Origin of the sequence: Streptomyces iakyrus (assembly GCF_000717055.1) — a bacterium.
Lineage (GTDB): Bacteria > Actinomycetota > Actinomycetes > Streptomycetales > Streptomycetaceae > Streptomyces > Streptomyces iakyrus.
In genome coordinates, this window is record NZ_JNXI01000010.1 from 112,164 (window position 1) to 167,494 (window position 55,331).

General features: G+C 70.9%; 54 protein-coding genes (1 of these 54 only partly in view). 23 read left to right on the forward strand and 31 right to left on the reverse strand.

Annotation, left to right across the window (positions count from 1 at the left end; genetic code table 11):
- On the forward strand, positions 1-391 hold the 3' portion of the coding sequence (locus OO68_RS17120; protein ID WP_033309223.1) for a hypothetical protein. 278 nt of this gene lie to the left of the window's left edge; the window shows 391 of its 669 coding nt (coding positions 279-669); the start codon falls outside the window, past its left edge; its stop codon occupies positions 389-391.
- A 26-nt stretch (positions 392-417) separates the two neighbouring features.
- Here OO68_RS17120 and OO68_RS17125 read toward each other — a convergent pair whose 3' ends face one another.
- The 9 genes from OO68_RS17125 to OO68_RS17165 all read right to left on the reverse strand — a co-directional run bounded on the left by OO68_RS17125 (position 418) and on the right by OO68_RS17165 (position 11,927).
- Entirely contained in the window at positions 418-1,938 is a 1,521-nt protein-coding gene (locus tag OO68_RS17125; protein WP_033309224.1) for an NCS1 family nucleobase:cation symporter-1, read from the reverse strand.
- Positions 1,939-2,072: 134 nt separating this feature from the next.
- On the reverse strand, positions 2,073-3,095 hold the full coding sequence (locus OO68_RS17130; protein ID WP_033309225.1) for a TIGR03842 family LLM class F420-dependent oxidoreductase: 1,023 nt from the start codon (positions 3,093-3,095) through the stop codon (positions 2,073-2,075).
- Between the two features lie 11 nt (positions 3,096-3,106).
- Positions 3,107-4,510 (reverse strand): dihydropyrimidinase, encoded by a 1,404-nt coding sequence (gene hydA, locus OO68_RS17135; protein ID WP_033309226.1) that lies wholly within the window; start codon positions 4,508-4,510, stop codon positions 3,107-3,109.
- A 79-nt stretch (positions 4,511-4,589) separates the two neighbouring features.
- A complete protein-coding gene (locus OO68_RS17140) occupies positions 4,590-5,432 on the reverse strand; it encodes a nitrilase-related carbon-nitrogen hydrolase (RefSeq protein WP_031109741.1) in 843 nt (280 codons plus the stop codon).
- Positions 5,433-5,587: 155 nt separating this feature from the next.
- Positions 5,588-7,153, reverse strand: coding sequence for a PucR family transcriptional regulator (locus tag OO68_RS17145; RefSeq protein ID WP_033309227.1), 1,566 nt, complete (start codon positions 7,151-7,153; stop codon positions 5,588-5,590).
- Positions 7,154-7,181: 28 nt separating this feature from the next.
- Positions 7,182-8,468 (reverse strand): aspartate aminotransferase family protein, encoded by a 1,287-nt coding sequence (locus OO68_RS17150; RefSeq protein ID WP_033309228.1) that lies wholly within the window; start codon positions 8,466-8,468, stop codon positions 7,182-7,184.
- Entirely contained in the window at positions 8,465-9,307 is an 843-nt protein-coding gene (locus OO68_RS17155) for a nitrilase-related carbon-nitrogen hydrolase (RefSeq protein WP_033309229.1), read from the reverse strand. Before OO68_RS17155 ends, OO68_RS17150 begins: the two co-directional genes overlap by 4 nt.
- A 170-nt stretch (positions 9,308-9,477) precedes the next feature.
- Positions 9,478-11,577 (reverse strand): hypothetical protein, encoded by a 2,100-nt coding sequence (locus tag OO68_RS17160; RefSeq protein ID WP_033309230.1) that lies wholly within the window; start codon positions 11,575-11,577, stop codon positions 9,478-9,480.
- Between the two features lie 98 nt (positions 11,578-11,675).
- Entirely contained in the window at positions 11,676-11,927 is a 252-nt protein-coding gene (locus tag OO68_RS17165; RefSeq protein ID WP_033309231.1) for a helix-turn-helix domain-containing protein, read from the reverse strand.
- Positions 11,928-11,959: 32 nt separating this feature from the next.
- On the opposite strand from OO68_RS17165, the gene map reads away from it, so the two are divergent.
- The gene (map, locus tag OO68_RS17170; RefSeq protein ID WP_033309232.1) at positions 11,960-12,727 is read left to right on the forward strand and encodes a type I methionyl aminopeptidase; all 768 of its coding nucleotides are present in this window, start codon (positions 11,960-11,962) and stop codon (positions 12,725-12,727) included.
- Between the two features lie 179 nt (positions 12,728-12,906).
- Positions 12,907-15,438: an ATP-dependent Clp protease ATP-binding subunit gene (locus OO68_RS17175; protein WP_033309233.1), complete on the forward strand. Its 2,532-nt coding sequence runs from the start codon at positions 12,907-12,909 to the stop codon at positions 15,436-15,438.
- Between the two features lie 50 nt (positions 15,439-15,488).
- Here the strand turns inward: OO68_RS17175 and ggt are convergent, their stop codons facing one another.
- Positions 15,489-17,297, reverse strand: coding sequence for a gamma-glutamyltransferase (ggt, locus tag OO68_RS17180; protein ID WP_033309234.1), 1,809 nt, complete (start codon positions 17,295-17,297; stop codon positions 15,489-15,491).
- Between the two features lie 104 nt (positions 17,298-17,401).
- Between ggt and OO68_RS17185 the strand changes: the two genes are divergently transcribed.
- Entirely contained in the window at positions 17,402-18,163 is a 762-nt protein-coding gene (locus OO68_RS17185) for a hypothetical protein (protein WP_033309235.1), read from the forward strand.
- Between the two features lie 116 nt (positions 18,164-18,279).
- On the forward strand, positions 18,280-19,848 hold the full coding sequence (locus OO68_RS17190) for a CocE/NonD family hydrolase (RefSeq protein WP_033309236.1): 1,569 nt from the start codon (positions 18,280-18,282) through the stop codon (positions 19,846-19,848).
- 221 nt (positions 19,849-20,069) lie between these two features.
- Here the strand turns inward: OO68_RS17190 and OO68_RS17195 are convergent, their stop codons facing one another.
- Both OO68_RS17195 and OO68_RS17200 read right to left on the reverse strand, forming a co-directional pair.
- Complete coding sequence (locus tag OO68_RS17195; protein ID WP_033309237.1) at positions 20,070-20,813, reverse strand: amino acid ABC transporter ATP-binding protein; 744 nt, start codon at positions 20,811-20,813, stop codon at positions 20,070-20,072.
- A 140-nt stretch (positions 20,814-20,953) separates the two neighbouring features.
- Entirely contained in the window at positions 20,954-21,361 is a 408-nt protein-coding gene (locus OO68_RS17200; protein ID WP_033309238.1) for a DUF6278 family protein, read from the reverse strand.
- Positions 21,362-21,582: 221 nt separating this feature from the next.
- Between OO68_RS17200 and OO68_RS17205 the strand changes: the two genes are divergently transcribed.
- On the forward strand, positions 21,583-23,349 hold the full coding sequence (locus OO68_RS17205; protein ID WP_033309239.1) for an SGNH/GDSL hydrolase family protein: 1,767 nt from the start codon (positions 21,583-21,585) through the stop codon (positions 23,347-23,349).
- 7 nt (positions 23,350-23,356) lie between these two features.
- On the opposite strand, the gene OO68_RS17210 is transcribed toward OO68_RS17205, so the two are convergent.
- The 6 genes from OO68_RS17210 to OO68_RS17235 all read right to left on the reverse strand — a co-directional run bounded on the left by OO68_RS17210 (position 23,357) and on the right by OO68_RS17235 (position 31,087).
- Complete coding sequence (locus OO68_RS17210; protein WP_033309240.1) at positions 23,357-24,136, reverse strand: exodeoxyribonuclease III; 780 nt, start codon at positions 24,134-24,136, stop codon at positions 23,357-23,359.
- A gap of 53 nt (positions 24,137-24,189) precedes the next feature.
- On the reverse strand, positions 24,190-24,825 hold the full coding sequence (locus tag OO68_RS17215; RefSeq protein ID WP_033309241.1) for an MBL fold metallo-hydrolase: 636 nt from the start codon (positions 24,823-24,825) through the stop codon (positions 24,190-24,192).
- A gap of 34 nt (positions 24,826-24,859) precedes the next feature.
- Entirely contained in the window at positions 24,860-26,170 is a 1,311-nt protein-coding gene (pcaDC, locus tag OO68_RS17220; protein ID WP_033309242.1) for a bifunctional 3-oxoadipate enol-lactonase/4-carboxymuconolactone decarboxylase PcaDC, read from the reverse strand.
- A 13-nt stretch (positions 26,171-26,183) separates the two neighbouring features.
- The gene (locus OO68_RS48600) at positions 26,184-26,609 is read right to left on the reverse strand and encodes an HNH endonuclease signature motif containing protein (protein ID WP_157852727.1); all 426 of its coding nucleotides are present in this window, start codon (positions 26,607-26,609) and stop codon (positions 26,184-26,186) included.
- A 38-nt stretch (positions 26,610-26,647) separates the two neighbouring features.
- Positions 26,648-27,823, reverse strand: coding sequence for a site-specific integrase (locus tag OO68_RS17230; RefSeq protein WP_245237010.1), 1,176 nt, complete (start codon positions 27,821-27,823; stop codon positions 26,648-26,650).
- A gap of 1,989 nt (positions 27,824-29,812) precedes the next feature.
- A complete protein-coding gene (locus OO68_RS17235) occupies positions 29,813-31,087 on the reverse strand; it encodes a helix-turn-helix domain-containing protein (RefSeq protein ID WP_500691360.1) in 1,275 nt (424 codons plus the stop codon).
- A gap of 179 nt (positions 31,088-31,266) precedes the next feature.
- Between OO68_RS17235 and OO68_RS17240 the strand changes: the two genes are divergently transcribed.
- The 5 genes from OO68_RS17240 to OO68_RS17255 all read left to right on the forward strand — a co-directional run bounded on the left by OO68_RS17240 (position 31,267) and on the right by OO68_RS17255 (position 35,369).
- Entirely contained in the window at positions 31,267-31,908 is a 642-nt protein-coding gene (locus OO68_RS17240) for a hypothetical protein (RefSeq protein ID WP_033309245.1), read from the forward strand.
- 11 nt (positions 31,909-31,919) lie between these two features.
- Complete coding sequence (locus tag OO68_RS17245) at positions 31,920-32,531, forward strand: hypothetical protein (protein WP_033309333.1); 612 nt, start codon at positions 31,920-31,922, stop codon at positions 32,529-32,531.
- Between the two features lie 30 nt (positions 32,532-32,561).
- Entirely contained in the window at positions 32,562-32,726 is a 165-nt protein-coding gene (locus tag OO68_RS46820) for a hypothetical protein (protein WP_167345898.1), read from the forward strand.
- A gap of 106 nt (positions 32,727-32,832) precedes the next feature.
- Entirely contained in the window at positions 32,833-33,993 is a 1,161-nt protein-coding gene (locus tag OO68_RS17250) for a YcaO-like family protein (RefSeq protein ID WP_033309246.1), read from the forward strand.
- The gene (locus tag OO68_RS17255) at positions 33,993-35,369 is read left to right on the forward strand and encodes a TfuA-like protein (protein ID WP_033309247.1); all 1,377 of its coding nucleotides are present in this window, start codon (positions 33,993-33,995) and stop codon (positions 35,367-35,369) included. The genes OO68_RS17250 and OO68_RS17255 overlap by 1 nt, the downstream gene beginning before the upstream one ends.
- Here OO68_RS17255 and OO68_RS17260 read toward each other — a convergent pair.
- From OO68_RS17260 to OO68_RS17270, 3 genes are all read right to left on the reverse strand, one after another.
- Entirely contained in the window at positions 35,294-36,619 is a 1,326-nt protein-coding gene (locus tag OO68_RS17260; protein ID WP_078625340.1) for an MFS transporter, read from the reverse strand. The two genes, OO68_RS17255 and OO68_RS17260, sit on opposite strands and share 76 nt — an antisense overlap.
- 240 nt (positions 36,620-36,859) lie before the next feature.
- Positions 36,860-37,741, reverse strand: a complete 882-nt coding sequence (locus tag OO68_RS17265) for a phosphotransferase family protein (protein WP_078625341.1) — start codon at positions 37,739-37,741, stop codon at positions 36,860-36,862.
- The gene (locus OO68_RS17270; protein ID WP_078625342.1) at positions 37,738-39,138 is read right to left on the reverse strand and encodes a helix-turn-helix domain-containing protein; all 1,401 of its coding nucleotides are present in this window, start codon (positions 39,136-39,138) and stop codon (positions 37,738-37,740) included. Before OO68_RS17270 ends, OO68_RS17265 begins: the two co-directional genes overlap by 4 nt.
- Positions 39,139-39,300: 162 nt before the next feature.
- Here OO68_RS17270 and OO68_RS17275 point away from each other — a divergent pair, with 162 nt between their 5' ends.
- The 3 genes from OO68_RS17275 to OO68_RS17285 are packed head-to-tail and all read left to right on the forward strand — an operon-like array spanning position 39,301 to position 40,941.
- Positions 39,301-39,801 carry an ATP-binding protein gene (locus OO68_RS17275; RefSeq protein ID WP_063739319.1) on the forward strand — a complete coding sequence of 167 codons (501 nt, stop codon included), beginning with the start codon at positions 39,301-39,303 and terminating at the stop codon, positions 39,799-39,801.
- Positions 39,798-40,403 carry a hypothetical protein gene (locus OO68_RS17280; protein ID WP_245237012.1) on the forward strand — a complete coding sequence of 202 codons (606 nt, stop codon included), beginning with the start codon at positions 39,798-39,800 and terminating at the stop codon, positions 40,401-40,403. Before OO68_RS17275 ends, OO68_RS17280 begins: the two co-directional genes overlap by 4 nt.
- A complete protein-coding gene (locus tag OO68_RS17285; RefSeq protein WP_033309248.1) occupies positions 40,393-40,941 on the forward strand; it encodes a DUF6415 family natural product biosynthesis protein in 549 nt (182 codons plus the stop codon). Before OO68_RS17280 ends, OO68_RS17285 begins: the two co-directional genes overlap by 11 nt.
- Positions 40,942-41,389: 448 nt before the next feature.
- On the opposite strand, the gene OO68_RS17295 is transcribed toward OO68_RS17285, so the two are convergent.
- The 3 genes from OO68_RS17295 to OO68_RS17305 are packed head-to-tail and all read right to left on the reverse strand — an operon-like array spanning position 41,390 to position 43,452.
- The gene (locus tag OO68_RS17295) at positions 41,390-42,367 is read right to left on the reverse strand and encodes a M56 family metallopeptidase (protein ID WP_033309249.1); all 978 of its coding nucleotides are present in this window, start codon (positions 42,365-42,367) and stop codon (positions 41,390-41,392) included.
- Positions 42,364-42,735 (reverse strand): BlaI/MecI/CopY family transcriptional regulator, encoded by a 372-nt coding sequence (locus OO68_RS17300; RefSeq protein WP_078625343.1) that lies wholly within the window; start codon positions 42,733-42,735, stop codon positions 42,364-42,366. The genes OO68_RS17295 and OO68_RS17300 overlap by 4 nt, the downstream gene beginning before the upstream one ends.
- Positions 42,736-42,780: 45 nt before the next feature.
- Positions 42,781-43,452, reverse strand: coding sequence for a class I SAM-dependent methyltransferase (locus OO68_RS17305; RefSeq protein ID WP_329503660.1), 672 nt, complete (start codon positions 43,450-43,452; stop codon positions 42,781-42,783).
- 95 nt (positions 43,453-43,547) lie between these two features.
- On the opposite strand from OO68_RS17305, the gene OO68_RS17310 reads away from it, so the two are divergent.
- The 4 genes from OO68_RS17310 (at position 43,548) to OO68_RS17330 (ending at position 47,138) form a co-directional block, all read left to right on the forward strand.
- A complete protein-coding gene (locus OO68_RS17310; RefSeq protein WP_033309250.1) occupies positions 43,548-44,309 on the forward strand; it encodes a cytochrome c biogenesis CcdA family protein in 762 nt (253 codons plus the stop codon).
- Between the two features lie 621 nt (positions 44,310-44,930).
- Entirely contained in the window at positions 44,931-46,100 is a 1,170-nt protein-coding gene (locus tag OO68_RS17320; protein WP_033309252.1) for an urease accessory protein UreH domain-containing protein, read from the forward strand.
- Positions 46,100-46,357, forward strand: coding sequence for a heavy-metal-associated domain-containing protein (locus OO68_RS17325; protein ID WP_051814678.1), 258 nt, complete (start codon positions 46,100-46,102; stop codon positions 46,355-46,357). Before OO68_RS17320 ends, OO68_RS17325 begins: the two co-directional genes overlap by 1 nt.
- A gap of 433 nt (positions 46,358-46,790) precedes the next feature.
- The gene (locus tag OO68_RS17330) at positions 46,791-47,138 is read left to right on the forward strand and encodes a DMT family transporter (RefSeq protein WP_033309343.1); all 348 of its coding nucleotides are present in this window, start codon (positions 46,791-46,793) and stop codon (positions 47,136-47,138) included.
- Positions 47,139-47,178: 40 nt separating this feature from the next.
- Here the strand turns inward: OO68_RS17330 and OO68_RS17335 are convergent, their stop codons facing one another.
- Positions 47,179-47,898 (reverse strand): Crp/Fnr family transcriptional regulator, encoded by a 720-nt coding sequence (locus OO68_RS17335; protein ID WP_245237014.1) that lies wholly within the window; start codon positions 47,896-47,898, stop codon positions 47,179-47,181.
- A gap of 188 nt (positions 47,899-48,086) precedes the next feature.
- Positions 48,087-48,572, reverse strand: a complete 486-nt coding sequence (locus OO68_RS17340) for a hypothetical protein (RefSeq protein WP_033309254.1) — start codon at positions 48,570-48,572, stop codon at positions 48,087-48,089.
- Between the two features lie 132 nt (positions 48,573-48,704).
- Between OO68_RS17340 and OO68_RS44085 the strand changes: the two genes are divergently transcribed.
- On the forward strand, positions 48,705-48,866 hold the full coding sequence (locus OO68_RS44085) for a hypothetical protein (protein ID WP_167345897.1): 162 nt from the start codon (positions 48,705-48,707) through the stop codon (positions 48,864-48,866).
- Positions 48,867-48,916: 50 nt separating this feature from the next.
- On the opposite strand, the gene OO68_RS17345 is transcribed toward OO68_RS44085, so the two are convergent.
- On the reverse strand, positions 48,917-49,219 hold the full coding sequence (locus OO68_RS17345) for a DUF427 domain-containing protein (RefSeq protein WP_033309255.1): 303 nt from the start codon (positions 49,217-49,219) through the stop codon (positions 48,917-48,919).
- 359 nt (positions 49,220-49,578) lie between these two features.
- Here OO68_RS17345 and OO68_RS48490 point away from each other — a divergent pair, with 359 nt between their 5' ends.
- Positions 49,579-49,773, forward strand: a complete 195-nt coding sequence (locus tag OO68_RS48490; RefSeq protein ID WP_329503659.1) for a DoxX family protein — start codon at positions 49,579-49,581, stop codon at positions 49,771-49,773.
- 419 nt (positions 49,774-50,192) lie between these two features.
- Positions 50,193-50,525 carry a hypothetical protein gene (locus OO68_RS17355; RefSeq protein ID WP_033309256.1) on the forward strand — a complete coding sequence of 111 codons (333 nt, stop codon included), beginning with the start codon at positions 50,193-50,195 and terminating at the stop codon, positions 50,523-50,525.
- A 48-nt stretch (positions 50,526-50,573) separates the two neighbouring features.
- On the opposite strand, the gene merB is transcribed toward OO68_RS17355, so the two are convergent.
- The 3 genes from merB to merA all read right to left on the reverse strand — a co-directional run bounded on the left by merB (position 50,574) and on the right by merA (position 53,189).
- The gene (gene merB, locus OO68_RS17360; protein ID WP_033309257.1) at positions 50,574-51,215 is read right to left on the reverse strand and encodes an organomercurial lyase MerB; all 642 of its coding nucleotides are present in this window, start codon (positions 51,213-51,215) and stop codon (positions 50,574-50,576) included.
- Between the two features lie 75 nt (positions 51,216-51,290).
- A complete protein-coding gene (locus OO68_RS17365; RefSeq protein ID WP_245237016.1) occupies positions 51,291-51,731 on the reverse strand; it encodes a MerR family transcriptional regulator in 441 nt (146 codons plus the stop codon).
- 21 nt (positions 51,732-51,752) lie between these two features.
- Positions 51,753-53,189, reverse strand: a complete 1,437-nt coding sequence (merA, locus tag OO68_RS17370) for a mercury(II) reductase (RefSeq protein ID WP_033309259.1) — start codon at positions 53,187-53,189, stop codon at positions 51,753-51,755.
- A 121-nt stretch (positions 53,190-53,310) separates the two neighbouring features.
- Between merA and OO68_RS17375 the strand changes: the two genes are divergently transcribed.
- Both OO68_RS17375 and OO68_RS46280 read left to right on the forward strand, forming a co-directional pair.
- Positions 53,311-53,685, forward strand: a complete 375-nt coding sequence (locus OO68_RS17375; protein WP_033309260.1) for an ArsR/SmtB family transcription factor — start codon at positions 53,311-53,313, stop codon at positions 53,683-53,685.
- Positions 53,686-53,704: 19 nt separating this feature from the next.
- Entirely contained in the window at positions 53,705-53,872 is a 168-nt protein-coding gene (locus tag OO68_RS46280; RefSeq protein ID WP_157852728.1) for a hypothetical protein, read from the forward strand.
- A gap of 313 nt (positions 53,873-54,185) precedes the next feature.
- Here OO68_RS46280 and OO68_RS47685 read toward each other — a convergent pair whose 3' ends face one another.
- Positions 54,186-54,707 (reverse strand): lysylphosphatidylglycerol synthase transmembrane domain-containing protein, encoded by a 522-nt coding sequence (locus OO68_RS47685; protein WP_342449660.1) that lies wholly within the window; start codon positions 54,705-54,707, stop codon positions 54,186-54,188.
- Positions 54,708-55,331 lie beyond the last annotated feature (624 nt).

A 55,331-nucleotide genomic window follows, 5' to 3' on the forward strand; every position in this document is an offset into this window, starting at 1 on the left:
CCCGTCCACGGACTCGGAGCTGCGCCGCACCTGCTCCTGGAACGCGCTCAAGGGGTACGACTACCGCTGGCTCGACGTGTCCTTCGAGGTGATGGAGTCGGACGACGCCGCGGAGAAGTCGTACGAGGCGCACCTCGGCAAGAAGAGCGGCGGCGGGGCCGTCCCCGGTCTGGGCGACAGCGCGTACTCCGTCGTGAACCTCACGACCGAGGACAAGCAGGAGACCCGCGAGGGCGTCGTGATCGCCCGCGCCTCCAACGCGCTGGTGATGATCACCTACAACGGCAGTGACTTCGAGTCGAAGAAGGCGCCCAGCACGGACGCGATCAACAAGGGCGCCATCAAGGCCGCGAAGGAAGCCGTGGCCGCGCTGGAGAGCGACAAGGGCTGACACGCCCTCCAGCGCGCCGGTCTTCCTCAGACGGTGCTGCGGCCCCGCGTGGCCATCAGCGCCAGGTACAGGACCATCGACGTGCCCAGGCCCACCGCCCAGCCGTAGTCGGCCAGATCGGCCAGCGCCGGGATGGGACGGCCGTCGATCAGCGGCTTGAAGCTCGCTCCGCCGACGGCCAGGACACCGCCGACCGCGAACGCGACGACGGCCCGCCAGTTCCAGCCGCCCTCGTACCAGTAGCGGCCGCCCGGGCGGTACAGGTCGGCGAGGTCGAGCCGGGAGCGGCGCAGGATCCAGTAGTCGGCGATGAGGATGCCCGCGACGGTGCCGAGCAGGCCGCCGACCAGCCCGAGCCAGGTGAAGATGTAGCCCTGCGGGTCGGAGTACAGCTTCCACGGGAAGATCAGCACGCCCAGGACGCAGGTGGCGAGGGCGCCGGCCCGGAAACTGATCCTGCGGGGCGCGATGTTGGAGAAGTCGAACGCCGGCGAGACCAGGTTGGCCGCGACGTTGACGGAGAGCGTCGCCACCAGGACGGTGACCAGCGCGAAGAGCAGGCCGACCGTGTTGTCCGTCTTCGCGGCGAGCTGGACCGGGTCCCAGATGGCCTCGCCGTAGACGGCCTGGCTGCCCGAGGTGACCATGACCGACAGGAACGCGAAGAGGGTCATGGTGGTCGGCAGGCCGAGGGCCTGGCCCCGGGTCTGCGCCTTCTGGCTCTTGCCGTAGCGGGTGAAGTCGGGGATGTTCAGCGACAGCGTGGACCAGAAGCCGATCATGCCCATGAGGGCGGGGGCGAACAGCTTCCAGAAGTCGGCGCCCCAGCCGAGCTTGGAGGGCTGGTCGAAGAGCGGGCCGAAGCCGCCCGCCTTGTCGCTCATCCACCACAGCATCACGAACGCGCCGACGAGCACGAAGGGCGCCGCCCAGTTCTCGAAGCGGCGGATGGTCTCCATGCCCCGGTAGATGATGACGACCTGGAGCGCCCAGAAGATCGCGAACGACAGCCACATCGTCCAGGCGTAGCCGCCGACCTTCGACGCGTCCGTCCAGCCGGTGCCGATGAGCTTGCCGGCCAGGAAGTAGATGGCCTCGCCGCCGATCCAGGTCTGGATGCCGAACCAGCCGCACGCCACCAACGCCCTTACGACGGCGGGGAGGTTGGCGCCGCGGATGCCGAAAGAGGCGCGGGCGAAGACCGGGAAGGGTATGCCGTACTTGGGTCCTGCGTGTCCGGTGAGCAGCATCGGTATCAGCACGATGACGTTGGCCAGGGCGATGGTGAGCACCGCCTGCTTCCAGTCCATGCCGACGGCGATGAGCCCGGAGGCCAGGGTCCAGGAGGCGGTGTTGTGGGCCATGCCGACCCACAGCGCGGAGAAGTTGTAGGTGGTCCAGGTGCGCTTCTCGACCGGGACCGGCAGCAGGTCCTCGTTGGCGTAGGGGCCGGTCGGTGCGGGGGCGCCCGGGGCGATCTCCACCCGGCCGTCGGCGAGGGTGACTTGGGTGGTCGGCGGTGGGGCCGTGGGAGCGGTATCGGTCATGGGCCGGGCCAATCAGGGGAGGCGGGACGGGAAAGGCCGTGCGGTGAGCCGATGGGGGGTGCGCTCGGGAGCGTCCTGGGCCCCCTTCCCGAGCCGCTGGGAAGGGGGAGTTCACACGGGTGGGGCGGCGGAGGTCAGCCGTTGACGGCCGGGATCACCCGGGATCCGTAGGCCTCGATCACGGCCTCCTGCGCGTCGTGCATGTCGTAGACGGCGAACTGGTCCACGCCGAGCGCGCGCAGCGCCTCCAGCTTCTCGATGTGCTTCTCGACCGGGCCGATCAGGCAGAACCGGTCGACGATCTCGTCGGGCACGAACTGGGTGTCCGGGTTGCCGGCGCGGCCGTGGTGGGAGTAGTCGTAGCCCTCGCGGGCCTTGATGTAGTCGGTGAGTTCGTCGGGGACGGCGGCGGAGTGCTCGCCGTACTTGGAGACCAGGTCGGCGACGTGGTTGCCGACCATGCCGCCGAACCAGCGGCACTGCTCGCGTGCGTGGGCGAGCGCCTCGGGCGAGTCGTCCTCGGTGACGTAGGCCGGCGCCGCCACGCAGACGGTCACCTCGGCGGGGTCCCGGCCGGCGGCTACGGCCGCGTCCTTCACGGCCTTGACCATGTACTCGGTGAGGTAGAGGTCGGCCAGCTGGAGGATGAACCCGTCCGCCTCCTCGCCGGTCATCTTCAGGGCCTTGGGGCCGTACGCGGCCATCCACACGGGCAGTTCGGCACCGGGCTTGATCCAGGGGAATCTGACGACGGTGCCGCCGCCGAGGTCGGCCTCCCGTCCGCTGCCGAGGTCGCGGATGACCTTCATGGCCTCGCTGATCCGGGCCAGGGTGTTGGGCTTGCGGCCGGCCACGCGCATCGCCGAGTCGCCGCGGCCGATGCCGCAGACCGTGCGGTTGCCGAACATGTCGTTGAGGGTGGCGAAGGTGGAGGCGGTGACCTCCCAGGTGCGGGTGCCGGGGTTGGTCACCATCGGCCCGACCTTCAGGGTCGTGGTGTTGGCGAGGATCTGGCTGTAGATCACGAACGGTTCCTGCCACAGCACGGCGGAGTCGAAGGTCCAGCCGTACGAGAAACCGTTGCGCTCCGCGCGCTTCATCAGGCTGATCACCCGCGAGGCGGGCGGGTCTGCCTGCAGGACGAGTCCGAAGTCCATCTGCGCCACTCCTAGGTGAGGTACTGACAGGTGGATCGCGGGGTGAACACGCCGTGCCCGGCGCGGCCGGTGTACTCCCGCTCGGTGATGACGGGTTCGCCGCGCGAGAGGACCGTCTCGACCCGGCCGGTGGTGCGCCTGCCCTCGTACGCCGAGTAGTCGACGTTCATGTGGTGGGTCTCGGCGGACATGACCTGCTCGGCGTGCGGGTCGTAGATGACGACGTCGGCGTCGGCGCCCGGCGCGATGGTGCCCTTCTTCGGGTACAGGCCGAACATGCGGGCCGGGGACGCGCAGGCGATCTCGATCCAGCGGCGGCGGGAGATGTGCCCGTCGAGGACGGCCTGGTGGAGCAGGTCCATGCGGTTCTCGACGCCCGGCAGGCCGTTGGGGATCTTGGAGAAGTCGCCGCGGCCGAGTTCCTTCTGGCCTACGAAGCAGAAGGGGCAGTGGTCGGTGGAGACGACCTGGAGGTCGTTGGTGCGCAGGCCGCGCCACAGTGCGGCCTGGTGTTCCTTCGGCCTCAGGGGCGTGCTGCACACGTACTTGGCGCCCTCGAAGTCCGGCTCGGCGAGGTTGTCGGTGGACAGGAACAGGTACTGCGGGCAGGTCTCGCCGAAGACGGGCAGCCCCTCGTCGCGGGCCCGGGCCAGCTCGGCGACCGCCTCCGTCGCCGAGACGTGCACGACGTACAGGGGCGCGCCGGCCACCTGCGCGAGCTTGATGGCGCGGTGGGTGGCCTCGGCCTCCAGCAGGGCCTTGCGGACCTCGCCGTGGTAGCGCGGGTCGGTCTCGCCGCGGGCCAGGGCCTGTTCGACGAGGACGTCGATCGCGATGCCGTTCTCGGCGTGCATCATGATCAGCCCGCCGTTCTCGGCGGAGCGCTGCATGGCGCGCAGGATCTGTCCGTCGTCGCTGTAGAAGACCCCCGGGTAGGCCATGAACTGCTTGAAGGAGGTGACGCCCTCCTCGACCAGGTGGTCCATCTCCTTGAGGGTGTGCTCGTTGACGTCGGAGACGATCATGTGGAAGCCGTAGTCGACGGCGCAGTTGCCCTCGGCCTTGGCGTGCCAGGCGTCGAGTCCCTCGCGCAGGCTGTGGCCGACGCTCTGCACGGCGAAGTCGATGATCGTCGTCGTGCCGCCCCAGGCGGCGGCCCGGGTGCCGGTCTCGAAGGTGTCGGAGGCGAAAGTGCCGCCGAAGGGCAGCTCCATGTGGGTGTGGGCGTCGACGCCGCCGGGGATGACGTACTTTGCGGTGGCGTCGATGGTGCGGTCTGCGGTGAAGGCCTGCGCCGCCGGGGTGTTGGACGCGGCGAGGGCGGCGATGCGGCCGTCCTCGATCAGGACGTCGGCGTGGATCTCGTCGGATGCGGTGATGACGAGGCCGCCGCGGATCACTGTACGGCTGCTCATGTCGTGGTCGCTCCTCGCAGTGGATGCGTGCCGGTTGTAGGTGGTTGCTCGCGCAGTTCCCCGCGCCCCTGAGGGCGTCCTAAGGTGCTGTCAGTGGTCCGTACGCGCCGGGTGCGCGGTCCCTGTAGAACTGCCAGCGGTCGCGGACCTCGCGGAGTTTGGCCATGTCCAGGTCGCGGACGACCAGTTCGGGCTCCTTGTCGCTCGCCACCTCGCCGACGAACTGGGCCTCCGGGTCCACGAAGTACGAGGTGCCGTAGAAGTCGTTGTCGCCGTACTCCTCGACGCCGACCCGGTTGATCGCGCCGACGAAGTACTCGTTGGCCACGGCCGCCGCCGGCTGCTCCAGCTGCCAGAGGTAGCCGGACAGGCCGCGGGAGGTGGCCGACGGGTTGAAGACGATCTCGGCGCCCGCGAGGCCCAGGGCGCGCCAGCCCTCGGGGAAGTGGCGGTCGTAGCAGATGTACACGCCGACCCGGCCGACCTTGGTGTCGAAGACGGGCCAGCCGCTGTTGCCCGGGCGGAAGTAGAACTTCTCCCAGAAGCCCCGCACTTGCGGGATGTGCGTCTTGCGGTACTTGCCGAGGTAGGAGCCGTCCGCGTCGATCACGGCGGCGGTGTTGTAGAGGACGCCGGGCTGCTCCTCCTCGTACATCGGCAGCACCAGGACGATGCCGAGTTCCTTGGCGAGGGCCTGGAAGCGGCGCACGATCGGGCCCTCGGGGATCTGCTCGGCGTACTCGTAGAAGGCCGGGTCCTGGACCTGGCAGAAGTACGGGCCGTAGAACAGTTCCTGGAAGCACAGGACTTGAGCGCCCTGCGCGGCCGCGTCGCGGGCCGCCTGCTCGTGGACCTGGATCATCGATTCCTTGTCGCCCGTCCAGGCGGTCTGGAAGACGGCGGCGCGGATCACTCGGCTCATCGGGACCTCCGGTCGCTCGGTGTGCCGTGAGCCTAGGGAGGGCGGAGGGCGTCTTTGAGGTGCAGCGTGTCACGTCAAAGGGCGTGCGGCGTGCCACCGTGTCACTCTTTCGGGGTCCCATGTTTCACCGCCGTTTTCCCAGGTGGTCGGGTGTTTCACTGCTGTTGCGCGTCGTGCGCGAGGAGAGCGATGTGCACCGAGGCAGCCTGCTCGAAGTCGTCGAGGTCCACCCCGAGGCGGACCTGTATCGCCTCCAGGCGGCGGTAGAGGGCCGGCCGGGAGACGTGGTGGAGCTGGGCGGTGCGGGACTTGTTGCGGCCGGTGGCGAGGTAGGTGCGCAGCACCGACAGCAGGTCCTCGTCACTCTCGCGCAGCAGCCCGTCCAGCTCCCGCTCCGCGAAGGACTGCACGTGCGGGTCGTCGCGCAGCAGCCGGATCAGGCCCCGCAGGTGGACGTCCTTGAGGCGCACGACCGGCGGGAGGTCGAGGACGGCGGAGGAGTCGGCCACGGCGTCCGCGACGTGCTGGGCCTCGCGCAGTCCGGTGGGTACGTCGTCCCAGGCGGCGCGGGCTTCGGCCGCGGCCACGACGGTGTGGTCCGGGCCCGTCTCGGTCCGCAGCCGTGCCGCGAAGTGCGCGGCGAGGGCACCCGCGTCCTGGTCCCGGGGCAGGCTGAGCAGCACGGCGGTCGCCCCGTCGGCCAGTTCGGCGACCAGCCCGGGCAGGCCCAGCAGCCGCAGGAGGCGTTCGAGGCGGGCGGGGTCGCCGTCGCGGACGACCAGCGGTACGAAGGTGCGCCGGTTGACCGGCAGCCCGGCCGCACGGGCCCGGGGCAGCAGTTGCCGTGCCGGTACGACGCCGCTGACCAGGTCGGTCAGCAGACTCTGCGCGGACTGCTCCTCCCAGGAGCAGGCGGCGCCGCCGGCGAGCATGCGGTGCAGGACGAGGGCCTCGGCGGCGCGGTCGGCCAGCAGCCGTCCGGTGGCGGTGTCGCCCCGGTAGCCGCACAGCACGATCCGGCCCCAGCGCTCCCCGCGCCCGCCCAGTTCGGCCCGGATCCAGCCGTCGCCCTCGACGCCGCCGGCCTGCCGGGCGATGCGCTCCCAGTCGCGCAGCACGTCGTCCACCGCGGGCCGCTCCCCCGCCGTGCCGAGGACGCGGTGGGCGAGGTTGGTGACGACGACCGGGCAGGCGCTGTGCCGGGCGACCTCGTCGAGCAGGCGTTGCAGCGGGGCGCCGGCGGTGATGAGGGCGGTGAGTTCGGTGCGGACGGCCTCGGAGAGGCTGACGGCGGCGAACTTGCGGCGCACGAGCCGCGACTGGACCTCCTCGGTCAGTTCGGCGAAAGGGAAGGGCCGGTGCAGGACGACCATCGGCAGTCCGCACCGCTCGGCGGCCCGGCGCATCACGTCCGGCGCCGCGGGGAAGGCGCGGCCGAGTCCGAGGACGACGGCGGCGGCCTCCGCCCGGTGCAGCGACCGGACGTACTCGGCCTGCTTGTCCTCGTCGCCGGCGAGCAGCACGCCGGTGGTGAGGACCATCTCGCCGCCGCTGAGCATCACACCGACGTCGGCGGCCTCGGCGACGTGCACCCAGCGCACCGGCCGGTCGAGGTGGCTCGCGCCGGCCACCACCTCGGGCTCCCCGGCGAGCACCCGTTCCAGGGTGAGGACCTGCCGGACCGACAGGGCGGGCTCCAGGGAATCCAGGGTGATGGTCATGATGGCGGGCCCCTTGCTCAGTGCACTGCTACGGGATGCTCCGCAGAGCGTTCTCGAGGATCGCGGCGCCCTCCTCGGCCTCCGCGACGTTGAGGGACAGCGGCGGTGCGACGCGCAGCGCACTGGTGTCGTGCCCGCCGCCCTTTCCGATCAGCAGGCCGCCCTCGCGGGCCGCCTCCAGGACGGCCGCCGCGGTCTGCGGATCGGCCTCGTCGGTCCCCGGTTTCGTGATCTCGATGCCGATCATCAGGCCGCGGCCGCGTACCTCCCGTACGGCCGGAACGTGCGCGGCGACCGCCCGCAGCCGTTCGATGAGCAGGCCGCCGACGCGCCGGGCGTTGCCCTGGAGGTCGTGTTCCAGCAGGTAGGTGAGGTTGGCGAGGCCCGCCGCCATGGTGATCTGGGTGCCGCCGAAGGTGGAGATGCTGTTGGAGTCCAGGCAGTTCATGATCTCGGAGCGGGCGACGACCCCGCCGATGGACATGCCGTTGCCGATGCCCTTGGCGAAGGTCATGATGTCGGGCGGCCCGTTGCGGCCGTGGGCCTGCCAGCCCCAGAAATGCTCGCCGGTGCGGCCCCAGCCGGTCTGCACCTCGTCGGCGATCCACAGGATGCCGCGCTCGTGCAGCACCTCGCGGAAGGCGGCGTAGAGCCCGTCCGGTGGGGCGGTGAAGCCGCCGACGCCCTGGACGGGTTCGGCGATCAGCGCGGCCGGCGGGCGGGTGTGGCCGAGCAGGTCCTTCAGGTCGTCGACGCAGGCCGCGATGAAGGCGTCGTCGCTGAGCGAGGCGAACGGGCCGCGGGTGCGCACGCCGCCGTGCACGTACAGCGTCTGGAGCGGGGAGAGCGAGGTCGGCGACCAGCCGCTGTTGCCGGTGATGCCGACGGCGCTGAAGGAGCGGCCGTGGTAGCTGTTCCGCATGGCCAGGATGGTGTTGCTGCGCCGGTAGGCGGTGGCCAGCAGCAGGGCGGTGTCGTTGGCCTCGGTGCCGGACGTGGTGAAGAAGACGCGGGCGTCCGGGATGCCGCTCAACTGGGCGATGCGCTCGGCCAGTTCGACCATCGGGCGGTTGAGGTAGAGGGTCGAGGAGTGGATGATCCGCCCGGCCTGCTCGCTCACCGCCTTGGTCACCTCGGGCAGCGCGTGCGCCGTCATGGTGGTGAGGATGCCGCCGAAGAAGTCGAGGTACCGGTTGCCCCGCGCGTCCCAGACGTGGCGGCCCTCGCCGTGGGTGATCTCCAGGGGCTCCTCGTAGTAGAGGGCCAGCCAGTCCGGGAGCACGGCCCGATGGCGGCCCAGGAGGTCGTTGGTCACGGCTGCACCAGCCCTTCGTAGGCGTCGGGACGGCGGTCGCGGTAGAAGGCCCACGTCTGCCGCACTTCTTCGATCAGGTCGATGTCCAGCTCCCGGATCACGAGCTCCTCCTCGCTGTCGCTGGCGACGTCCCCCACGAACTGCCCACGCGGGTCGACGAAGTAGCTCGTGCCGTAGAAGTCGTTGTCCCCGTACTCCTCCTGCCCCACGCGGTTGATCGCGGCGATGTAGTACCCGTTGGCGACGGCGGCCGCGGGCTGCTCCAGCCGCCACAGGTGGGAGGACAGGCTCCGGTGGGTGGCCGAGGGGTTGTAGACCAGCTGGGCGCCGGCCAGGCCCAGTTGGCGCCAGCCCTCCGGGAAGTGGCGGTCGTAGCAGATGTAGACGCCGACCTTGCCGACGGCCGTGTCGAAGACGGGCCAGCCCAGGTTCCCGGGCTTGAAGTAGAACTTCTCGCGGAAGCCCTTGAGCTGCGGGATGTGGTGCTTGCGGTACTTGCCGAGGTAGGTGCCGTCGGAGTCGATCACGGCCGCGGTGTTGTAGTAGAAGCCGGGCTGTTCCGCCTCGAACACCGGCGCGACGATCACCATGCCGGTCTCGCGCGCGAGCGCCCGCATCCGCCGCACGGTCGGCCCGTCGGGGACGGGCTCGGCCCAGCGGTAGTGCTCCGGCTCCTCGACCTGACAGAAGTAGGGGCTGTTGAAGACTTCCTGGAAACCGATGATCTTCGCGCCCCGGCGGGCCGCCTCGCGGGCGTGCTCCTCGTGTTTCGCCACCATGGACTCGGTGTCGCCGGTCCAGGTGGCCTGGACCAGGGCGGCACGTACGACGTTGGCCATGAGCTGCTCCTTCGACGCGACGTCTGCGCCTCTACGCCCGTAGAAGCGGGCCGTAGAGCCACGAACGTAAGCCTCTGGCACGGGGTTGCCAAGACCATCGTCGCCAACCCGCGGGGCATTGCGCGATTCGCACTCCTGTGGGTGAGTCGCCCCGGGTGCGACGTCGCCGGTCAGGCGGAGAATCCAGCGACCCGCAGGGCGTGCACGAGATCCCAGCTGCGCTCGTCCGACACACCCCGGGCGGCCTCCAGGAGGAGCGGCACGAGGCGCCGCGGGTCGGGTGCGGCGCTGCGGGCGGCTTCCTCGGGGGTCCGGGCCCTCACGTACGCGTCGAGCAGCACGCGCACCTCGCGGTGGCGCCCCTCGGTGGTCAGGCCGAGGACGGCGTCCCCGACCTCGCCGGGCGGCCGTGCGATCCCCTGCCGCAGCATCTGCCGCCCGTCCTCCGCCCGCCCCGCCTCGACCAGCGCGTCGGCGGCGGCGACCAGTCGCCCGGCGGGCAGCGAGGCGGCTTCCCACAGCAGGGTCTGCCAGTCGGCGTCCAGGCCGGCGCGGTGCAGGCGCTCCGCGAGCAGCGGAAACCGGGCGGGCTCCCACGCGGCCACCTCGGTCAGCAACGCGTGCGCCTCCCCGCTGCGCCCGTCGCGCCGCAGCCGGGCCAGCAGGTCGACGGTCCGCCCGACCTCGGCCGGCTCCGCGTCCCCGGACGGGCCGGCCTCCGGTGCCGCCGGTTCCACCACCGCCTCCTCGGCGGCCCCCGCGAAGCGCGCACCGCGTGGAGTGCGGCCGGGGGCCGTGGGGGCGGGCGCGGCCAGGTCCGGCACCAAGGCGGCCGGCGGCACGACGACGGCCGCGGCACCCTCGTCCACCATCCCGGCGAAACGAGCACTGCCGCGCCGTCGTCTGCGCGTTTTGGGGGTAGCCGGAGTGGGGTCGGCGGGTGGGGATTCGGGAGCGCCGGAGGCGGAGTCGGCGGCGGGGGTGCCGAACGCGCCGGGGGCGGCTGGGGCTGCGCCCCAAGCGGTGAACCCGCCGGACGTACCGGGTGCAGCGGCTTCCCCGGGGGTGGTCAGGCTCGCGGGCTGCTGCGGGGCGTGCGGCCGGGCCGCCGGGCCTGGGCCCAGCACGCCGTGCGCTCCGACGGCCGGAACGCCTGTGTCTGCCCCGGCCTGGGCGGGGAGCACGCCGGGCCCCTGGACCTCCCCCGGGGCGGTCCGGCCCGGGAGGTACTGCGGGGTGTTCCGCCGGGGCTCTCGGCTTACGGCGTCGTAGTGGCCGACGGCGTCGGCCACGGCCCCGGTCGCCTCCCCCGGAGCAGTCCGGCCCGCGAGATACCGCGGGGCGCGCCGCCCGGCCCCTCGGCCTACGGCGTCGTAGTGGCCTGCGACATCGGCCACGGCCGGGTCAGGGGCAGGGAGAGCATCGGCCCCGTCGGCTTCCCCGGGGGCGGTCCGGTTCGCGGGGTGCTGCGGGGCGTGCCGCCCGGCCTCCTGGCCCACGGCGTCATACCGGCCCGCGGCGTCGGCTCCGGCCGGGGCGCGGGCCGGCGACGCGCCGGGCCGGGCAGCGGCCCCGGCGGCTTCCCCCTGGGCAGGCCGGCCCGTCGGGGTGCGCCGCCCGGCTTCCAGGCCTCCGGCACCATGTCGGCCGGCGGCACCGGTCCCCGCCCACGGGCCCGCGGGCTCGTACCCACCATCGTCACCAGTCGCGGACGGTCCGGCGGGGTCCCCCCACGCGCTCGGTGCCGGGAGGAACCCCTGGTCGCGTCGGTCCAGGTGGGCCATCCGCGCCCGGAGTTCCGCGCAGCGCGCCGTGGCCCGTTCGTGGTCGTCCCGGGCCCAGGCCAGGTCAAGACGCAGGGCGTCCGCCTGCTCGCGGGTCGTGGCCGAGGTCAGGTGGCGGGCCAGGGCGGCCTGGCGTTCGGCGGCGTACTTCTGTTCGCGGAGCATGACGTCGAGGCGGTCACCGAGGGCGTCGCGGCCCCCGGGCCGGCCGTCGTACGCGGCGAGCGCCGCGGCGTGCAGGGCGCGGGCCCGGTCCGTCTCCGGGCCGGCACCTCCAGGGCCGTACTGCCCGGCAAGATCCCGCAGCAGGGCCTCGACCACGTCCCAGGGCGGCACCTCGCGCCCGTCGAGGCAGGCCCGCATGCCCTCCGGGTCGCGCTGCCAGAACACCGCGCACCAGCCGCCGGACGCGTCCAGACGTGCCAGCAGACCGTCCAGGTAGGTCGCGAACTCCCCGACTTCTGCCGGGAGTTGATCCGCCGCCATCGCTCAACTCCCGTGAGACCGGAGCACTCCGCCCCGTAGGCAACACCAGTCGTGTTACGGGCGTGCTACGGGGAGTTTTCACGCGCGGCGCAGGAGCCTCAGAGGGGCACCGGCACGCACTGTCCGGCCAGTTCGTCCATGGACAGCCCGAGCACGCCGGCCAGCGCGGCGACTGTGAAAAAGGCCGGCGTCGGGGCCCGCCCGGTCTCGATCTTCCGGAGGGTCTCCGCGGAGATGCCCGCGCTCGCCGCGATCTCCGTCATACTCCGGCCGCCGCGCGCCTCACGCAGCAACTTGCCGAGCCGCTCGCCGCGTTCGCGCTCTTCGGGGGTGAGAGGGGTGCGCACCATGGGCCCATTCTAATACCGGTATAGTAATTGGCATGGTGGAGCTCAAGACAGACACTTCTATCGACGCGATGTACGAGGCGGGCCAGGTCGTCGCCCGGGCGCTGACGGCCGCCCGGCAGGCCGCCTCCGTGGGCGTGTCCCTGCTGGAACTGGACGAGGTGGCGCACGCCGTACTGCGCGAGGCGGGCGCGACCTCACCCTTCCTGGGGTACCGCCCGTCCTTCGCGCCGACCCCCTTCCCCGCCGTCCTCTGCGTCTCGGTCAACGACGCGATCGTGCACGGCATCCCGGGCCGCTACCGCCTGCGCGACGGCGACCTCGTCTCGATCGACTTCGGCGCCGAACTGGGCGGCTGGGTCGGCGACTCCGCGCTCAGCTTCGTCGTGGGCACCCCGCGCGCGGCGGACCTCCGTCTGATCGAGACCGCCGAGAGGGCCCTGGCGGCCGGGATCGAGGCGGCCGTCGTCGGCAACCGCATCGGCGACATCGCCCACGCGATCGGCACGGTGTGCCGGGGCGCCGGATACGGCATCCCGGACGGCTTCGGCGGCCACGGCATCGGCCGCCGCATGCACGAGGACCCCGGGGTGCCGAACGAGGGCCGCCCCGGGCGCGGCATGCGGCTGCGGCACGGCATGGTGCTGGCCATCGAACCCATGGTCGTCGCGGGCGGCACGGACGACTTCCACGCGGCCCCCGACGGCTGGACCCTGAAGACGAACGACGGCTCCCGGGCGGCCCACGCCGAGCACACGGTGGCGATCACGGACTCGGGACCGCGGATCCTGACCGCACGCTGACCTCCGCCGGAATTGTTCGGATACATCCCGAAGGTGCCCCTCGCCGACGATCGTGCGAAGGTGTTCTACGAGCGCGCCCCAGGTGTAACCGGCTGCCACCCGGGTTACCCGACCCCGGCACGTCGACCAGCGAGGGCGTCCCCCGCCCGCGCGCCGGGGACGCCGGGAACGGAAGGCCCATGAGCAGCGGCTTCACCAGCCCGGAGGGCTACGGCTCGGATCCCTTCGGAGAATTCCTCGCACGCTTCTTCGGCGGACCGCGTCCCGGTCCCCGGCAGATCGATCTCGGCCGGCTGCTCAGCCAGCCGGCCCGGGAGCTCGTGCGCGGCGCCGCGCAGTACGCCGCCGAGCACGGCAGCCGGGACCTCGACACGCAGCATCTGCTGCGGGCGGCGCTCGCCACCGAGCCCACGCGCACCCTGCTCAGCAAGGCCGGTGCGAACCCCGACTCACTGGCGTCGCAGATCGACGACCGCTCGGGCCCGGCCCAGCACACGCCGGACGACGCCCCGCCGCCGACCGCGCTCTCCCTCACCCCGGCCGCCAAGCGGGCCCTGCTGGACGCGCACGACATGGCCCGGGCCCGCGGCTACGGCTACATCGGCCCGGAGCACGTGCTGAGCGCCCTGGCGTCGAACCCCGACTCAGCCGCCGGGCACATCCTCAACGCGGCCCGCTTCGCCCCCTCCGAACCGCCCGAGGCGCCGGAGGTCCCCCCGTCCGAGCGTCCGCGCCCGACGAACACGCCGACGCTCGACAAGTACGGCCGTGACCTCACCGAGCTGGCCCGGCAGGGCCGGATCGACCCGGTGATCGGCCGGGACCAGGAGATCGAGCAGACCGTCGAGGTCCTCTCCCGGCGCGGCAAGAACAACCCGGTGCTGATCGGTGACGCGGGAGTCGGCAAGACGGCCATCGTGGAGGGGCTCGCGCAGCGCATCTCCGAGGCGGACGTGCCCGACGTGCTGATCGGGCGCCGCGTGGTCGCCCTGGACCTCACGGGCGTGGTCGCGGGCACCCGCTACCGGGGTGACTTCGAGGAGCGGATGAACAACATCGTGGGCGAGATCCGCGCCCACTCCGACCAGTTGATCATCTTCATCGACGAGCTGCACACGGTCGTGGGCGCCGGTTCCGGCGGCGGGGACGGCAGCTCGATGGACGCCGGCAACATCCTCAAGCCGGCCCTCGCCCGGGGGGAGCTGCACATCGTCGGCGCCACCACGCTGGAGGAGTACCGCCGGATCGAGAAGGACGCGGCGCTGGCCCGCCGCTTCCAGCCGATCATGGTGCCCGAGCCCACGGCAGCGGACGCGATCGAGATCCTGCGCGGCCTCCAGGACCGCTACGAGGCGCACCACCAGGTCCGCTACACCGACGAGGCCCTGGTCGCGGCCGTGGAGCTGTCCGACCGCTATCTCACCGACCGCCGCCTGCCCGACAAGGCCATCGACCTCATCGACCAGGCCGGTGCCCGGGTGCGGCTGCGGGCCCGGACCAAGGGCACGGACGTCCGGTCCATGGAACGGGAGCTGGAGCAGCTGACCCGGGACAAGGACCAGGCCGTCGCGGACGAGAGTTACGAGCAGGCCACCCAGTTGCGCGACCGGATCGTGGAGCTGAAGCAGCGGATCACCGAGGCCGGGGGCGACGGCGAGGTCGACGAGGGCCAGGACCTGGTGGTCGGGGCCGAGTCGATCGCCGAGGTGGTGTCCCGGCAGACGGGCATCCCGGTCAGCAGCCTCACCCAGGAGGAGAAGGACCGCCTGCTGGGCCTGGAGGAGCACCTGCACCAGCGGGTGGTCGGCCAGGACGAGGCCGTGCGGGTCGTCTCGGACGCGGTGCTGCGCTCCCGCGCCGGACTGGCGGCCCCCGACCGCCCGATCGGCAGCTTCCTGTTCCTCGGCCCGACGGGCGTCGGCAAGACCGAACTGGCCCGGGCGCTCGCCGAGGCGCTGTTCGGCAGCGAGGACCGCATGGTCCGGCTCGACATGAGCGAGTACCAGGAGCGCCACACCGTCAGCAGGCTGATCGGCGCCCCGCCCGGCTACGTGGGCCACGAGGAGGCGGGCCAGCTCACCGAGGTGGTACGCCGCCACCCGTACTCGCTGCTGCTGCTGGACGAGGTGGAGAAGGCCCACCCGGACGTCTTCAACATCCTGCTCCAGGTCCTCGACGACGGCCGGCTGACCGACTCCCAGGGCCGCACGGTGGACTTCAGCAACACGGTCATCGTGATGACGAGCAACCTCGGCTCCGAGGCGATCACCCGCCGGGGCGCCACGACAGGCTTCGCCGCGGGCGGCGCCGACGCGGACGAGGAGGCCCGCCGCGAACAGATCCTGCGGCCCCTGCGCGAGCACTTCCGCCCCGAGTTCCTCAACCGCATCGACGAGATCGTCGTCTTCCGCCAGCTCACCACGGAGCAGCTGCGCCGTATCACCAACCTCCTGCTGGACCGCACCCGTTCCCTCGTGCGGGGCAAGGGCGTCACGGTGACCTTCACCGACCGCGCGGTGGAATGGCTGGCCGACCGCGGCTACCAGCCGGAGTACGGCGCCCGCCCGCTCCGCCGCACCATCCAGCGCGAGGTGGACAACGAGCTGTCACGCCTGCTGCTGGACGGCAGTGTCTCGGAGAACGGCCAGGTGACGGTGGATGTGGAGGACGGTCACCTGATCTTTCAGACGCAGGGTTCAGCCTCGCCTTGAGGGGCGCGGGGAACTGCGCGCTCAGCCCCCACACCCCCGCGGACGGGCACTCACCGCACAGGCCGCACCACCATCGCCGACCCCCCACCCCGCCGCACGGTCTCAGCGGCTGCCAGCCACTTCCCGCCCGGCAGCCGCTGAACACCCGTAGCGGCACCGATCTCCGGGTTGACCTTGAAGGAGTGCCCGATCGCTTCGAGCTGCTTCCTCAAACCGGCATTGTCGTACAGCCCCGGCTCCAGCTCGGTCTGCGCAGCATTCCGCTGACTGGCCCGCGGCGCCGCGATCGCGTCGACCAGCGGCAGCCCCCGGTCGACGAACCCGGTGAGCGTCTGCAGCACGGTCGTGATGATCGTCGCACCGCCCGGTGACCCCAGCGCCACCACGGGCTGGTGGTGCCGGTCCAGCACGATCGTCGGCGACATCGACGACCGCGGCCGCTTGCCCGGCCCCGGCAGGTTCGGGTCGTGCACGGCCGGATTCGCCGGGGCGAAGGAGAAGTCCGTCAGCTCGTTGTTGAGGATGAACCCCCGCCCGGGGACGGTGATGCCGCTGCCGCCGGTCTGCTCGATGGTGAGGGTGTAGGCGACGACGTTGCCCCACTTGTCGGCCACGGTCAGGTGTGTGGTGCTGTCACCCTCGTACGTCGTGGGAGCCGCAGTGCCGCCGGAATCACACCGCTGCGGATGACGCGGATCGCCGGGCGCCACCGGACTCGTGAGCACCGCGTCGTCCTTGATGAGGCACTCGCGCGAGTCGGCGAACCGCTGCGACAGCAGTTCCTCCGTCGGCACGTCCTCGAAGGCGGGGTCGCCCACCCACCGGCCCCGGTCGGCGAAGGCAATCCGGCTGGCCTCGATGAACCGGTGCAGGTACTTCGCCTTGCCCGCCTTGGACAGATCCGTCCGCTCCAGGATGTTGAGCGCCTCCCCGACCGTCGTGCCTCCGGAGGAGGACGGCGCCATGGAGTAGACGCCGAGGCCCCGGTACGAGGTCCTGGTGGGCGCCTGGACCTTGGTGCGGTAGGCGGCCAGGTCCTTGGCGGACAGGTCGCCGGGCCGGGCGTTCCAGCCGGAGGCGGGGTCCACCGGCGGCTTGTTGACGGTGTCGACGATGTCCCGGCCGAGCCGTCCGTGGTAGAGCGCGTCGACGCCCTTGCGCCCCAGCTCCGCGTACGTACGGGCGAGGTCGGGGTTCTTGAAGGTGGAGCCGACGACGGGGAGTTCGCCGCCCGGGAGGAACAGCTCGGCGGTGTCCGGGAAGTAACGGAAGCGGGTCTCGTTGGACGCCGTCTGCGAGCGGAAGGTCTCGTCGACGGTGAAACCGTCGCGCGCCAGCCGCTCGGCCGGCTTCAGGACACTCACGAGCCGCTTGCTGCCCCACCGGTCGAGAGCCGTCTGCCAGGTGGCGGGCGTGCCCGGGGTGCCGACGCTCAGGCCGCTGCTGACGACGTCGGCGAAGGCCAGGGGCTTGCCGTTCTCGGTGAACAGGTTCTTGTCGGCGGTCAGCGGGGCGGTCTCGCGGCCGTCGATGGTGCGTACCGTGCGGGACTTGGCGTCGTAGTACACGAAGTAGCCGCCCCCGCCGACGCCGGCGGAGTAGGGCTCGGTGACGCCGAGCGCGGCGGCCGTGGCGACGGCCGCGTCGACGGCGTTGCCGCCGTTCCTGAGGACCTCGATCCCGGCGGCGGAGGCATCGGGGTCGACGCTGGAGACGGCGCCACCGTAGCCGACGGCCAGCGGGGTTTTCCCACCGCCGGTGCTCTGCGCGGCGGGTGGTGGCGCCGCCGCTCCCACCGACACCACCACGGCGGCCGAAACCGCCAGGACCGTCAGATTCCGTGCGACAGGGCGACGCATCCGCACCTCCAGTCAAAGGCCGTCCGCGCAGCTTAATTCATCGCCATGGCCGCGTCAGGCAGGCGTCGAACACCGGTGCGTCGGGCCCGCTACCATGCGCGCCCATGAATGACGACGTGCGCAACATCGTTCTGGGTGTGGTCGCGGCGGGTATCAGTGCCGCGCTCGGCTGGGTGGCCCGCACCTACCTGTGGCGGCGCAAGCTCCGCCGGAAGCAGGCGTTCTTCGGGCTTCCGGACAACTCCGAGTCTCTGCTGGTGGTGAACCGGGGCGCCACGGGCCCCGAACTCTCGGTGATGCGCTACGACGTGTTCGCCCTGCTCGAACTCGCCGCGCTGATCAAGGACTGCAACGCCCACGCCCAGATACTCCCGCACGACACGGCACGCCAGGGCTTCGGGGAGCGCACCGAGTTCTGCGTCGGCGGCCCGGCGTCCAACCGCCGGATGGCGGCCCATCTGTCCTCCCTGCTGCCGGGCGTGCGGGTGAACGTCGACTCCGAACCGGGCCCGGACCGGGGCGCGTTCCAGGTCGGCTCCGAGCGCTACCGCGTGGAGAACGGCAGGGAGGAGTACGCACTGCTCGCCCGGGTCACGGCGCAGCGCAGCCAGAACACCCGTCCCGTGTTCCTCTTCTGCGGCCAGACCTCGATCACCAACCAGGCGACCACGCGCTACCTCGCCCGCAACCACGAGCGTCTGACCCGCAAGTACGGCACCGGATCGTTCGTGCTGCTGCTCAAGGTGATCAACTCGCAGGCGTACGGCCCGGACGTCGTCGAACTGGTGGATGACGTGACCCGGGCGGCGCAGACCGCACTGCCCGCCGCGGCGACGGCTCCACGCAATACACACCGCGCCTCCTGAAGTCCTCCGCTGCTCAACAATCGTTACTGGCACGTAACTTACCGACGGGTTACCCCTGGTAAGAGGTCGAGGTTACCGTTCGGTCACTTTGCACTGACACGAGTGAGGAGTGACCCGTGGGACCCCACCGCAAGGCCCTGCGCACCACCGCCGTAGGCGCCGTCTCGGCGACCCTGGTCGCCGGTACCGCCCTCGGATTCGCCCCCACCGCCCAGGCGGCGCCGAACCCCGTCCGCTTCGTCGACATCGCGGGCGACGGCGGCACCGTCCTCAAGGCCAACGTCGTGACCCCGGCCGGCTCCCGCGGCACCGACCGCCACCCGCTGCTCGTCATGCCCACGAGCTGGGGCCTGCCCCAGGTCGAGTACCTGGCCCAGGCGCAGAAGCTCGCCGACTCCGGGTACGTCGTGGTCACGTACAACGTGCGCGGGTTCTGGCAGTCGGGCGGCGAGATAGAAGTGGCGGGCCCACCCGACGTCGCCGACGCGTCGAAGGTCATCGACTGGGCGCTCACCCACACCCCCGCCGACCCCGGGCACGTCGGCATGGCGGGCGTCTCCTACGGCGCGGGCATCAGCCTGCTCACCGCCGCGCACGACAAGCGGGTCAGGGCGGTCGCCTCGCTCAGCGGCTGGGCCGACCTGATCGGCTCCATCTACTCCGGGCGCACCCAGCATCTCCAGGCCGCGGCCCTGCTGGACGGCGCGAGCGTGGTGACGGGTCGCCAGAGCGCGGAACTGCGGCAGACGTTCGACGACTTCTACGGCTCCAACCTGGCGAAGGAGCCGGAACTCATCGCCTGGGGGAAGAAACGCTCCGCCGCGATGTACGTCGACCGGATCAACGAGAACGGCGCGGCGATCATGCTCGCCAACGCCTGGGGCGACAGCGTCTTCCCGCCCAACCAGTACGCCGACTTCTACGAGAAGCTGACCGGACCGAAGCGCCTGGAGATGCGGCCCGGCGACCACGCGACGGCCGAACTGACCGGCCTGTTCGGACTGCCCAACGACGTGTGGAAGGACACCGAGCGCTGGTTCGACCACTACCTCCGGGGCGAGGACAACGGCATCGACCGCGAGCAGCCCGTCCAGCTCAAGTCCCGCTCCACGGGCGGCTACGAGGGCTACCCGGACTGGAAGTCGGCCGGCGCGACGGAACGGAAGATCGCCCTCGGGGGCTCGAAGACGATCCGCGCGAACGTGAACTCCGGGGCGGACGGCGGTGTCGTCTTCCTGTCCAGCATCCTCGACCAGGTGGCCCGGCTGCCGCCCATGGCCTCGATCCCGCTGCTCCCCCGCCGCTGGGCGGCCGTGTGGCAGTCGGAGAAGTCGGCCACGGCCCAACAGGTGCGCGGGACGACCACGTTGCACACGACGCTCACCCCGACCAAGGAGAGCGGCACCCTCGTCGCCTACCTGTACGACGTGGGGCCGCTCGGCCTCGGCAAGCTGGTCACCCACGCGCCGTACACCTTCCACGGGCGTACCCCCGGAAAGCCGTTCGGCGTCGACCTGGAGCTGTACTCCACGGCCTATGACGTCCCGGCCGGGCATCGCCTCGCCCTGGTCGTCGACACGGTCGACCCGCTCTACATCGAGCACAACCCGTCCGGCGCGCAGCTGACCTTCTCCTCACCGGCGAACGACCCGTCGTACGTGTCGGTTCCGCTGCGCGAGCAGTGATCTCCGGCTGCCGCCGGACGGGCCTGGCCGATGTGAACCGCCGCCCCCGTGGCCTTCGGGCCGTGGGGGCGTACCCGGTGGGAAGTGCCCCGCGGACCGGGCGGGCGGTCTGCTCACCCCCGGCGGGTCGGCGGTCTTCGGCGAAGTCCCCCTCTCCGACAGGGATGAAGGGCACATCGTAGTCGAGGTCCGATCCGATGAGCCGTCCGGTGCCTGCCCGTTCAGTGCTTGAGGATCTTGGAGAGGAAGTCCTTGGCGCGGTCACTGCTCGGGTTGGTGAAGAATTCGTCGGGGCTGCGGTCCTCGACGATCCGGCCGTCGGACATGAAGACGACCCGGTTGGCGGCCGAGCGGGCGAAGCCCATCTCGTGCGTGACGACGATCATGGTCATGCCGTCGCGGGCCAGTTGCTTCATGACCTCCAGCACCTCGTTGATCATCTCCGGGTCGAGGGCCGAGGTCGGCTCGTCGAAGAGCATCGCCTTGGGCTCCATGGCCAGGGCGCGGGCGATGGCCACGCGCTGCTGCTGACCGCCGGAGAGCTGTGCCGGGTACTTGTCCGCCTGGTCGGCGACGCCGACCCGGTCGAGGAGTTCACGGGAGCGCTTGTCGGCGTCCTCCTTCCGGCGCCCGCGGACCTTGACCTGCCCCAGGGAGACGTTCTGGAGGACGGTCTTGTGGGCGAAGAGGTTGAACGACTGGAAGACCATGCCGACGTCCGCGCGCAGCCGGGCCAGGGGCTTGCCCTCCTCCGGCAGCGGCTGCCCGTCGAGGACGATCTCTCCGGATTCGATGGTCTCCAGCCGGTTGACCGCCCGGCAGAGGGTGGACTTTCCCGACCCCGACGGGCCGATGACCACGACGACCTCCCCCCGGCCGACGGTGAGGTTGATGTCCTGCAGGACATGCAGCTCCCCGAAGTGCTTGTTGACGTCACGCAGCTCGATCAGCGGCTCGACGGCCATACTCAGCCCTACTCACTCTCAGCTGTGTGGTGGTTGCCGCAACGTATCCAGGCAAGATCGAACTTGTCGGGCGACACGCACTTTTCGATCATTAGCCGTATTTACGTCGAACTTTGGGCCAAAGGTTGCGGTCATGGGGCTCACGACTCCGCGACTTCGGCGTACAGCTGCGACAGCTCGGGGACCCCGTTCACCGCCCACTCGTGACCGGAGTCGACGACGTCGAACTCCCGGCCGGAGGCCAGTCGTACGACCGGTTGTCCGTCGGACCGGATCTCCCAGGCGGCTCCCGGCACCGTGCGCACGATGACGGTGCCGAGGTAGAGACCGGCGTCGTTGCCGAGCCAGTGCAGCGTCTCCTCGTCGTCCCACCAGCGCGGTACGAGCTGGTCGAGCGCCTCCAGGGAGGCCGCCGAGTCGTCCAGCCGGACGCCCTCCCGGTACGCCTGGGAGCGGAGCAGTTCGCACTCGGCGAGGAGTTCCGCGATGCCTGCGGGGTCGGGGAACCCGACCTTCTGGCGCCGGTTGCCCAGGAAAGGGATGTTCATACTCCCAGCGTGTCATTCGTACCGCCGTACGCACCACAGGGCGCGCGGGTCCGCCGATCCCGGACGAGTTCAGGCCGAGTTCACGCAGCGCGCGTTGACGGGTCACTCCCGTCTCCCTAACTTCACCGTGCGTCTTGTGTCCCGGCCGTCGTTGTCTCTTCGGTTTTCGTCTCTGCGTTTCGTCTGTTGCGTCGTGTGTCGATGAGCGGGAGGAGTCGGCCGTGCGCCGATGTGTCCGGGGGATCCTGGTCGTTCTGACCCTGTGCGGGTCGCTGGTGCCGGCCGTGTCGGCGCAGGCCGCCGAGCGGGGGCGGGCGGCGCCGGTGCCGCTGGAGCGACTGTTCGACAACGTGGCGGTCAGCGACGACAGCCGGCCCGGCGAAGCCGACTTCGACGGCTCCGGTGCCTCACTTTCGGCACGGGACCTCACGGCAGCGGGATGGACGCCGGGCCGCGCGCTCACCGTGCAGGGCGCCCGGCTGACCTGGCCGAAGCGCGGGCCCGGCGAACCGGACAACGTCCGCGCCGCCGGGCAGGACGTGCGGGTCACCGGGCGCGGGGACGCCCTGGCCTTCCTGGTGGCGGGCACCGTCGGCACGGAGGTGGGCGGCCGGGGCGCGGTCACCTACGCGAACGGCACCCGCTCCGGGTACCGGCTGACCGCGCCCGACTGGCGTACCGGGCCGCTCGCGACCAAGGCGGTGGCCCTGCCGCACATCAACACGCCCGGCGGCCAACTCGCCGAGCCGGCCCGCCTGTACGTCGTGACGGTGCCGCTGGTGCCGGGGCGCGCGGTGAGGTCGGTACGGCTGCCGATCGCGGCCGGTCTGCACGTCTTCGCGGTGTCGGTGCGGACCGCTCCGCAGGGCTGGACGGGCAGCTGGACCACGGCCACGGGAGGCTACGCCGCCGTGGGCCCCTGGACGGACCGGACGCTGCGGCTGGTCGTGCACACGTCCTCCGGAGGGCCCCGGGTGCGGGTGCGGTTCGACAACACCTTCGCGGCCGCTCCGGTGCGGATCGGGAGCGCGACGGTCGCGGTGCGGGCGTCGGGCGCGGCCGCCCGGGGCACCCCGGTGGCGCTGTCGTTCGGCGGTGCGGCGGGCGTGGCGATCCCGGCCGGGGGCCAGGCGTACAGCGATCCGCTCGGCTTCTCCGTGCCGGCGGACGCCGATCTGCTGGTGAGCTTCCACCTGCCCGGGACCGTGACGGCCGCGCCGGTGCACGGGCTCGCCCAGCAGCGCTCGTACGTCAGCGAGCCCGGCGACCACGCGGCGGACGCCGCCGCCGGGGCGTACACCTCGGTGATCACCCGCTGGCCGCTGCTCGCCGGGGTCGACGTGAGCGGCGGTCCCGGCTCCGTGGTGCTGCTCGGGGACTCGATCACCGACGGCGACAAGTCCACGGTGGACGCGAACCGGCGCTGGCCGAACGTCCTGGCCGGCCGGCTGCTGAAGCAGAGCACCGTCCCGCGCTACGGCGTGCTGAACCTCGGGATCTCGGGCAACCGCGTGGTCACCGACCGGTACTCCGGCGACGGGGTGTCCACGGACACGGCCGGGGTGAGCGCCCTGCACCGCTTCGACCGGGACGTCCTCGCCCAGCCGTCGGCGCGTACGGCCGTCGTCTTCGAGGGCGTCAACGATCTGCGGTGGGGCACGTCGGCGGAGGCGGTGATCGCCGGACTGCGCGAGCTGGCGGCCCGCGGGCACGCCCGGGGGCTGCGGATGCTCGCTGCGACGGTCCTGCCCTGCGAGGGCGAGGCGCGGTGCACCGCCGCCGTCGACGCCGAGCGGGTCGCGGTGAACGCGTGGATCCGCGGCGGCGAGGCCTTCGACGGCGTGCTCGACTTCGACGCGGTGGTCCGCGATCCGCAGCGGCCGTCCCGGATGCTCCCCGCGTACGACAGCGGGGACCGTCTGCACCCGGGCGACGCGGGGCTGGCGGCCCTGGCGGACTCGGTCGACCTGCGGCTACTGCGGCCCTAGAAGCGTCTTAAACGTCCAGGTCCACGACCACGGGGGCGTGGTCCGAGGCGCCCTTGCCCTTGCGCTCCTCGCGGTCCACGTACGCGTCGCTGACGGCCTTCGCGAAGGGCGCGTTGGCGTACACCAGGTCGATGCGCATGCCGCGGTTCTTCGGGAAGGAGAGCTGGCGGTAGTCCCAGTACGTGAACGGCTGGTCGTACTTGAGGGGCCGCGGAACCACGTCGGACAGGCCCGCCTCGCGCAGGGAGGCCAGCGCGGCGCGCTCGGCGGGGGTGACGTGGGTCGAGCCCTCGAAGAAGGCGGGGTCGAAGACGTCGTCGTCCGTCGGCGCCACGTTGTAGTCGCCCATCACCGCGAAGGGGCGGCTGCCCGCCGCGTCACCGGCGACGGCGGCCTTGAGGGCCTCGAACCACTGGAGCTTGTAGGCGTAGTGCGGGTGGTCGACCTCACGGCCGTTCGGCACGTAGACCGACCAGACGCGCAGCGGGCCGCAGGTCGCCGAGATGGCGCGGGGCTCCACCGAGCCGTCGAACCCGGGGTCGCCGGGCACGCCCTTGACGACGTCCTCGATGCCGACGCGGGAGAGCACCGCCACGCCGTTCCACCGGCCGGTCGCGTGGACCGCCGACTCATAGCCCAGCTCGCGCAGTTGCTCCGAGGGGAACTGCTCCTCGGTGACCTTGGCCTCCTGGAGGCACAGCACGTCCGTGCCGCTGCTCTCCAGCCAGGCCAGGAGCCTCGGCAGGCGGGCGGTGATCGAGTTCACGTTCCAGGTCGCGATGCGCATGCCCCACAACCTACCCGGAGGGTCTGACAACGCGGTCCGGTCCCTTCGCGGCCTCAGACCTCGGCGGACTCCCCCGGCGTCAGCCGCAGGTGCTGCGCACCGCCGAGCTGCCCGATCTGCCGGTCGTAGATCGGGCGGGCCAGGTCGGTGAGGAGGGCGTCGTGGATGTCGTAGGCGCGCTGCGGCTTCACCTCGCGGACGTAGTCGATGACCTCGGAGATCTTGCTCCAGGGGGCCATGACGGGGAGCATCAGCGTCTCCACCGGGTGGTCGGGGACGGTGAGGGCGTCGCCGGGGTGGAAGACCGTGCCGCCGTCGACGAGGTAGCCGACGTTGGTGATGCGCGGGATGTCCGGGTGGATCACGGCGTGGAGTTCGCCGTGGACCTGGACGTCGAAGCCGGCAGCGGCGAAGGTGTCGCCGTGGCCGACGGTGTGGACGCGGCCGGGGAAGGCGGAGGAGATCTTCTCCGCGACCGACCGCAGGGTCCAGATCTCGGCCGCCGGGTTGCTCTCCATCGCGGCGCGCAGCCGGGACTCGTCGAAGTGGTCGGGGTGCTCGTGGGTGACGAGGATCGCGTCGGCGCCGAGCGCGGCGTCCTCCTCGGTGAAGGCGCCGGGGTCGAGGACGAGGGTCCGGCCGTCCTTCTCCAGACGGACGCAGGCGTGCGACTTCTTCGTGAGCTTCATGAATCCATCCTGCCTCCGCGCTCGTCGCGCGGACTCACTCCTGGGGCGTGGTCTCCTCGCGGATGACCTGCTGGGCCACCTTGAACGCGCTGTTCGCGGCCGGGACGCCGCAGTAGACGGCCGCCTGGAGCAGCACTTCCTTGATCTCCCCCGGGGTGAGGCCGTTGCGCAGGGCGGCTCTGGTGTGGAAGGCCAGCTCGTCCAGGTGGCCGCCGGCGATCAGGGCGGTGAGGGTGACGCAGCTGCGGGTGCGCCGGTCGAGGCCGGGGCGGTCCCAGATCTCGCCCCAGGCGTAGCGGGTGATGAACTCCTGGAAGTCCCCGGAGAACTCGTCGGCCTGGGCGAGCGCCCGGTCAACGTGCGCGTCGCCCAGCACCTCGCGGCGGACCTTGATCCCGGCGTCGTACGGGTCGGGCCGGCCCTGGGCCTGCGGCGGTACGGCGGCGAGCGGGGCGATCTCGGCGACGGGCCCCGTTTGCAGGGGCTGCGGCGGGGCGGGAGACAGGACCGGCTTGAGGGCGGCCGCGGGCAGGGCGGTCTGGCCGGTGGAGGTCTCGAAGACGGGCTGCCAGGCGGTGGAGAAGTGCCGCACCAGCAGGTCGGTGACCGCCCCGGGCTGCTCCACCGGGACCAGATGGGAGGCGCCGGGGACGACGGCGAGGCGGGCGTCCGGGATACCGGCGACCAGCGTGCGGGCCTCGGCCGGGCCGGTGACCTGGTCGTCCGATCCGACCAGGACCAGGGTCGGTACGCCGACCCGCCCGAGCTCGGGACGCACGTCGAAGGAGGCGAGCGCCTCGCAGGAGGCGATGTAGCAGCCGGGGTCGGTGGTGCGCACCATCTGCACGGCCCACTCGGTGATCGCGGGCTGCGCTGCGGCGAACCCGCCGGTGAACCATCGCTCGGGCGCGCTGCGGGCGATCGGGTCGAGGCCGTTGGTGCGGACGATCACGCCCCGCTGCCGGAACTCGTCGGCCGTGCCGAAGCGGGGCGAGGCGGCGATCAGCGCGAGCGAGGCGAGCCGCTCCGGGTGGCGCAGGGCCAGCTCGATGCCGACGGCGCCGCCGAGCGCGCAGCCCGCGTAGCCGAAGCGCTGCACGCCGAGCCCTTCGAGGGTGGCCAGCAGCCGCGTGGTGAGGTCACTCACGGATCCCGCCGGGTACGCGGGAGCGCCGCCGTGGCCGGGCAGGTCGAACCGGAAGACGCGCCACTGCTTGGTCAGCTCGGGGATCTGGCGGTCCCACATGTGCCATGTGGTACCCAGGGAGGGGCCCAAGATCAGGACGGGAGCCTCTTCTGGCCCGTCAAAGCGGTATTGCAGGGTGTTCGACGGTGTCTCACTCACGCCTCAGACCCTCTCACGTCTCACGAAATCTCACAGAGCCCGGGGAACCCGCCGGCTCTTGATCCCCTCGGCGCGGCACATCCGGCACTGCCGGAACCCTCGAGGATCCAGATACGAGTTCTCCAGCGTGGCCGTGGGGACGGTGCGTCCTCCTGGCTCGCGCGCTCTCCCAGTCCCTGCGCCGCAGAGCTTCCTTCTTCGGCACGGCTTCCAGGTGGTCCGGGTTGCAGCAAAGCGTAAAGTGCCGTCCCCAAGCATCGGCATGACGCACCTGGAAGCCCTCGGGAATATCACCGACCAGCAACCTGAACACCACACGGTGGACGAGCTGTGCCTCTCCCTCGTAGGAGACCTGGCCGTAGCCCGACTGCCCCTCGTTGCAGCTACCGGTCCACAGCCAGCAGCCGGTCTCCGGGTCCACCTCGATCTTGGCTGCCATGCAGCTGGGCAGGTCGCTCGGTCGGTAGGCCGCCCGGCTCACGCTTGCCCCTCCGTCGCAGCACCGTGCAGGCCATCCCACGTTGTGGCGGCTTCGCGAAGGTCTTCGACGTCCGGCTTCACGTACCACTTCTTGGTAGTCTTCACATTCGTGTGTCCGGCCCACCGCGCAAGGATGTGATCCGGCACGCCGTTGTTGGCCAGAAACGTGAGGCACGACGAACGAGCGTCGTAGAGACGGACTCGGCGGAGACCGAGGATTTCCATGAGCCGATACGCGCGTCGACGGAGCTGCTTGATCGTGAAGGCTGCTCCGGTCTCGTGCACCAGGACGTAGCCGGACTCTGCGTATGCCTCACCCAGGGCCAGCTTCTCCTTGGCCTGGAGGGCCTTGAACGACTTGAGAGCAGCCAGCACCGGAGCCGGCAACGGAAGGTCCCGTTCACCGGCCAGGGACTTGGTGTCCTTCTCCACCACGTACCGATTGCCCATCATCGTCCGTGTGTTGGCTATGGTGATCGTGGCGTTGTCCAGGTCGACGTCTTCCCACCGGAGTCCGCAGACTTCAGCCGGACGTAGACCCATGAGGGACAGCAGGAGCGGGGCGTAGAGCCGTTCTTCGCTGACGCCACGGACGAACGTCTGAACCTCCAGGACGTTCCAGGGCTTCACCTCCTGCTTGTTCTTCCTCTCTTCCTTGCGTGCTCTGCGCGGAATGGTCACGTGCTGGGCGACATTTATGGGCACCAGCCGACGCGTCACGGCTCGGTTCAGAGCGTCCTTCAGCCGAGCAAGGCTCATGTCCACGCTGGTCACTCCGAGCGGAGTGCCGGCCTTTCCACCGCGTACGCGCCCGTGCTTCAGAGCCCAGTGCATCCACCCTTCTACGTCCTCTTCGGTGAGTTCCTGAAGACGGATGTTGCCCAACTTCCCCCGCACCCGGTCCAGGGTGATGCGGTAGTTGTAAATTGTGGTTTCTTCCAAGTCGTCAGCCTTCATGGCCAGCCACTGGTCGAGCCACTCATTCACGGTGAGCTTATTTGGCGGTGCGAGCGTCCCTTCCTGGTGACGGTTGGTGATGCGGGCATACTCGGCCTTCGCTTCCTTCAGCGTGCCGAATGTACGAGTTAGCTGCTTGCGCTTCCCGGTGGTGGGGTCGATGCCTATATCGACTACGAACCGGTACCGGATCTGCCCCTTCGTGTTCGGCGGCAACTTCTTGATCGGGTCGGACAGGGTTACTCACTCTCCTTAAGGCCGTGAAAATTCCACATTGACGGAGGGCCGCAACGCTTCAGGGAAGGTACGCCGCAGCCTCAAGGCACCATCAGACGGTGCCGTTCTCTACGGGTTTGCGGCGCCATTTACTGCATCCGCCACTGCTCCACCGCCAAGCGCAGCCGCATGAGAATGCCCTCAAATGGTCATCACAATCGCCTGTTTGGCCAACCGGCCATCGTGGTCTATGTTCCGCGCCCGCACAGGCAATCTCGTTAGTGGACGAAGTTCAGGAGACCAGCCAGTACGACCGGAGACGGGGCGTCGCGCCGTCCGTCACTGGCACCGGGGAGCCCATCGCGGTGAGCCGGTCGAGGTTTGCCTGCCACGACGCGCTCGGGAGCAACAGCGGTCCCGGCGACGTGTTCGGGTTGCGGCTCCAGGGCGTGCCGCCATGTGGGCGAGGTTCCTCGACCCCGGCGGTAGCCGCCTTTGCTGCAAGTCCTCGCCGAACAGCCCGCCTACATACACGCAGAGAGGCAACGACTTGGAGACGGCACGTAGTTCTCTCACTGTGCGGTCCGCGCGTTCCTGGCGCCAGGCCGTTGGGAAGGGTGCAACGAGTAAGTCGGAGAGTGGCCTTCGGCAGGTGGGACTCCTTGGATCGGGGCCCTCGGCGAGAAGGCCGAGGAGCGTGAGCTGATGTACCGGCTGCCGTCATGGCCGACCTGTCTGTTGGTCGACCCGGAGACCTGATCCCCTTGCTGACCTGGTATTTTCCCGGACGTTGTAGGTTGACATGGTCTCGGAGCAGGTTCCAGTCCTTGGGGGCTATTTCTCGTCTGCCGAGGGCGAATCCGCCGCCCTGGAGACGCCCCGCGCAGCGACTGCTGTGACTCGGGTTATCCGGCTCGGAGTATCGGAGCCGGTTGCGTGTTCCTTGCCAGGAAGCGCACTGGGCGACAGAGCGGGATCAACAACGCCAGATTCCACGCCGACTCGGCGGAAGCATCGCTGTCTTTCAGCGAACGGGCGCTGCGGATTTCAGGACAGCAGGTGGTGGGAGCCGCTCATTACCTCCTGGTGTCTTTGCGGCACTACCTACTGCGTCCGCTACGGCTCCACCGCCAAGCACAGCCGCTGCGAACACCCTCAATGGTCTTCACGATCCCCGGTTTGGCTAACCGGCGATCGTGGTCTATGTTGTGCGCCCGCAAGTTCACGGACCCTTCCTAGCGGACGAAACGCAAGGGACCAGCCGGTACTACCAGAGGCCCGGGGTCCCACTGGCCGTCACGAGCGCCAGGGGCCGGTCGGGCCGGTCGAGGTTGCGGGTCCAGGGTGCGGCTCCGCGGTGTGTCGCGAAGAGCGCCTCGCAGCCCTCTCGCTCCTGCGCGGTCCACACGTTCAGGTGCCAAGTGCCAAGCGGAAGGGAGTTTAGAAACGGGCGGGTCGGAGAGCCGCATTCGACAGGTGGTACTCCTTGGGTCGGGGCCTCTGCGATGAGGCCGGGCAGCATGAGGTGTGCCGGCTGCCGTCACAGCCGACCTGTCTGTTGGTTTGCCCGGAAGCCCGAACCCCTTTGCTGACCTGGTGCTTTCCGGGACGTTGTACGTTGACATGGTCCCGGAGCAGGTTCCAGTCCTTCGGGGCTCTTTCTCGTCTGCCGTGGGCGAATGCTGTCCGCTGTCATCGAACCCAGTCGGCGACGATCCTTGCCATCCAACCGAGTCGTCCCAGGTCAGCCCTGTCTGAGCCACCTGTTCAGCACGACGGGCTTTGACAGCGAGCCCAGTCTGCGCAGGCCGGAGGCGTTGACCGGACTGGGCTCGCTGTCAACGGACAACTCCGCCTCAGGCACCGGCATGCGGTGGCTGCGGTATCTCGGCCTCCCCTACATGGAGCAGTCTTCTGGCGTACGCACGCGGCGCCTGCTTGGCCCGGCGACCGTGGGACCACGGCAGCGAGGGAGCACGACCCGGAGCTTCAGAAACTGAGGACCTCGGTGAGCTGGGCACGCGGCCGACCGGTGAGAGCGTTGCGCAGCGCCTCGGCCCGGGTTTGTACCAGCCCGGTACGGAACCCGGTGGGGAGCTCGTTCCACACGTCGGTCGCCATGTCGGCGGCGCCTTGGGGGTCCTTGTCGATGCGCAGGCATTGGGCAAGGTCGAGTGCCAGGAGGGCTCGCGTCATGACGGAGGGTGAGTCGGTGAGGGCGAGGGCGGCTTCCTGTTCGGCCAGGGCGGACCTGGTGTCGCCGAGCAGGGTGTACGCCTGTGAGAGGTGGACGCTGTGCTTCTGGGCCGGATATCCGAACCAGTTGTCCGCCAGGGCCGTGCTGTCCAGGCGTTCGATCATGTCCTGGGTTTTCTCGACGGCCCCGCGCGCGTTTTCCCGGTCACCCATGGCGGCCAGGGCCCTCGCGCTCACGGCGGAGGCGAGGGCGGCTGCCGCGCTCGGCGTGCTGCCTGCTACTCGCTGGGCACGGGCGGCGAGGCGGGCGGCCGAGGCGGGAGCGCCATAGTTCAGGCCGACCATGGCGTGGCGGGCCAGGACCCAGGCGAGCATGTGACGGTCACCGGACTCGCCCGCCGCTCGGGCGGCTGTGGTGAACCAGCGTCCGGCGTCCTGGTGGGCTCCGCGGTCGTGCTGGATGATCGCGACGAGGCCGGTGATGCCGGCGGCGGTCCGCACCAGCCCGGCCCGGTCCCGTGCCGTGTGTGGCCGGTCCAGGACGTCGCTGAGCAGCTTGAGGTCGTCTTGCATCTGTCCGAGGACCCGTTGCGGGTCGCGGCCTCGGTAGCCTCCGGTGTTCCGTTCGAACACCGACTCCAGGTAGGTGATATCGGCGGCGTCACCGGAGCCGGAGAGGGCCGCGTCGATGCCCTCGTGTGCCTCGGCGAGTCCGGGTAGTGCTCCTGTGCCGGCCACCGCGAGTGTCCCGGTGATGAATGCGCGTCGCTTCACGGGCGGCACCTCCTCTCCGTCGTGCCTCATCGCCATCTTCTGTTGCAGCCGGTACGCCTTCGAGATGGCCCTGGCGCTGACGATCTCCGTGGCGGGGATGCCCAGCACCTCTTCAATACTGCGGTGGTAGCGCTGCGTTGGGAGCCGTATTTCCAGTTCCCATCGCTTCAGGTTCTCCGGGTCGAACTCCTCGCCGAGAGCCTCGGCCATACGGAGAACCACTTCTTCACGGGTCAGCCCGGCCTGCTCACGGCGGGTACGCAGCAAGTTCCCTATCCCGTCCGGTGCCATCATCCGCCTGCTCCCAAACGTGGTCGACGCTCGCGGGTTGGCCTTCGAATGGCCCTGGGGTGCCAGGAAATTGGCACCGCGTGTGGCACTGGGGACCTACCACGCAAGCGAGTTGACTAAGCGCCATAAGGCGCCAACTCCGGTGCCCTGGCGGCACTTTGACGGGAAGAGGTCTCCTCGTGATGCAGAACACCGAAGCCCCGGCCCAGCAGAGCCCGGAGCGTGCGGCATGGAACCGAGTCGGAACGGCTCTCATCCCCGGCGTCGTGGCGCCGGAGCGGTTCGCCGCGATCAAGTCCGAGGCCGAAGAGCGCCTGGACGAGGCGACGCCGCACGTGCACGACCACACAGCCGCGCATCGTGACGGGTCGTTCGCGACGCCGGTGCACTGCGCGTTCATCGAGCCCGGCCCGGCCCTTCAGAACCTTGCCTACGACAAAGAGCTGCTGGTGGCCGTGCGCGAGCACACCGGGGTCCCCCGGCTCGTTCCTCGCGGGGGTGCGGTCGTCCTGTACCGGGAGGGGGACTTCCAGGGCCTGCACCTGGACTCGGTGAAGTCGACGGTCACGGTGGCGTTCGCGCTGAGCGAGGATCTCCCGGCGATGGGGTGGGCGCCGCACCTTTACAACGCGAGCGGGGACGTGCTGGCCAAGGTCGTCGCTGATCACGGGATGTTCCCCGAGGGCGGCGAGTTCACCACGCTCCAACATCCGTACGGCGGCGAGGGCGCGGTGCGGGCGTTCGCCGGCTACGGCGTCCCGCACTGGCGCCGCCCGATGACCGGCACGGGGCTGCTGGTCACGATGGAATTCTTCGACCTGTGAGCGGGGGCGGCATGCTGCGGCGAAGCTGGCTGGCCGAGGGGCGGGTGGACGTTCCGGCGGAGGTGATCGACGAGGCCCTGTGGGAGGAGGTCACCGCGGAGGCCGAGAGCATGGAGCGGTTCGCGGTGGTGCGCCACAACCAGCGGCCGGGCCTGCTGGCGATGCGGGACGGCTCGATCACCTCTCCCCAAAGGTGCCGCGTCCACCCCGGCGGCCCGGCCGTGAACGCCCTGGCGCGGTCCAAGGGGCTCGCCGACGTGGCCGGCGAGGCGACCGGCCGCCGACGGATGACGGCGATCCGGATGGGTCTGAAGTACTACGCGCCGGGCGACTACATGCACGTGCACCGCGATGACGGAAAGTGCGAGATCACTTTCTCGTGCGGGCTGACGCCGAACCTGGGCCCGATGGGCTGGCTGCCGAATCTGCGCTGGCTCAGCACGGACCAGGTGGTCGAGCGGCTCGCGGGCACCCCGTACCCCGACGGGGGCGAACAGTTCCCGATCGGCTACCGCACCCTGGCCGGGTTCGACGGAAGTCGGGCCCCTCACTGGCGTACCCCGCTCGACACCCAGTCGCGCGAGGTGCTTCTCACCATCTGCTTCACCGACCTCACGGTGTAGCAGCCCTTCGAGCACGAGAGGTACATGCCCATGGCTCCTCAAGTCACGAAGTCGGCGACCACGCAGGCGTTCGACCCGGCGGACTTCATCACCGAACTCCACTCGGAGGGCCGTCTGCCGCAGAACGCGGGCGGCGACCCGGCCGTCCCGGACTCCGCCTTCCCCGACACCACCACCTACGAGATCTCGGTCTGATCCGGCCCGCCCTTCCCGTATGACGGGCCGCCGTCCCCTGCCTCGCCCGGGGTGGGGGGCGGCGGCCCGGCGTGTGTCACCCACAAAGCCGGAGGGAGCCCCCCCCTTGCGTACGCACTGCTTCGACGGCACACACCGCACCCGGCCGCCCGAACAGACGTGGCAGGCCGTCAAACCGCTGCTGCCCCGCTACGGCATCACCCGCGTCGCCGACGTCACCGGCCTCGACGATCTCGGCATCCCGGTCACGATGGCCGCACGACCGCTCGCGCGGACCCTGTCCGTAGCCCAGGGCAAGGGCACCACCCTGGACGCGGCTCGCGTCTCCGGCGCCCTGGAAGCCATCGAGGTGTGGCACGCCGAGCGCGCCATCCCGGACGCCTCCGTGCCGCAGGCTCCCGCCTGCGCCCTCCATCTCCCCTATGCGGTAACCGACTTGGAACAGCACCCGGGAAGCCTCCTGACCCACCGTGTGCTCCTCGACTGGATCCCCGCCCGCCCCGTGGCCGACGGCGCCGAGACGCTCGTGCCGGAGCACGCGGTACGGCTGGGCCGCACGGTCCATAACGACTGGCGCCTGCACCTGCCCAGCGCCTCCACCAACGGGCTGGGATCCGGAAACACCCGGGCCGAGGCGATCGTGCACGGCCTGTGCGAGGTGATCGAGCGCGACGTCCTGTCCGCCCTGACCGCTCCGGGCCACGCCGAGATCGTGGACCCCGCAACGGTCACCGTCCCGTACTGCGCGGCCCTGCTGGAACGCCTCACCGAGCGGGGGTGCTGGCTGGAACTGCGGCACGTGCCCAACCGATTCGCGGTGCCGGTCGTGTGCTGCCATCTGTGGCGCGAGGACCAGTCCGCAGCCGTCGTCGCCGGTTCCGGCGCCCACCCCGACCCGGACATCGCCATGTCCCGAGCCATCACGGAGGCCGCACAGACACGGCTCACTCTGATCAACGGCAGCCGCGAGGACAACCAGCCGTTCACCTACCGACCCGGCCCGCACCGCCCCCCGGAGCACTCCACGGCGCATCTGACGCCGTGGCCGGCGGTCACGGGCAGGTATCCCAGTGCCGCCGGTACCGACACGCAGATGGCCCTCCACCTGGCTGCCGCCGTCGCCTCCTCTTCCGGCAACGTCCCGTTGGTGGTGGACCTGACGTGGGGACCGTACGAGCGTGCAGAGTTCGCCGTGGTCAAGGTGTGCGCTCCCGGGCTTCGCCACACCGCCCGGCACACCGTTCCCCGCCCGAAGGAGGCGAGTTGATGGGCACGCACGTCTTCGCCGGACCGACCATCACAGCCGCCCGCATCGCGAGCATCCTGCCCGCCGCGGTCGTGCACCCGCCCGTCAAACACGGCGACCTCCTACGCCTCCGCCTCATGCCCGCCGACCGCGTCCTGATCATCGACGGGCTGTGGCACCAGAGCACACCGGTGAGGCACAAGGAGATCTTGATGGTGCTGGCCGAGGGGGTGGCCGTGTACGGGGCGTCCAGCATGGGCGCGCTGCGCGCGGCCGAGCTGGCACCGTACGGCATGGTCGGCATCGGCCGGATCTACGGGGCCTTCCGCAGCGGACTGCTGGACGCCGACGACGAAGTGGCCGTCCTCCAGGAGCCGGGCGGCCGTCCACTGACGCAGGCGCTGGTGAACCTACGCGCAGCCTTCGAGCGTGCCGCCGAAAACGGCCGCATCACGGAGGACCAGGCGGCAGCCCTCACCGAGACGGCCCGACGTCTTCCCTACCCTCAACGGACCCGGACCGCGCTGGGCCGCCGCATGACCCAAGACGGCCTCGGCGACACCTACGCGGCGGCGGACATCTGGGGATGCGGCATTCTACATGACGTCAAGCGCGACGACGCGGAGACCGCCTTGCGCTTCCTCGCCGCAGGCGAGCACACCGCCGAGGCGGAGTCGACGGTGCCGGGGTGGTCCGACGAGCCCTGGCAGACCAGCTTCGTCCGCTACTGGCGTGCCGCCTTCAAGCCCGCCACCGACAGCGGGATCGCGTTCCTGCCGCTGCTCCAGCACCAGCAGCTCTACGACCCCGGCTTCCCCCAGCGATGGCGCGACCACGTACTGTCCCGCCTGCTCCAGGCGGACGGCACCGGCGCCTCCAAGAAGGAGGCCGCCGGGGACTTCGCCGAACAGCGCGGCCTGCACCTCACCGATCTCTCGGCCGCGCAGCTCTCGTACTGGCTCACCGCCCACGAGCAGGTCCATCTCCAGCCCCGTGAGCAACTGGCCCGCATCCTGGTGCGTTCCGCACGCCTCGACGACGCGTGGCCTGTCTGGCCGGTCTCACACGCGGAAGCAGGCCCCTTGTTCAACACCGACCTGGACACGGAAGAACAGGTGCTTCACGCTCTGCGCACGAACGCCGCCGCGCTGGCCGAGCATCCGGGCCACAGCACCGCGCATCTCGACCCCGACCGCATCGCCGCACACCTCCTGAGGCACTGGGACCTACCCATGGACGCGGCCCTTGGCGTGCGCGATGCCGCAGCCCGCGACCGGGGCCTGCGTAGCTTCGCCGCTGCCATCGAGACCGACCGCACCTTCTACCTCGGCGCCGTCACAAGCACCTCTTCGGCCGCTTCCGCTTCAGCCGGGGCGAGCGTCAACGCCCTCACCTGACTCAGCGTCAACGGCACGATCATGGCGGTCACGATGGCGGCGGACCCGGCCGCGAGCGTCGCCCGAACCCCGAACACCGCGCTCACCGGCCCGGCCGCCACATACCCCAGCGGCACGGGCAGCACCTGGCCCAACGTGGAGTACGACAGGATGCGGCTGAGCCGTTCCTTGGGGATGCGCTCCTGGAGCAGGCTCGACCACACGGTCATGCTCACCGACAGCCCCGTCCCGGCGGCGCTGGTACTGACCGCCAGGACCGCGAGCGGCAGGGTGAGGGCCATGGCCGCCAGGGGCAGCGACATCGCCCCTGTTCCCACGCACACCACCACACCGACCCGGGACGGCTTCCACATCAGGGCCATGGCAGCGCCGAGCACCAGGCCGCCGGTGAACGCGCTGACCACCAGGCCCCATGCCGCAGCACCGCCCAGATAGCGATCCCCGTAGACCGGGCCGAGCATCTGGTAGCCGACCAGCCACACCGGCACGACCACCGCGCCCTGAATGACCATCACCCACAGCCAACTTCGGGCCCAGAAGTCGTCCCACCCGTCCTTGAGGTCGCGCACGAACCCGGTACGGAGCTTCGTCCGGGCGGGCGCTAGGTCGAGACGGGCGAAAAGGACGGCCGCCGCGGCAAACGTCGCGGCGTACCAGCCGATCACCCAGCTCGGACCGAAAGCGGCACCCAGCGCGCCACCCACGGCGGGCCCGGCGACCTTGACCGAGTTCTGGCCGATCTTGAGCAGTGCGTTCGCCTGGTACCGCATCTCACCCGGCACCACCTCCACCACGACACCGCCGGCGGCCGGGGCGAAGAAGGCTCCCGCCGCGCCGCACAGCGCGGAGATCGCCACCAGATGCCACACCCGCGCCGACCCGGCCCACAGCAGGACGGCTGCGACCCCCTCGGCCGCGGCGCACAGGACGTTCGTCCACACCATCACCCGGGCGCGCGAGAACCGGTCGGCGACCACACCGCCGATCAGCAGGAGCAGGATCTGCGGCACCACCCCGGCCGCGAGGACCAGGCCGAGGCCCGAGGCGCCTGCGCCGAGGTCCAGGACCGCGAAGGCAAGGCCGACAGGGGCCACGGCCGAACCGGTCCAGGAGAGCATCCGCGCCGTGAAATGCAGCCGGAACGGGCGGATGGCGAGAGGCGCGCACGCCTCCGTGGTTCTCGTACGCAGCGGTATGCGCGGCGCCGGTGCCAACGGGCTGTTCCGACTCGGCAGCCACGGCATGCGCATGATCCAACTCCGCCCAGCAAGCACAAGACCCGGCACCAGAACGGCACCGGGACAGGCGCCAACCCTAGGGCACCACGAAGATCATGTGTCGCCGATACACCACAAACCCATACTCCTCATGGCGCATTTCGGCCACGCGCTGCCTAGCCCGGCCGTCGTCTTGGACGCCCAATGCGGCCCGGCCTGGAGGACCGGGCGAAGTGTCCGCGTTACGAGGTCAGGCGGCGAAGCGGCACGGCACTACATGATCCCTTTCCAGTGCCAGGGTCGCGGCTCTGCCCGGCCACGCAGGCAGTCGACGCGGTACTGGGCCTCTGCCCGCCACTCGGGTCGCGTGGCCGCGTGCTGGGCCGCGTAGGTCGTCATGCGCAACTCGCGAGCCCCGGCGAGGAGTTCGTACCCCTCCCACTCGGTGACGTCTGTTCCATAAGCCCCGCAGAACTCGGCGTACTCGGCAGGAGTGACTGCACCGGTGGTGGTCATCGCGACGGCGGTGGACACGAGATCCCATTCCGGCGGACCGACGGAGGCCCTCTCGAAGTCCAGCAATACCGGCCCATCCGCCGTGCGTACGACGTTGCCGACCCAGGCGTCACCGTGCACGACGCACTCAGGCAGGCCCGCAGGCCGACGTGCCCACCGCTCGCGAAGTTCCGCATGCCGATCCCGCAGCCAGGCGCGATCGGCCTCCGACAGCGACGTGGCCGCCCCGATCCGTTCTGCGACCCGGACGAACGGGTCCAGCCGGTTGAGCGGTAGATCCGGGACCGGCAATTGGTGGAGTTGCTTCAGCAGCGTGACGACGTCCATGACGGTGCCGATCTGATGCGGCGGGAGCTCCGCCCAGAACGTCACGGGGCGGCCCGCGGCCTCGACGGGCTGCTCCGCCGGCAGGGCGCGGACGGCCGACACCCGGTTGTCGGCGAGCCACCGGGCCACCAGCACCTCGCGTGCCGCGGCCTTCCACTGGCCGGCGCGGGCGATACGGACGATCACGTTGCCGGGGAGGCGCCAGATTTCGTTCTCGGCGACGCGGACGGGCTCGGCGCCTGCAGGGTCAAAGCCTGCGAGGACGCAGGCTTCTTCCAGTACGGCACGGGCGGGGACAGCCGAAATCGTCATGCCTGCAAGCTAGTCGTGATTCGCTGCCGAAGGTGTGCCGCCTCCTCCAGCGTGCGATGCTTCGCGGCGAATCGGCGGAGTTCCTTGAGGTCGTCGGCCGCCCTGCGCGAGGTGAGGCGGCCGACGTCGTCGAGGGCCTTGTGGCCGATGGAGACGCCCTGCATCGGGTCCCCTTTCGCCATGACCAGTGACGCCAGCTTCGTACGAGAGATGCCGCGAGAGCGGGCGTAGTCGTCGCTGTGCCCGGAGACTGCCGTCGTGAACCGTTTCGCAGCCCGGCCTGGGTCCTGGTCGGCGTGGATGGCCAGGTCCCACAGCGCGTGGGCAGTGTCACCGTGGTGCTGCGCTTCGTCGTAGTACGCCATCCACGGCGGATCCTCGGACGGGTTGGAGTGGGCGAATGCGTCGTCGGCCGCGCCGACCGCGGCCAACGTGCCTTGTACGTTGCGCATTTTCCCGAAGGCGCGGGCGCGGGCGCAGTGCAGCGTGGCCTGAATGGTCGGGGTGAGGCGGTCTGAGCGCACCAGCCCTTTTTCGGCGTAGGTCAGGCCCTCGTCCGGATCGCCGAGCCAGATCGCCTGACGGGCGAGGAAGGAGAACGTCTGGGCGCGCAGCCACCAGTCCCCGGCCTCTTCGGCGCATTCGGACGCAATCTTGAAGGCAACCCGGGCCTCGTCGTGGGCGTAGGCGTCGAAGTGCGTGGCGCCGACGACAATGCCCAGCCGTGCGACGCTGCCGAGAAGATCCGCGCGAAGCCGCGGCGGGCAGTCGACGGACAGCAGCCGTACCGCCCACTCCATCGAGCGGCTGGCGAAGTCGCCGACCAGGCCCCCGCCGCCTTGGGCGTTGTCCCAGCGGTGGATGCCGTCGGCGATGTGGCGCAACTGCTCAAGCTCCTTGTGGAGGATCCGCTTGGGGAGCTCGGGCGGTGCGGCCGGGGCTACGAGTCCGGCGAGGTCTGTGGGCGCGATTGCAGCAAGGCTGGTGGCAGCCAGGAAGGCGCGGCGATCCAATGAAGGAAGGCTCCCAGGTAGCGGGACTGAGGTGGTTCTGCCCAGGATGCGTCCTCCGCGGACCTGAACGGTCCCCTCCACGGGCCCTTGGCGGCCACTATCCGCTTCGCGCTGCTCGTTATCCGCATCGCCGAACACCATGCCCCATGCGCGGGTGAGCACTCCACCGGTTTCCAGGACTGCGTCCAGGCGCACCGCGAGGTCGCGTGGGCACCGGTATTGCCCCTTCTCAATCTTGGAGATCATATCCGGGCTGACCTGCACCATCGGCCCCAACTGGGCAGCACGCAAACCGGGACGACGCTTGCGCCAGTAGCGCAGTTCTGCACCGAACCACGCCTGCGGTGAAGCGTCGGGGTTGAGCTCTTTCTCCGGCTGGGGCATCGACGCTCCCTGGGTCGTGATGCGGATATCTCAGGTCTCCGCATCCGGATCTGCACGCGGGCCTCGCGGCCTGCCTGAATAGTCGCTGACCGTTTCCGCACCAGTACACACCGCAGCCAGACCTCATTGGTGGGGATTTCGCCAGACCGAAGTGGATCAGAGATGGCCGACCTCTTGGAACGGACCCCAGTGCCGGCAACCGGCGTGCGGGCGACGACGCGCAGCAAGCCGGGACACTTTGAGATAGACCTCGACGTCACGCCTGAGGCCGTGCCCATTGTTCGAACCATCGTGCGCTCTCACTTGAAGCTGTGGGGGCTACCCGGCTTGACCGATCGCGTCGAGCTCGTGGTCTCGGAGCTGCTGACCAACGTCCTGCGGCACACGGCACCCGCCGCGCGCACGGCAGCAAGGAATGCGCGGCTGACAGTCACGCGCCTGCCCGGGGCACTGAGCGTCTGCGTTCGCGACTTCGACCCCGCACTGCCGCAGTTCTCCTCCTCGGGCCCTGAGGCGGAGCGCGGCCGGGGGCTGCATCTCGCCGTGGCCTTCGCCGACGACTTCGGGTGCTCCCTCATCCGAGGCGGTAAGGACGTGTGGGCGAACTTCCTGATCCACGACAACGACACGGGCGAGAGCCCACAGGAGCAGGAGGCATCATGACCAGCCCGGACACGTCCAGAGAGCACACGCCGGTTGAACCGGACGGCGCCGAGCCCACCGATGTCACCTCGACATCGGGAGTGCTGGTCCACACCCGGCAGGAGCGCGAACTGGCCGTAGGTACGTGGCTCCTGCTGTCCGCAGACAGCAGTGACCAGGCGCGCAGGGAGTGGAAAGAGGGCGGGATCGCACTTCTACGCTGCGGGACGCTGTTCGCCGCCGTGCGCATGAATGCCGACCTGGTCCACGCCGCGGCCGGCTCCGACGATCCGGAGACAGTGAAGGCGTACCTCGCGAACGTGTTGCACGGTGGCCCCGTCTTCGTCGACCAGAACAGCCGTCTGTACTACGCCCTCATGCCGTCGAGTACGGCCGACCGGCGCGAGTGGGTCGAGCGGCGGCACGTCGGTGCCGAGTGCCTCGGCCCGGACTCCTTCCTCGGCGTACCGCGGCCAGACCTCAACGATCCTAACGAAGCCTTCAGTTACTGGGCTGTGCCGATGGACGGGCCGGGCGACCTGTGTCCCGTGAAGGCGGTGTCGCAGCTCGTCACGTACGGCCGTGACCGGCTCGCTGTGCTGGAGGGCGACGGTGGGGAGTAGCGAGCGGGCGCCGATCGACGCGGCAACGATCCGGCAGACGTACACAGATGGCCTCGACGTATGGGGCCACTGCCCACCGGAGCTCAAGAAGCCGGCACAGCTGCGCGACAGGCTCATCGGGCATGTGCAGCTCCTCGTCCCAGAGGTCACGGACGTTGCGGCTCGCATGCGTGGGGAGACACGGCGTGTCGCGGTCCACGTCATTGTGCGCGCGCACCACCTCATCGAGGAGGGCGCCGGCAACTCACCGGCCGCACAGGCGTGCTCTGTGCAAGATCTCGCGGTCATCGCACGGGCCCTCCTGGTGCTGCACGAGAATCCAGGCCCGCTTGGTCCGCCGACCCGTCGGAGCGAGATCGAGGAGGCCGTACGGCGGAAGGTGTGCGGCGCTTGTTGGCAGCCGATCGCCGACGGCGAGGGGTACGAGCGGGCGGTGTTCGCGTCGGATTCGGGCGCCGGCATACGCGGCTACCTCCACACCGACAGCTGCTCCGCCCTGGCCGACGTGCGGCGAGGACAACTGCGCACCGCATCCTGACAGACACAGCCCCCTGGGGATACCCGTGCTTGCCCCAGGGGATGAGGCTCCGACCGCCCGCTCGTGTCCATGGCGAGCGGGCGGAGCGGCCTACGACCACGAAGGAGGATCCGTCCCGTGCAGACGCAATGGGTCACCAGCGACTGCTGGCTCGGGTGCGGGCGCACCGGCTTGCCGGTGATCTGGCTCGGGCCGGTGCAGTGGGACGGCCAGCACGCCCCGTTCATGGCGTGCGCGGACTGCCTCGCCCGCCTCAAGGCGCAGGCACTCGCCTACTTCATGGGGCGGCAACCTTCTGCGGCTCCTGAACCAACCCCTGCCCCGCCCGTGCCTGCCGCGCCGTACGGTCGCCCGCTGTGCGCGAGCGGCCAAGTACCGGCGGCAACCGCGGGTTTCCCTTAGAGCAGCGGAGGCACGGGAGTCGTCAGCCGGGTGGGCGCGGGGAGGGTCAGCGCATGGTGGTGACCTGGGCGGCCGGGGTGCCGTCCGGGCAGTAGTTCAGCTGGGTCGCGGCCGCCGCCGGGCCGCCGACGACCAGCAGCGGCACGGCGAGCGCAATGGCCGCGGTCAGGGAACCGGCCGCGATGCGCAGGCGGCTGAGCGGGTGGTGCGGCTCGATGAGGCGGCGTACCCGGCGAGCTGCGGTGGAGCCGCCTGCCGAGATGGCTGCGGCCGGGGCGCGTCCGCCGGCGACCGCGAGGAGCGCGGCGGCGGTGATCAGGCGCCCGGAGCGGGCCGCCGCGACGTCGTCGGCGCGCATCTCCACCAACCGGCTGATCTCCGCCTCGCCGATACGGAACAGCGGCACGCGCGGGAAGGCGCGGGCCAGTGCCTGCGCCCAGGCCAGTACGGCGTCGTGCCGCTCGGTCTGGTGGGCGCGCTCGTGGGCCAGGACTGCGACGAGTTGGTCGTCGGCGAGAGCGTGCAGGGCACCGGTGGTGATCACGGTGCGACGGTGGCGGCCGGGAAGGCAGTAGGCGGCGGGCTCTTCGTGGTCGAGGACGACCAGACCGCGGGTCGTGTCCGGCCGACCGACCATGTCGAGCACCTCGCGGTGTGCCCGCCGCTCCCGGCGGATGCGCAGCAGGGCCTCGCCCGTGCACCACGCCACCCGGCCCAGCCCCGCGAGCGCGAGCACGGCTCCGGCCGCTCCGGCCGATGCTCCGCCCGGAGTGGCGTACTGCGCGGTCAGCGCCATCACGCAGGCCTGCAGCAGTTCGGCGAGGTCCGTGCTCACGCGCACGGTGGGCACGCTCAGCGCGAGACCGGCCAGCACGGCGGCGGTGAGCGCCGATGCGCCGAGCACCTGCCAGACCATGATGCCCAGGCGCGGGGCCCGCTCGGCCCAGTGGGCGCCGCGCAGCAGCCGTGGTGCCACGGTGCTCAGCAGGGCGGCGTAGGCGAACAGGACGGCGGCGACGATCACTTAGACGCCTCCCTGGCCACGGCCTGATCGAGCAGGCGGTGCAGTTCCTCGGCCTCTCCGTGCGGCATCTGCTGTACGAAGCGGGCGAGCGTCGCCGTGCGGTTCTCGGCCACGGCGAGGACCTCGCCCATCAGTCCGGCGACGTAGTCCTCGCGGCTCCTCGTGGCGCCGTACCGGAAGGCGCGGCCGTCCTTCTCCTTCGACAGCCAGCCCTTGCGGTGCAGGATCTCGGTGACCGTGTGGACGGTGTTGTAGGCAGGTTCGGGGTTCCGACTGAGGCGTTCGAGGACCTCGCGCACGCGCAGCGGTTTGCCCGCCGCCCACACCGCATCCATGATCGCGGCCTCCAGCTCGCCGAACTGCGCCACGTGTCCTCCTCCCGAACCGGAATGCTCCCGGACATCCTAAGCGGCCTAGGTGGACGGCCGGGCCGTCCCGATGATCGACGGGGAGGCCGGGTTGGCCCGGCCGTTGATCAGGAAGTAGAAGCGGCGGATGTCCTGGATGGCGAAGCCCGCCTCCTGGATGGCGTGTTCGGTGTCGCGGGTGAGGTGGCAGCCGCCGCCGGCCAGCCGCCACGGCAGGGCAAGTGCCTTCTGAGCCCGGCGGAAGCCGGGCCGCTCGGAGCGCACGTGCTCGTAGAAGCGCAGCTCACCGCCCTGCTTCAGCACCCGCCGGGCCTCCGCCAGCGCCCCTGGTACGTCCTTGATGCTGCACAGCACCAGCGAGCACACCGCCACGTCGAAGCCGTCGTCCCCCAGCGGCAGTTCCTCCGCCAGTCCCGCCACCACCTCCACCGGCGCAGGCGCCTCCGCCGCCGCCTTCTCTGCCAGCGCCCGCAGCCTCGGCTCCGGCTCCACCGCCACGACCTGGGTCACCTCGGCCGGGTAGTGCCGGAAGTTCGAGCCCGTACCGGCCCCGATCTCCACCACCCGGCCGCGCACGCCCGTCAGCATCTCCTGGCGGTGCTCGATCGAGCCGTGCGCGTCGGCGAAGGCGGCGATGCGCGGATACAGACGGGCGAACACCGGATGCGACACCGCTTTGGCCATGACGTCCTCCTCGGTGGCGGCGGAGGCGGGCACCCCCGACGTTTCTCCTAAGAAGGTTGGGAGTATGCTCGCCCGGGCGGTCTGGCGTGACGTGCCGCCTCAGTTCCACCCTGCCCCGGAGGCCGTCCTTGAGCCAAGGCATACCCGACCTCGTCTCCAGCGGCCCGCTGCTGCTGGCGGCGCCGCTCGCGCTCCTCGCGGGCGGGGTGTCGTTCTTCTCGCCCTGCTGTCTGCCGCTGGTGCCCGGCTACGTCTCGTACGCCACCGGCATGTCGGCGGCCGACGTACAGGACGGGCGGGAGGGCAAGGGCCGGATGGTCGCCGGGACGGCGCTGTTCATCCTCGGCTTCTCCGCCCTGTTCGCGAGCTACGGGGCCGCGCTCGGCTACGTCGGGAACACTCTGCTCGACCACCAGGACCTCATCACCCGGATCCTCGGCGTGCTGACCATCCTGCTGGGCCTGCTCTTCCTCGGCGCCTTCGAACGCATCCCGTTCGCCGGACGCACGTTCCGAATGACCTACCACCCGCGTGCCGGACTGGCCGGGGCCCCGCTGCTCGGGGTGATGTTCGGGCTGGGCTGGACCCCGTGTATCGGCCCGACCCTCGCCGCCGTGATGAGCCTGTCCTTCACCACCGGCAGCGCCGGGCGCGGCGCTCTGCTCGCCTTCGCCTACAGCCTCGGCCTCGGCCTGCCCTTCCTCGTCGCCGCCCTCGGCTTCCGGCGCGCGCTGAAGGCCTTCGGGTTCGCGCGCCGCAACGCGCGGAACGTCATGCGCTTCGGCGGAGCGATGCTGGTGATCGTCGGCATTCTGCAGGTCAGCGGCGCCTGGGCGTACCTGACCGGGCTGCTGCGTTACTGGGTCGCGGGCTACCAACCGGCGCTGTGAATCACCAAATGGCCAGGCTGGAGGGTCTGCACGGGCTAGCATCCCGTGCCGTGGCCAGGACACGCGTGCGATTGTCCGCAGCCCGGCGGTGGGCCGGGCTGCTGGCCGTGCTGGCCCTGGCCCTGTGCGGTGCCGGGCTCATGTCGGCCGCGATGGCGGCTCCCATGAACCTCATGGGGCCGATGAGCGCAATGGAGACGGCGCCCGCCGCCCCGATGACATCGTCCCCGGGGGCCCCAGTGTCCCCGGCGTCCTTGGTGTCCTCGGTGCGGACCGACAGAGCGGACGCCGAAGAGAGGGCCGGGTCCGTGGGCTCCATGGACGCCATGGTCATGAGCTGCCAGCCCTCCACCACACACAGGCCGTCCGGCGCCCCGCTCGCCTTTGCAGCGCACGCCCCATCGCCAGCCGGGCAGGGCCTCACCCTGCCGACGGATGTTCAGCGGGCACCGCCGACTCCCGCTTCCCGCACAGGGCCAGATATCCACAGACTCTGCATAAGTCGGAGCTGATCGAGCACGCCCGCCCGGCCGTACGGCTCAGCGGGTTCCGCTGCCCGATCCCCTTCGGCATGCCGCCATGCGCGCGTGCCGTCCTCTGCCACCACGGAGTTGTCCACGCATGGCCTCGACTCTCACTCTGTTCGCCACCAGCGTCGGTACCGGTCTGCTCGCCGGGGGCGCGTCCTGCGCCGCCGTGCAGGGCGGCCTGCTCGCCGGCGCCGTCACCCGCCGCAGCTCCACCGCCACTCCCACGCCGGCCCCTGCCGCGGCCAGGGCGCGCGGCGCCTCCCGGGTCGCGGTGAAAGACCGCCGTCCCTCCCCGTCACCGGCCAACGATCCGCCGGCTGAGCCGAAGGCGCTGGTGCCGGTCGGCGCGTTCCTCGCCGGCAAGCTCGTCTCCCACACCGTGCTCGGCGCTCTGCTCGGCGTCTTCGGCGACGCGTTGCAGCCCAGCCCTCGCGCCCGGGCTGTGATGCTCATCGCCGCCGGATTGTTGATGGTGCTGTTCGCCCTGGACCTGTTCGGCGTCAAGGCGGTGGCCCGGCTGGTGCCCAGGCCCCCCGCCTCCTTCGGCCGGCTGCTGCGCCGCAGCGCCAAGACCGAGTCTGTCGCCACGCCGGCGCTGATCGGGCTGGCGACCGTGCTGGTGCCGTGCGGGGTCACGCTGTCCGTCGAGCTGATCGCGGTCACCTCCGGCTCGCCGCTGGCCGGTGCCGCCGTCATGGCGGGATTCGTGCTGGGCACCGCCCCGCTGTTCGCCGCCCTCGGCTACCTGTTCCGCCGCACCAGCCGGGCACTGTCCGGGCAGCTCGCGGCCCTCACCGGCGTGGTCGTGCTCGCCGTCGCCACCTGGACGGTGGCCACCGGCGTCCAGGCCGGCGGCTGGGCCACCTTCAACCCGGGCGGCTCACCCGAAGCGGCCTCCGCCGCCACGCCGCCGGCCTCTGACGAAACCGCGCAGGGCAGCGGCCAGAAGAAGTCGGTCACCAGCGGGCCGGTGAGCATGGACGCCTCCGGCACGCAGATCGTCACCCTCACGGTCACCGACTTCTACGTGCCCACCGAGTTCACCGCGCAGGCGGGCGTGCCCACCACACTGGTGCTACGCGGCAAGGACTCCGGCGGCTGCGCCCGCGCCTTCACCATCCCCGAGCTCGGCGTCCAGGAGATCGTCAAGCGCAACGGCGACACGAAGATCGATCTCGGCACCCGCGATCCCGGCGTGCTGCGCTTCTCCTGCGCCATGGGCATGCAGACCGGCACCATCACCTTCCAGAAAGGCGCGTAATGGCACTGTTCAGTCGTAAGCGAAACACCGAGACCGGACCGGTGGTCGTCCTGCAGGTGGAGGGCATGCACTGCAGCAGCTGCGGCCTCTCCATCGATGACGAGCTGGAAGAGGTGCCCGGCGTCCGCTCGGCCCGCACCGACGTGCGCAGCGGACGCTCCACCATCCGCCTGGAGGAGGAGGCGACCGTGGATACCGATGCCCTTGTCGCCGCGGTGCGGCGCGCCGGCGAGTACACGGCCCAGCCCGTCGGCTGACAGACCGAAGGCGGCGCGGACCGGCTGGGAGACCCCGGCCGGCCCGCGCTGTCGGGCACTATCCACTGACTGAGAACCTGTGGGTGCCGATCAAGACCGAATGGGTCCGCAGCCGCCTCTTCGCCATCGGGCCGAAGGCGGACCTGGCGCTGTTCGAGTACATCGACGATCGTCGACGGTCGGCATCCCGGCGACGGCCGTCACCGCGGTCGTCGTCGCCACTCCGCCGAGACGCCGGCCGCCCCTCACCGGATCGCCCGAGAACTCCTCCGATGTCCGGGGCCGCGCATATGCCCCAACCGACCCGGAAGGCCCTTGCAGGAGTCCCGGCAACCGCGATGAGTCAGTGCATACTCGCACCAAGGGGATGAACCGGTCGGTGAAGCGGTCACCCACGTGCCGCCCCGAGGTGTGGAGGGACTCACCCATGGCCATGGCGTGGCTGCTCGTCATCGTCGCTGGACTGTTCGAGACCGGCTTCGCGGTGAGCCTCAAGCTGTCCCAGGGCTTCACCCGGTTGTGGCCGACCATCGGGTTCTGTGTTTTCGCATTGGCCAGCTTCGGTCTGCTGACGCTCTCGCTGAAGAAGCTGGACGTCGGCCCGGCGTATGCGGTGTGGACCGGCATCGGCGCGTCGGGCACGGCGATCTACGGCATGGCCTTCCTCGGCGACGTGGTCTCCACCCTCAAGATCGTCTCGATCACATTGGTGATCGTCGGGGTCATCGGTCTCCAACTCTCCGGCTCCGCCAGGGAGCGGGCCCGACCGCCGCAGCCGTGACCAGCTGGTCCAGGTAGCAGCCAGGCGTGGGCGGATGACGTCAGCCTGCGGCGTCCTTGAGGCGGTCGCTGTCGAGGACGGTGATGCGGCCGCGGGCGAGGCGGATCAGACCGTGGTCGGCGTAGTCGCGCAGCACCTTGGTGCAGGTCTCGCGCGAGGTGCCGGCGAGCGCGGCGAGCTGTTCATGGGTGAGCGCGATCTGCGGGTGCCGTGCGCCGGGCCGCAGGGGGCTCGTGGGCGGCTGGGCGGCGGTGAGCGTGTCGAGGGTGGTGGCGATGCGCTGGGCGACGGTCTTGAACACGCTGTCGGACAGCCGCTGTTCGAGATCCGCGAGCCGACGGCCGAGGATCGCGGTGATCCGCGCGGCGATCCTGGCGTCGGTCAGCAGGAACTTGTGAACGTGGGCGCGGCTCATCACACAGACGGTGACGTCGTCCAGGGCTTCGGCGTAGTTGTCGTACATGTGCTGTCCGAGCAGCACCATCTCGCCGAAGATGGTGCCCGGGGTGATGATCGCGGTCGTGAGTGCCCGGCCGTCGGCGGAGACCCGGAAGACGCGCACGCGGCCCTTCTTGAGGATGAACAGCACCTCGGACGGCTGGGTGGGCGAGTAGAGGATTTCGCCCGCGTGGTACGTCTTCATCGGCGCGGCCTTCGCAATGGCCTCCATCTCCTGCTCGGACAGGTCGCAGAAGATGTCGACCTCGGCCAGGCACCAGGTCCGCTCCGCTTCGTCGGCATCGCTACCGGCGTCGGTCATGGCGTGTGTCTCCTCGCGTCGTCCCGGGGCCCAGGGCGGGGGCGCGGCGCCCCATGCCGGGCTGGCCAGCGCGTCGGCGCTGTCCGCCAGACAGTAGGGCACCGCGTTCCCGTCGCTGCCTGTGCGACGCGGCGCGGCCCCCGAGGGTGGGGTGCCGGGGCCGGGTGTTGACGCGGGCGGTTCGGGGTTCATCCTCCGGCCGTGCTGGTGCGCTTGCCCATCACCTGGGCGATGCAGGAGAAGGCCAGGCCGGCCAGCAGCCCGAAGACCAGGTGGCCACCGAGGCTGGAGCTGGTGACGTCGTTCCACTCGAAGACCGGCATGCCCATGTTGGCGGGCATGATCCACAGGGCGCCGACGGTCCACCACACGGCGCCGTAGGCCAGGCCGAGCACGACGGCGGGGGCGAGCTTGTGGGCGTACTGGCCCAGCAGGACGCCGAAGCCGATGCCGGCGAAGAGGGCGATGGCCAGGTGGATCAGCCAGCCGACGACGGCGTTGGTGGAGCCGAGCAGCCCGGCCACCATGGTGATCATGGCGGTGTCCGCCATCGGGCGGGACACCGACATCCAGATGCCGAACCCGACCCCGCCGACCAGTCCGGCCGCAGCGCCCCACACGGCGTGGACCGGGATGACGGCGGTGGTGGGAGATACCCGCAGCGTGGTTGCCATGACAGTGTGTCCTCTCCTGGTCGGGAACCTTGCTTCGATCCCGACGCTAGGAGCGGTGGCGTGTACAGGTATGTGAGGGCGCTTACGTACGGGCCGGCGGGTTCGTGGGGCAGTTGGTGTACGCCCAGCCCTGTGGTGCGGGCGGCCCTCGCCGCATGGGCGGCACCGGTCGCCGCGGTGACCGCCGTAGCCATCCGCCGCGGCGCGATGCCGGAGCGTCCCCGCCTCACCCTGCTCCGCCCGGCCGCCGCGATGCAGGCCGTCGTCGCCGAGCGCCACCTCGCGCGCCGCTGACGCTGCGCCCACTGCCGGAGGGCGTCGGGCCGTGGGCTCACCGCATGCTCCTACCGCGCGTCTTCGGGCACAGCCTCCACCGTGACCCCGTGCCAGAAGGCGACATGGTTCTTGATCTTCCTGGCGAAGGGGCTGGGGTGCGGGTAGTACCAGGCGGCATTCGGGTTGACGTCGCCGTTGACGGTCAGCGTGTAGTAGCGGGCGATCCCTTTCCAGGGGCACAGGGATCTCGCCCGGCTCTCGGTGAAGTACGCGCGGTTGAGCGACTCGGGCGGGAAGTAGTGGTTGCCCTCGATCACCACGGTGCGGTCCGCCTGGGCGAGCACCGTGCCATGCCACACAGCCCGCATCATGATCGTTCACCTTCGCGCCGGTCCTGCACGTTCACGCTGCGAAGGTAGAGCGTCGGTCCGGGGCCCGACGGTGATGCCGCTTACACTCCAGCGGGAGTCGGCCCTAGCGGTTCCCGACGTGCCTTGCAGGCGGACCGCCAACCCCGGAACCTCGGGCTCCGCGAACTCGGCGAGTACCCTTCAACCAGGTGGTTTCTGCTTCAACAGCATTCCACGCCTGGAGGTCGTCATGGACGTCCTGGTGCTCATCGGCCGCATCCTGTTCGCGGCACTCTTCCTCGCCTCGGCCGCCGGCCACCTCACCCGGACCACGATGATGGCCGGGTACGCCGCGTCCAAAGAAAGGAGTGCCCGCCGCCGTGCCCGCCACGATCGGCAGCGGCCTGCTGATCCTCGTCGGCGGGCTGAGCATCCTGCTCGGCGTCTGGGCCGACCTGGGCGCGCTGTTGCTGGTCGTCTTCCTGGTGCCCACCGCGGTACTGATGCACGGGTTCTGGAAGGAGAGCGACCCACAGGCCCGGCCGTTGGAGATGGTCCAGTTCCAAAGGACCTAGCCCTGGCCGGAGCGGCCCTGATGCTGCTCGCCCTCATCGCACACGCCGGCACCGACCTGGGTCTGACGATCACTGGCCCGGCCTTCGACATCAACTGACACGCCCGCGGTTCAGGCCCCCGCGGCGCCCGCACAGGCCAGACGCTCAAGGCGCGTCCGGCTATGCCGGGCGAGAGTTCAGCAGCAATCGGCCCCGACGCGGGCATCACTTCAGTGCCTCAGCCCACGCAGCAGAGTCCTCTGCAAGACGGTTGCCCGGCACCCAGGTTCGGACACACGCTGGGTGTCACGTATAGCTTCGCCGCCCGGGGATGGAGGCAACACGTGGCCAAGGACTGTTCCGGAGCTTCTGCCCGATGCGGCGCGTGCCTGCGCTGCGGGCGGCGGCCCTGCACGCGGTGGCAGGGGCCACGCAGCGTCGTGCGGCTGGGCCGTACCGTGCTCACCTACCGCGGCTGTGTGCGCTGGTCGGCCGTAGCGGGCCTCGCCGCGTCCGGGCTGCTGGCCGGCGGGGCCATCACCGGCCTGCTGCTGCCCGGCGGAGCGGCAGCCACCTTGGTCGCGCTGGTCTGGGCGGCGTTCACGCTGCGGGTGATCCGCCTTGCGCCCGCCTGCCCCGGCCCCGACGGCGGGCCGGGTCCCGGCGGCGCGGGGGTGCGCGAGCCCCGGCGGCCGGGGCCCTGCCCGCCGGGCGGGGCGATTGCCCTGCCTCGGCCCGAGGACCCGTCCGGCGGCGCCGCAGCGCTCGCCTGACATGCCCGCTCCGCCGTCCCTGGAGCGGGCACCGTTGACCGGGAGCGGTCAGCAGCAGCCGGGCGAGGCGTTGCCGGAGAGGATCTGCTCGATGAGGGGGCGTCCGACGTCGTAGGCGTCGGCGACGGGCAGGATCTGCGCGTCGGGGTGCTCGGTGAGCCAGTCCTTGGCGGCGTCGGCGCCGGCGAAGAAGTGCACCTGGTTGCAGAAGGCGGCGCGGACCGAGGTCGGCGCGTCGGGGGTGACCACGGAGACCACGGCGCCGGCGGGCTCTACCTGGGTGGGCCCGTTGGGGGTGACGGTCAGGCGGACCGGTTCACCGGTGGCCCGGCAGGGCGAGGTGACCTGCGCGGTGTGGCCGATGATGGCCGGGAAGACCAGGGTGTCCATGGCGCACCAGGCGTACAGGGTGCGGCCGTCGGCCTGGTAGCGGTGCGGAGTGGGGTTGTGGGTGAGGCCGTTGCCGATGATGCGGCCTTCGGTGTCGTACTCGGTGTCGGGCATGTCGGCCAGCGCCTCGCGGATGTCCTCCGCGCTGCGGCCCGCTTGGGCGGCGAGCTGGTCGACCGTGACCGGTTCCCCGGTCGTCAGCAGCGTCAGCAAGGGGCGTAGCAGCCACAGCTTCACGCCCGGGGCGCGGTTGACCGTGTCGGTGAAGCGGGCGGCCATCTTCTGGGTGTCGGTGTCCACGGCGGATCCTTCCCTTCCCTGTTGTGTGGATGGGTCCGATGCCTGGGACCGTAGGGTCTGCCCCCGGGGTGAGGGTCAAGCCCGCACGTGGCAGCCGCGGGGATCACCGGCCCAGCACAGGTCGCCCTCCGCCAGGTCCGCCTGATGCGCGGTCTCGAACTTCTCGATCCGTTCCAGGATCTGCTGCTGGGCGGCGATGCGCTGGTGCAGGCGTTCACGGGAGCGGTGCAGCAGCTCAGCGAGATGCGAGCCGACCGGATGCCCCGAGCTTTCCGTCCAGGCCGCGGTCAACTCGCGGATCTCGGCCACGGTCAGACCCAGGCCGCGCAGTTCGCCGATGAACCGCACACACCACAGGGCGTCGGCGTCGTACAGCCGGTAGTTGGCCGGGCTGCGGCCGAGGGTGTAGATCAGCCCGAGGTCGGTGTACTCGCGCAGGGCCTTGACCCTCACGCCGGTGCGGCGGGACAGCTCACCGACCGTCATCGGCCGGGACCTGCGCGCTTCCAAGGGCATCTCCGCCTCCTCTTTGGTGGTTCAGCCTGCGCAGCAGGAGAGCTTGGCGACGTCCGCGGTGAAGGTCTGGGCGGCGAGTTTGAGGGCTTCGGCCATGGTCAGGTACGGGGCCCAGGTCTGGGCGAGCTGCTCGACGGTCAGTCCTGCCGTGATGGCGTAGGTGGCGGCTGTGATGAGGTCCCCGGCGCCGTCGGCGATCACGTGGACGCCGAGCACGCGGCCGGTGCCGCGCTCGGCGACGAGCTTGACCAGGCCGCGCGTGTCACGGTTGGCCAGTGCCCTGGGCACGTGTTCCAGCGGCAGGGTGCGGCAGTCGCAGTGGATTCCGGCGTCGGCTACCTGGGCGTCGGTCATGCCGACGGCGGCGATGGCCGGGCTGGTGAACGTCACCCTGGGGAGCGCGGTGTAGTCCAGGGTGCGGCCCGCGCCGGTGAAGGCGTTGTCGGCGACGAGGGTGCCCTGGGCGGCGGCCACGTAGACGAACTGGGGGCCTCCGGCGACGTCGCCCGCGGCCCAGATCCGCTCGTTGGTGGTGCGCTGGTGGTCGTCGACGACGACTTCGCCGCGCGTCCCGGTCTTGACCCCCACCGCGTCGAGGTTCAGCCCGGCGGTGACGGGGCGGCGGCCGGTGGCGACCAGCAGCTTTTCGGCCCGCAGTTCGATCTCCTCGCTGCCGCGGCCGGCGGCGAGGGTGTAGCCGTGCTCGTCACGCCGGACGGCGGCCAGGGCCGCGCCGGTGTGCACGGTGATGCCCTCGGCGGCGAAGACCTCCTCGATCGCGGCGGAGACCTCGGGCTCTTCGAACGGGGCGAGCCGCTCCAGGGCCTCGATGACGGTCACCTCGGTGCCGAGGCGGGTGAAGAGCTGGGCCTGCTCCAGGCCGACCGCGTTCCCGCCGACCACCGCCATCGACTCCGGCAGCATGTCGAGCTCCATCGCCGTGGTGGACGTCAGATAGCCGGCCTGCTCCAGGCCGTCGACGGGCGGCGCCCAGGGGGCCGAGCCGGTCGCGATCAGATAGTGGGCGGCCTCGATCCGTCGCGTACCACCGTCCCGCAGGACCACGTCCAGCACCGGGGCCTCGGTGCTCCCGGCGAACGCAGCCGTGCCATGCGCGATCTCCCATCCGTAGTCGGCGGCGAGGCCGGTGTACTTCTCCGCCCGCAACTGCTCCACCAGGGCATCCTTGCCGCCGATCAGACCGGGGAAGCCGACCGGAACCTCGGCCGCGGCGAGCCCGGGGAAGCGCCCGGCCGCAGCGGCGCCGTGGCGGGCCTCGGCGGCGGCCAGCAGCGCCTTGGAGGGCACGCAGCCCACATTGACGCAGGTGCCGCCGGTGGTGCCGCGCTCGACCATCACCACCCGCTTACCGCCGCCGGTAGCGGCGATGGCGGCGGCGAACGCCGCCGAGCCGGAGCCGATGACGGCCAGATCGACGCCGGAGTGTGTGGTGGTCACGGTGCTGCCTCCTCGTGCGGGGCCCGGGATTCCGGAGCCGCTGCTATGCGGGTTGCCGAATAGTTCAACGGCTCCATACTATGCGCTTAGGCGAATACTTCCAGTTGTGGAGGCCATCCGTATGCCCCAGCGCCTGAACACCCCCTCCGTCCCGACTGCCGATGAGATCCCCTGCACCCATCTCGACACGGTGGCCAAGTTCTTCCGCGCCCTGTCCGACCCCACCCGGCTCAAGCTCCTGGAGTTCATCCTGCGCGGCGAACGCACCAGTGCCGAGTGCGTCGAGCACGCCGGAATCTCCCAGCCCCGCGTGTCCGTGCACCTGTCCTGCCTCGTCGACTGCGGCTACGTCACCGCCCGCCGGGACGGCAAGAAGCTGCGCTACTCCGTCGGCGACCCGCGCGTGGCAGACCTGGTCGTACTCGCCCGCTCGCTCGCCGCGGACAACGCCACCGCCCTGACCTGCTGCACCCGCATCCCCGACAGCCAGGACTGAAGAGCAAGGACCCCTCGCCATGCCCACCACCGATCGGCCCCCGCGTCGCGACCAAGAGCCCTCCGGCCGCGGCATGACCGCCGCCGCCCTGACGATCGCCTGCTGCGCCAGGCCCGCCCTCGCCGCCACGGGCGCTCTGTCTCGCCGCCGCCATCCGGACGGCGGCCGTTACCACCGCCGTCCGTAGCCGCCGCTCCGGCGCGACAGCTGCTGCCCACCCACCGGATCGACCCAGAACTCCCACGACCAGGGCCGCCCCAGCCCCAGCCGGCCAGGTCGGCCCTCGCTGGGGTCCCGACGACCGCGGCTAGTCGGTGCACACTCGCGGCACGGGGCCCGCCCACCGCAGCTCTGACCAGCTGGTCCGGGTCGTGGCCAGGCGCGGGTACCGATGTACGAGAGTGCCGGACGCCGCGCCATTTGACTGGGGTATGCCTCTTCGGCCTCCTCCACGAGCGCAGATTTCATCACGGCTGGCCAGGCTTTTCGTACGGCCGTCCTCATGCGCGGCGTGGTGCGGGTGGCCTGGCGCGGAGGGTCAGGCCGAGCCACGTGGCCCAGCCGATCGGCTGCAGCACCCAGTAGCTGGAGATCCGGTACAGCAGGGTGGCCGCGATGGCCTGGTCGGGGCGCAGGCCGTAGGAGACGAGCAGAGTGGTCAGGCTCACCTCGACGACGCCCAGGCTTCCCGGGGTCAGGCGCAGGCTGCCGGGGATCTGGGTGAGTGTGTAGGCGAGCAGCAGCCCGCTCCAGGGCACGCCGATGCCCAGTGCCCACAGGCTGGCGGCCAGGCACGCCGCGTCGAACGCCCAGTTGAGGACCGCGAGGCCGAAGGGCCGCAGCCAGGGCCGGAATCCTGGCTGCACGCTGCGGGCCTGGCTCACCAGTCGTACCAGCGCCTCCTGAACCTGCCGGACGCGCCGGGAGCGTCGGCCCGCGCCAGCCCAGGCCCGTTGAGCCGCCACGCGAACCCTCTCGGAGCGGGTCAGTACAAGCAGCGCCAGGCCGAGTCCGAGGGCCAGGGCGGAGCATGGCCAGAGCGGGGCGGAGCACCGCGCCCCGGCCGCCCAGGCCCGCGGTGAGCGCCCCGGTCACGAGGAGGACGAACAGGCCGAGCGCCGACAGCGCCCCGGCGACGACCAGCACAGCGGCCGCGAGGACCTGCCCCGCCTGGCGTCGGCGCAGCTGCCGGTACAGCCAGGCGGCGGCGAAGGCCGCGCCGCCGGGCAGCGCGCCGGCCACGGCGTTGGCGGCCACGGCCAGCGCCGTCATGCCCCTCAGACCCACCCGCACCCCGCCCGCGTGCAGCAGCCAGCGTTGCACGGCGGCGAAACACACGATCGACGCCGCCTCGAAGGCCATCGCGACGGCCAGCTTCGGCGGGCTCACCCGGGCGATCAGCTGGGCCGCCCCGGCCAGCTCGCGCCGGTTGACGATGGCGAGCGACAGCGCGGCCGCCACCAGGACGACAGCCCCCAGCCACCACGCCCAGCCCGGCCGTGCTGCGGCGTGCCGGTCCTGCGCGCGCCCGTTCACCGCCTTGAGATCCGGCTGTCGTGACGTCGGCGGTTGCTTTCGATGGGATGTAGATGGCACGGCTACCGTCGATCAGGTCCAAGGGGCGTGCGGGCCGCCCCATCGGCCGC

What these genes read in the sequence shown, in the direction of transcription:
- OO68_RS17140 (WP_031109741.1), bottom strand. Translation starts at nt 5,432, where the DNA reads ATGAGCCGAGTGATCCGCGCCGCCGTCTTCCAGACCGCCTGGACGGGC.
- OO68_RS17155 (WP_033309229.1), bottom strand. Translation starts at nt 9,307, where the DNA reads ATGGCCAACGTCGTACGTGCCGCCCTGGTCCAGGCCACCTGGACCGGC.
- OO68_RS17330 (WP_033309343.1), top strand. Translation starts at nt 46,791, where the DNA reads ATGGCGTGGCTGCTCGTCATCGTCGCTGGACTGTTCGAGACCGGCTTC.
- OO68_RS17260 (WP_078625340.1), bottom strand. Translation starts at nt 36,619, where the DNA reads ATGCGCATGCCGTGGCTGCCGAGTCGGAACAGCCCGTTGGCACCGGCG.
- OO68_RS17235 (WP_500691360.1), bottom strand. Translation starts at nt 31,087, where the DNA reads ATGATGGCACCGGACGGGATAGGGAACTTGCTGCGTACCCGCCGTGAG.
- OO68_RS17165 (WP_033309231.1), bottom strand. Translation starts at nt 11,927, where the DNA reads ATGGTGCGCACCCCTCTCACCCCCGAAGAGCGCGAACGCGGCGAGCGG.
- OO68_RS46280 (WP_157852728.1), top strand. Translation starts at nt 53,705, where the DNA reads ATGCCCACCACCGATCGGCCCCCGCGTCGCGACCAAGAGCCCTCCGGC.
- OO68_RS17275 (WP_063739319.1), top strand. Translation starts at nt 39,301, where the DNA reads ATGGCCGACCTCTTGGAACGGACCCCAGTGCCGGCAACCGGCGTGCGG.
- OO68_RS17245 (WP_033309333.1), top strand. Translation starts at nt 31,920, where the DNA reads ATGCTGCGGCGAAGCTGGCTGGCCGAGGGGCGGGTGGACGTTCCGGCG.
- OO68_RS17195 (WP_033309237.1), bottom strand. Translation starts at nt 20,813, where the DNA reads ATGGCCGTCGAGCCGCTGATCGAGCTGCGTGACGTCAACAAGCACTTC.
- OO68_RS17265 (WP_078625341.1), bottom strand. Translation starts at nt 37,741, where the DNA reads ATGACGATTTCGGCTGTCCCCGCCCGTGCCGTACTGGAAGAAGCCTGC.
- map (WP_033309232.1), top strand. Translation starts at nt 11,960, where the DNA reads ATGGTGGAGCTCAAGACAGACACTTCTATCGACGCGATGTACGAGGCG.
- OO68_RS17375 (WP_033309260.1), top strand. Translation starts at nt 53,311, where the DNA reads ATGCCCCAGCGCCTGAACACCCCCTCCGTCCCGACTGCCGATGAGATC.
- OO68_RS17280 (WP_245237012.1), top strand. Translation starts at nt 39,798, where the DNA reads ATGACCAGCCCGGACACGTCCAGAGAGCACACGCCGGTTGAACCGGAC.
- OO68_RS46820 (WP_167345898.1), top strand. Translation starts at nt 32,562, where the DNA reads ATGGCTCCTCAAGTCACGAAGTCGGCGACCACGCAGGCGTTCGACCCG.
- OO68_RS17210 (WP_033309240.1), bottom strand. Translation starts at nt 24,136, where the DNA reads ATGCGCATCGCGACCTGGAACGTGAACTCGATCACCGCCCGCCTGCCG.
- OO68_RS17240 (WP_033309245.1), top strand. Translation starts at nt 31,267, where the DNA reads ATGCAGAACACCGAAGCCCCGGCCCAGCAGAGCCCGGAGCGTGCGGCA.
- OO68_RS17340 (WP_033309254.1), bottom strand. Translation starts at nt 48,572, where the DNA reads ATGGCAACCACGCTGCGGGTATCTCCCACCACCGCCGTCATCCCGGTC.
- OO68_RS17130 (WP_033309225.1), bottom strand. Translation starts at nt 3,095, where the DNA reads ATGGACTTCGGACTCGTCCTGCAGGCAGACCCGCCCGCCTCGCGGGTG.
- OO68_RS17255 (WP_033309247.1), top strand. Translation starts at nt 33,993, where the DNA reads ATGGGCACGCACGTCTTCGCCGGACCGACCATCACAGCCGCCCGCATC.
- OO68_RS17270 (WP_078625342.1), bottom strand. Translation starts at nt 39,138, where the DNA reads ATGCCCCAGCCGGAGAAAGAGCTCAACCCCGACGCTTCACCGCAGGCG.
- OO68_RS48600 (WP_157852727.1), bottom strand. Translation starts at nt 26,609, where the DNA reads ATGGCAGCCAAGATCGAGGTGGACCCGGAGACCGGCTGCTGGCTGTGG.
- ggt (WP_033309234.1), bottom strand. Translation starts at nt 17,297, where the DNA reads ATGCGTCGCCCTGTCGCACGGAATCTGACGGTCCTGGCGGTTTCGGCC.
- OO68_RS17160 (WP_033309230.1), bottom strand. Translation starts at nt 11,577, where the DNA reads ATGGCGGCGGATCAACTCCCGGCAGAAGTCGGGGAGTTCGCGACCTAC.
- OO68_RS17175 (WP_033309233.1), top strand. Translation starts at nt 12,907, where the DNA reads ATGAGCAGCGGCTTCACCAGCCCGGAGGGCTACGGCTCGGATCCCTTC.
- hydA (WP_033309226.1), bottom strand. Translation starts at nt 4,510, where the DNA reads ATGAGCAGCCGTACAGTGATCCGCGGCGGCCTCGTCATCACCGCATCC.
- OO68_RS17215 (WP_033309241.1), bottom strand. Translation starts at nt 24,825, where the DNA reads ATGAAGCTCACGAAGAAGTCGCACGCCTGCGTCCGTCTGGAGAAGGAC.
- OO68_RS17365 (WP_245237016.1), bottom strand. Translation starts at nt 51,731, where the DNA reads ATGCCCTTGGAAGCGCGCAGGTCCCGGCCGATGACGGTCGGTGAGCTG.
- OO68_RS17200 (WP_033309238.1), bottom strand. Translation starts at nt 21,361, where the DNA reads ATGAACATCCCTTTCCTGGGCAACCGGCGCCAGAAGGTCGGGTTCCCC.
- OO68_RS17345 (WP_033309255.1), bottom strand. Translation starts at nt 49,219, where the DNA reads ATGATGCGGGCTGTGTGGCATGGCACGGTGCTCGCCCAGGCGGACCGC.
- OO68_RS17145 (WP_033309227.1), bottom strand. Translation starts at nt 7,153, where the DNA reads ATGACCATCACCCTGGATTCCCTGGAGCCCGCCCTGTCGGTCCGGCAG.
- OO68_RS17335 (WP_245237014.1), bottom strand. Translation starts at nt 47,898, where the DNA reads ATGACCGACGCCGGTAGCGATGCCGACGAAGCGGAGCGGACCTGGTGC.
- OO68_RS17325 (WP_051814678.1), top strand. Translation starts at nt 46,100, where the DNA reads ATGGCACTGTTCAGTCGTAAGCGAAACACCGAGACCGGACCGGTGGTC.
- OO68_RS17125 (WP_033309224.1), bottom strand. Translation starts at nt 1,938, where the DNA reads ATGACCGATACCGCTCCCACGGCCCCACCGCCGACCACCCAAGTCACC.
- OO68_RS17185 (WP_033309235.1), top strand. Translation starts at nt 17,402, where the DNA reads ATGAATGACGACGTGCGCAACATCGTTCTGGGTGTGGTCGCGGCGGGT.
- OO68_RS17320 (WP_033309252.1), top strand. Translation starts at nt 44,931, where the DNA reads ATGGCCTCGACTCTCACTCTGTTCGCCACCAGCGTCGGTACCGGTCTG.